This is a genomic window from Microlunatus panaciterrae, assembly GCF_016907535.1.
GTDB classification, from domain to species: Bacteria; Actinomycetota; Actinomycetes; order Propionibacteriales; family Propionibacteriaceae; genus Microlunatus; species Microlunatus panaciterrae.
The window spans coordinates 3,487,890-3,543,964 of sequence record NZ_JAFBCF010000001.1 but is presented as its reverse complement, the minus strand read 5'-3'; the positions used below and the strand labels follow the sequence as shown (position 1 = coordinate 3,543,964).

At 70.1% G+C, this 56,075-nt stretch carries 55 protein-coding genes and 2 pseudogenes (2 of these 57 cut by a window edge); 23 read left to right on the top strand and 34 right to left on the bottom strand.

Annotation, left to right across the window (positions count from 1 at the left end):
- Positions 1–624, top strand: the 3' portion of a protein-coding gene (locus JOE57_RS16155; RefSeq protein ID WP_338041346.1) for an amidohydrolase. Its footprint begins 642 nt before the window's first position; the window shows 624 of its 1,266 coding nt (coding positions 643–1,266); its start codon lies off the left edge, out of view; the stop codon is at positions 622–624.
- Positions 621–1,214: a peptide deformylase gene (def, locus tag JOE57_RS16150; protein WP_204919583.1), complete on the top strand. Its 594-nt coding sequence runs from the start codon at positions 621–623 to the stop codon at positions 1,212–1,214. The genes JOE57_RS16155 and def overlap by 4 nt, the downstream gene beginning before the upstream one ends.
- Before the next feature lie 22 nt (positions 1,215–1,236).
- Here the strand turns inward: def and JOE57_RS16145 are convergent, their stop codons facing one another.
- Together JOE57_RS16145 and JOE57_RS16140 are read right to left on the bottom strand one after the other, a co-directional pair.
- Entirely contained in the window at positions 1,237–2,055 is an 819-nt protein-coding gene (locus tag JOE57_RS16145; protein WP_204920519.1) for a TrmH family RNA methyltransferase, read from the bottom strand.
- A gap of 5 nt (positions 2,056–2,060) precedes the next feature.
- Positions 2,061–2,534: a precorrin-2 dehydrogenase/sirohydrochlorin ferrochelatase family protein gene (locus JOE57_RS16140; protein ID WP_338041345.1), complete on the bottom strand. Its 474-nt coding sequence runs from the start codon at positions 2,532–2,534 to the stop codon at positions 2,061–2,063.
- 104 nt (positions 2,535–2,638) lie between these two features.
- Here JOE57_RS16140 and JOE57_RS16135 point away from each other — a divergent pair, with 104 nt between their 5' ends.
- The 3 genes from JOE57_RS16135 to JOE57_RS16125 are packed head-to-tail and all read left to right on the top strand — an operon-like array spanning position 2,639 to position 4,392.
- Entirely contained in the window at positions 2,639–3,271 is a 633-nt protein-coding gene (locus JOE57_RS16135; protein ID WP_204919581.1) for a hypothetical protein, read from the top strand.
- Positions 3,268–3,834: a hypothetical protein gene (locus JOE57_RS19340; protein ID WP_204919580.1), complete on the top strand. Its 567-nt coding sequence runs from the start codon at positions 3,268–3,270 to the stop codon at positions 3,832–3,834. The genes JOE57_RS16135 and JOE57_RS19340 overlap by 4 nt, the downstream gene beginning before the upstream one ends.
- Positions 3,835–3,843: 9 nt before the next feature.
- The gene (locus JOE57_RS16125) at positions 3,844–4,392 is read left to right on the top strand and encodes a YbaK/EbsC family protein (protein WP_204919578.1); all 549 of its coding nucleotides are present in this window, start codon (positions 3,844–3,846) and stop codon (positions 4,390–4,392) included.
- A gap of 9 nt (positions 4,393–4,401) precedes the next feature.
- Here the strand turns inward: JOE57_RS16125 and JOE57_RS16120 are convergent, their stop codons facing one another.
- The 5 genes from JOE57_RS16120 to JOE57_RS16100 all read right to left on the bottom strand — a co-directional run bounded on the left by JOE57_RS16120 (position 4,402) and on the right by JOE57_RS16100 (position 10,802).
- The gene (locus tag JOE57_RS16120) at positions 4,402–7,404 is read right to left on the bottom strand and encodes an alpha-mannosidase (RefSeq protein WP_204919577.1); all 3,003 of its coding nucleotides are present in this window, start codon (positions 7,402–7,404) and stop codon (positions 4,402–4,404) included.
- Positions 7,405–7,519: 115 nt separating this feature from the next.
- Positions 7,520–8,290, bottom strand: coding sequence for a TSUP family transporter (locus tag JOE57_RS16115; protein ID WP_204919576.1), 771 nt, complete (start codon positions 8,288–8,290; stop codon positions 7,520–7,522).
- On the bottom strand, positions 8,287–9,471 hold the full coding sequence (locus JOE57_RS16110) for an SPFH domain-containing protein (protein WP_204919575.1): 1,185 nt from the start codon (positions 9,469–9,471) through the stop codon (positions 8,287–8,289). The genes JOE57_RS16115 and JOE57_RS16110 overlap by 4 nt, the downstream gene beginning before the upstream one ends.
- A 17-nt stretch (positions 9,472–9,488) precedes the next feature.
- Positions 9,489–9,953 (bottom strand): NfeD family protein, encoded by a 465-nt coding sequence (locus JOE57_RS16105; protein ID WP_204920518.1) that lies wholly within the window; start codon positions 9,951–9,953, stop codon positions 9,489–9,491.
- A gap of 66 nt (positions 9,954–10,019) precedes the next feature.
- The gene (locus JOE57_RS16100; RefSeq protein ID WP_204919574.1) at positions 10,020–10,802 is read right to left on the bottom strand and encodes an ABC transporter ATP-binding protein; all 783 of its coding nucleotides are present in this window, start codon (positions 10,800–10,802) and stop codon (positions 10,020–10,022) included.
- Between the two features lie 66 nt (positions 10,803–10,868).
- Between JOE57_RS16100 and JOE57_RS16095 the strand changes: the two genes are divergently transcribed.
- Complete coding sequence (locus tag JOE57_RS16095; RefSeq protein ID WP_204919573.1) at positions 10,869–11,600, top strand: hypothetical protein; 732 nt, start codon at positions 10,869–10,871, stop codon at positions 11,598–11,600.
- A gap of 1 nt (position 11,601) precedes the next feature.
- On the opposite strand, the gene JOE57_RS16090 is transcribed toward JOE57_RS16095, so the two are convergent.
- On the bottom strand, positions 11,602–14,370 hold the full coding sequence (locus JOE57_RS16090) for a WD40 repeat domain-containing protein (RefSeq protein WP_204919571.1): 2,769 nt from the start codon (positions 14,368–14,370) through the stop codon (positions 11,602–11,604).
- A 76-nt stretch (positions 14,371–14,446) separates the two neighbouring features.
- Here JOE57_RS16090 and JOE57_RS16085 point away from each other — a divergent pair, with 76 nt between their 5' ends.
- Entirely contained in the window at positions 14,447–15,424 is a 978-nt protein-coding gene (locus JOE57_RS16085; RefSeq protein ID WP_204919570.1) for a cyanophycinase, read from the top strand.
- Here JOE57_RS16085 and JOE57_RS16080 read toward each other — a convergent pair.
- Both JOE57_RS16080 and JOE57_RS16075 read right to left on the bottom strand, forming a co-directional pair.
- Complete coding sequence (locus JOE57_RS16080; RefSeq protein WP_204919569.1) at positions 15,418–16,338, bottom strand: SRPBCC family protein; 921 nt, start codon at positions 16,336–16,338, stop codon at positions 15,418–15,420. The two genes, JOE57_RS16085 and JOE57_RS16080, sit on opposite strands and share 7 nt — an antisense overlap.
- Positions 16,335–16,700 carry a helix-turn-helix domain-containing protein gene (locus JOE57_RS16075; RefSeq protein ID WP_204919568.1) on the bottom strand — a complete coding sequence of 122 codons (366 nt, stop codon included), beginning with the start codon at positions 16,698–16,700 and terminating at the stop codon, positions 16,335–16,337. The genes JOE57_RS16080 and JOE57_RS16075 overlap by 4 nt, the downstream gene beginning before the upstream one ends.
- A gap of 144 nt (positions 16,701–16,844) precedes the next feature.
- Between JOE57_RS16075 and cphA the strand changes: the two genes are divergently transcribed.
- Complete coding sequence (gene cphA, locus JOE57_RS16070) at positions 16,845–19,661, top strand: cyanophycin synthetase (RefSeq protein ID WP_204919567.1); 2,817 nt, start codon at positions 16,845–16,847, stop codon at positions 19,659–19,661.
- Here cphA and JOE57_RS16065 read toward each other — a convergent pair.
- From JOE57_RS16065 to fabG, 3 genes are read right to left on the bottom strand one after another with little or no spacing between them, the layout of a single operon-like run.
- Positions 19,627–21,357, bottom strand: a complete 1,731-nt coding sequence (locus tag JOE57_RS16065) for a Mur ligase family protein (RefSeq protein WP_338041344.1) — start codon at positions 21,355–21,357, stop codon at positions 19,627–19,629. The two genes, cphA and JOE57_RS16065, sit on opposite strands and share 35 nt — an antisense overlap.
- A gap of 15 nt (positions 21,358–21,372) precedes the next feature.
- Positions 21,373–22,143, bottom strand: coding sequence for an enoyl-ACP reductase FabI (gene fabI / locus JOE57_RS16060; protein ID WP_204919566.1), 771 nt, complete (start codon positions 22,141–22,143; stop codon positions 21,373–21,375).
- A gap of 52 nt (positions 22,144–22,195) precedes the next feature.
- On the bottom strand, positions 22,196–22,951 hold the full coding sequence (gene fabG / locus JOE57_RS16055) for a 3-oxoacyl-[acyl-carrier-protein] reductase (protein ID WP_204919565.1): 756 nt from the start codon (positions 22,949–22,951) through the stop codon (positions 22,196–22,198).
- Between the two features lie 55 nt (positions 22,952–23,006).
- On the opposite strand from fabG, the gene JOE57_RS16050 reads away from it, so the two are divergent.
- A complete protein-coding gene (locus JOE57_RS16050) occupies positions 23,007–23,411 on the top strand; it encodes a DUF3099 domain-containing protein (RefSeq protein ID WP_204919564.1) in 405 nt (134 codons plus the stop codon).
- Positions 23,408–23,632, top strand: a complete 225-nt coding sequence (locus JOE57_RS16045; RefSeq protein WP_204919563.1) for an acetone carboxylase — start codon at positions 23,408–23,410, stop codon at positions 23,630–23,632. Before JOE57_RS16050 ends, JOE57_RS16045 begins: the two co-directional genes overlap by 4 nt.
- 4 nt (positions 23,633–23,636) lie before the next feature.
- Here JOE57_RS16045 and moaA read toward each other — a convergent pair whose 3' ends face one another.
- Entirely contained in the window at positions 23,637–24,674 is a 1,038-nt protein-coding gene (gene moaA / locus JOE57_RS16040; protein ID WP_204919562.1) for a GTP 3',8-cyclase MoaA, read from the bottom strand.
- Between the two features lie 73 nt (positions 24,675–24,747).
- Between moaA and JOE57_RS16035 the strand changes: the two genes are divergently transcribed.
- Positions 24,748–26,208, top strand: a complete 1,461-nt coding sequence (locus tag JOE57_RS16035) for a DUF222 domain-containing protein (protein ID WP_204919561.1) — start codon at positions 24,748–24,750, stop codon at positions 26,206–26,208.
- Here JOE57_RS16035 and fdhD read toward each other — a convergent pair.
- Complete coding sequence (fdhD, locus tag JOE57_RS16030) at positions 26,191–27,027, bottom strand: formate dehydrogenase accessory sulfurtransferase FdhD (RefSeq protein ID WP_204919560.1); 837 nt, start codon at positions 27,025–27,027, stop codon at positions 26,191–26,193. The two genes, JOE57_RS16035 and fdhD, sit on opposite strands and share 18 nt — an antisense overlap.
- 75 nt (positions 27,028–27,102) lie before the next feature.
- Here fdhD and JOE57_RS16025 point away from each other — a divergent pair, with 75 nt between their 5' ends.
- From JOE57_RS16025 to JOE57_RS16010, 4 genes are read left to right on the top strand one after another with little or no spacing between them, the layout of a single operon-like run.
- A complete protein-coding gene (locus tag JOE57_RS16025; RefSeq protein WP_204919559.1) occupies positions 27,103–27,348 on the top strand; it encodes a DUF6457 domain-containing protein in 246 nt (81 codons plus the stop codon).
- A 9-nt stretch (positions 27,349–27,357) separates the two neighbouring features.
- Positions 27,358–28,131, top strand: a complete 774-nt coding sequence (locus tag JOE57_RS16020; RefSeq protein WP_204919557.1) for an SURF1 family cytochrome oxidase biogenesis protein — start codon at positions 27,358–27,360, stop codon at positions 28,129–28,131.
- 60 nt (positions 28,132–28,191) lie between these two features.
- Entirely contained in the window at positions 28,192–28,953 is a 762-nt protein-coding gene (locus JOE57_RS16015) for an SDR family oxidoreductase (protein WP_204919556.1), read from the top strand.
- A 10-nt stretch (positions 28,954–28,963) separates the two neighbouring features.
- Positions 28,964–29,851 carry a putative RNA methyltransferase gene (locus tag JOE57_RS16010; protein ID WP_204919555.1) on the top strand — a complete coding sequence of 296 codons (888 nt, stop codon included), beginning with the start codon at positions 28,964–28,966 and terminating at the stop codon, positions 29,849–29,851.
- Here JOE57_RS16010 and JOE57_RS16005 read toward each other — a convergent pair.
- On the bottom strand, positions 29,803–31,680 hold the full coding sequence (locus JOE57_RS16005) for an ABC transporter ATP-binding protein (RefSeq protein WP_204919554.1): 1,878 nt from the start codon (positions 31,678–31,680) through the stop codon (positions 29,803–29,805). The two genes, JOE57_RS16010 and JOE57_RS16005, sit on opposite strands and share 49 nt — an antisense overlap.
- A 25-nt stretch (positions 31,681–31,705) precedes the next feature.
- Complete coding sequence (locus JOE57_RS16000) at positions 31,706–32,515, bottom strand: enoyl-CoA hydratase/isomerase family protein (RefSeq protein ID WP_204919552.1); 810 nt, start codon at positions 32,513–32,515, stop codon at positions 31,706–31,708.
- Here JOE57_RS16000 and JOE57_RS19335 point away from each other — a divergent pair.
- Positions 32,441–32,623: pseudogene (locus JOE57_RS19335) on the top strand (hypothetical protein); the annotation flags it as partial. The gene JOE57_RS16000 and the pseudogene JOE57_RS19335 sit on opposite strands and share 75 nt — an antisense overlap.
- A 462-nt stretch (positions 32,624–33,085) precedes the next feature.
- Here JOE57_RS19335 and JOE57_RS19250 read toward each other — a convergent pair.
- The 10 genes and pseudogenes from JOE57_RS19250 to JOE57_RS15950 all read right to left on the bottom strand — a co-directional run.
- Positions 33,086–33,331: pseudogene (locus JOE57_RS19250) on the bottom strand (helix-turn-helix domain-containing protein); the annotation flags it as partial.
- Positions 33,332–33,404: 73 nt separating this feature from the next.
- Positions 33,405–35,003 (bottom strand): ABC-F family ATP-binding cassette domain-containing protein, encoded by a 1,599-nt coding sequence (locus tag JOE57_RS15990; RefSeq protein ID WP_204919551.1) that lies wholly within the window; start codon positions 35,001–35,003, stop codon positions 33,405–33,407.
- An 86-nt stretch (positions 35,004–35,089) separates the two neighbouring features.
- The gene (locus JOE57_RS15985) at positions 35,090–35,488 is read right to left on the bottom strand and encodes a metal-sulfur cluster assembly factor (RefSeq protein ID WP_204919550.1); all 399 of its coding nucleotides are present in this window, start codon (positions 35,486–35,488) and stop codon (positions 35,090–35,092) included.
- Complete coding sequence (gene sufU, locus JOE57_RS15980; protein ID WP_204919549.1) at positions 35,481–35,966, bottom strand: Fe-S cluster assembly sulfur transfer protein SufU; 486 nt, start codon at positions 35,964–35,966, stop codon at positions 35,481–35,483. Before sufU ends, JOE57_RS15985 begins: the two co-directional genes overlap by 8 nt.
- Positions 35,963–37,195, bottom strand: coding sequence for a cysteine desulfurase (locus JOE57_RS15975; RefSeq protein ID WP_338041408.1), 1,233 nt, complete (start codon positions 37,193–37,195; stop codon positions 35,963–35,965). The genes sufU and JOE57_RS15975 overlap by 4 nt, the downstream gene beginning before the upstream one ends.
- A gap of 44 nt (positions 37,196–37,239) precedes the next feature.
- Positions 37,240–38,028 (bottom strand): Fe-S cluster assembly ATPase SufC, encoded by a 789-nt coding sequence (sufC, locus tag JOE57_RS15970; RefSeq protein WP_204919547.1) that lies wholly within the window; start codon positions 38,026–38,028, stop codon positions 37,240–37,242.
- Positions 38,029–38,033: 5 nt separating this feature from the next.
- Positions 38,034–38,423, bottom strand: coding sequence for a non-heme iron oxygenase ferredoxin subunit (locus JOE57_RS15965; protein ID WP_204919546.1), 390 nt, complete (start codon positions 38,421–38,423; stop codon positions 38,034–38,036).
- A complete protein-coding gene (gene sufD / locus JOE57_RS15960; protein WP_239578976.1) occupies positions 38,420–39,658 on the bottom strand; it encodes a Fe-S cluster assembly protein SufD in 1,239 nt (412 codons plus the stop codon). The genes JOE57_RS15965 and sufD overlap by 4 nt, the downstream gene beginning before the upstream one ends.
- Before the next feature lie 51 nt (positions 39,659–39,709).
- Positions 39,710–41,170 (bottom strand): Fe-S cluster assembly protein SufB, encoded by a 1,461-nt coding sequence (gene sufB, locus JOE57_RS15955; protein WP_204919545.1) that lies wholly within the window; start codon positions 41,168–41,170, stop codon positions 39,710–39,712.
- Positions 41,167–41,904, bottom strand: a complete 738-nt coding sequence (locus tag JOE57_RS15950) for a helix-turn-helix domain-containing protein (protein WP_204919544.1) — start codon at positions 41,902–41,904, stop codon at positions 41,167–41,169. Before JOE57_RS15950 ends, sufB begins: the two co-directional genes overlap by 4 nt.
- Before the next feature lie 112 nt (positions 41,905–42,016).
- Between JOE57_RS15950 and JOE57_RS15945 the strand changes: the two genes are divergently transcribed.
- Positions 42,017–42,748 (top strand): ABC transporter ATP-binding protein, encoded by a 732-nt coding sequence (locus JOE57_RS15945; RefSeq protein ID WP_420827687.1) that lies wholly within the window; start codon positions 42,017–42,019, stop codon positions 42,746–42,748.
- Positions 42,745–43,506, top strand: coding sequence for an ABC transporter permease (locus JOE57_RS15940; protein WP_204919543.1), 762 nt, complete (start codon positions 42,745–42,747; stop codon positions 43,504–43,506). The genes JOE57_RS15945 and JOE57_RS15940 overlap by 4 nt, the downstream gene beginning before the upstream one ends.
- A gap of 11 nt (positions 43,507–43,517) precedes the next feature.
- Here JOE57_RS15940 and ligD read toward each other — a convergent pair whose 3' ends face one another.
- Together ligD and JOE57_RS15930 are read right to left on the bottom strand one after the other, a co-directional pair.
- Complete coding sequence (gene ligD, locus JOE57_RS15935) at positions 43,518–44,480, bottom strand: non-homologous end-joining DNA ligase (protein ID WP_204919542.1); 963 nt, start codon at positions 44,478–44,480, stop codon at positions 43,518–43,520.
- Positions 44,477–45,412 (bottom strand): heme o synthase, encoded by a 936-nt coding sequence (locus tag JOE57_RS15930; protein WP_338041406.1) that lies wholly within the window; start codon positions 45,410–45,412, stop codon positions 44,477–44,479. The genes ligD and JOE57_RS15930 overlap by 4 nt, the downstream gene beginning before the upstream one ends.
- 247 nt (positions 45,413–45,659) lie before the next feature.
- Here JOE57_RS15930 and tkt point away from each other — a divergent pair, with 247 nt between their 5' ends.
- Genes tkt through pgl form a run of 5 tightly spaced genes read left to right on the top strand, consistent with a single transcriptional unit; the run spans position 45,660 to position 52,436 of the window.
- Positions 45,660–47,876 carry a transketolase gene (gene tkt, locus JOE57_RS15925; RefSeq protein WP_338041343.1) on the top strand — a complete coding sequence of 739 codons (2,217 nt, stop codon included), beginning with the start codon at positions 45,660–45,662 and terminating at the stop codon, positions 47,874–47,876.
- A 40-nt stretch (positions 47,877–47,916) separates the two neighbouring features.
- Positions 47,917–49,029 carry a transaldolase gene (tal, locus tag JOE57_RS15920; protein WP_204919539.1) on the top strand — a complete coding sequence of 371 codons (1,113 nt, stop codon included), beginning with the start codon at positions 47,917–47,919 and terminating at the stop codon, positions 49,027–49,029.
- A 10-nt stretch (positions 49,030–49,039) separates the two neighbouring features.
- The gene (gene zwf / locus JOE57_RS15915; protein WP_204919538.1) at positions 49,040–50,572 is read left to right on the top strand and encodes a glucose-6-phosphate dehydrogenase; all 1,533 of its coding nucleotides are present in this window, start codon (positions 49,040–49,042) and stop codon (positions 50,570–50,572) included.
- Positions 50,572–51,723, top strand: a complete 1,152-nt coding sequence (locus JOE57_RS15910; protein WP_204919537.1) for a glucose-6-phosphate dehydrogenase assembly protein OpcA — start codon at positions 50,572–50,574, stop codon at positions 51,721–51,723. Before zwf ends, JOE57_RS15910 begins: the two co-directional genes overlap by 1 nt.
- Complete coding sequence (pgl, locus tag JOE57_RS15905) at positions 51,723–52,436, top strand: 6-phosphogluconolactonase (RefSeq protein ID WP_204919535.1); 714 nt, start codon at positions 51,723–51,725, stop codon at positions 52,434–52,436. Before JOE57_RS15910 ends, pgl begins: the two co-directional genes overlap by 1 nt.
- 90 nt (positions 52,437–52,526) lie before the next feature.
- Here pgl and JOE57_RS15900 read toward each other — a convergent pair whose 3' ends face one another.
- The 5 genes from JOE57_RS15900 to gap form a co-directional block, all read right to left on the bottom strand.
- Complete coding sequence (locus tag JOE57_RS15900) at positions 52,527–52,883, bottom strand: RNA polymerase-binding protein RbpA (RefSeq protein ID WP_204919531.1); 357 nt, start codon at positions 52,881–52,883, stop codon at positions 52,527–52,529.
- Between the two features lie 58 nt (positions 52,884–52,941).
- The gene (gene secG, locus JOE57_RS15895; RefSeq protein WP_204920514.1) at positions 52,942–53,187 is read right to left on the bottom strand and encodes a preprotein translocase subunit SecG; all 246 of its coding nucleotides are present in this window, start codon (positions 53,185–53,187) and stop codon (positions 52,942–52,944) included.
- 87 nt (positions 53,188–53,274) lie between these two features.
- Entirely contained in the window at positions 53,275–54,045 is a 771-nt protein-coding gene (tpiA, locus tag JOE57_RS15890) for a triose-phosphate isomerase (RefSeq protein WP_204920513.1), read from the bottom strand.
- A 41-nt stretch (positions 54,046–54,086) separates the two neighbouring features.
- A complete protein-coding gene (locus tag JOE57_RS15885; protein WP_204919530.1) occupies positions 54,087–55,292 on the bottom strand; it encodes a phosphoglycerate kinase in 1,206 nt (401 codons plus the stop codon).
- A 97-nt stretch (positions 55,293–55,389) separates the two neighbouring features.
- Positions 55,390–56,075, bottom strand: partial view of a type I glyceraldehyde-3-phosphate dehydrogenase gene (gene gap, locus JOE57_RS15880; protein ID WP_204919528.1) — the 3' portion only. Its footprint extends 319 nt past the window's final position; the window shows 686 of its 1,005 coding nt (coding positions 320–1,005); the start codon falls outside the window, past its right edge; it ends in the stop codon at positions 55,390–55,392.

The following is a 56,075-nucleotide window of genomic DNA, read 5'->3' as shown; positions in this document are numbered from 1 at the left end:
GAGCGGGACTCCAACAGCGAGATCCTGGTCCGGGTGCTGGACCGCGAGGTCCCCTGGTGCCAGCACACCCACCGGGCCGACGACATCGCCACCGCACTGCGGCTGGCGGACGAGTTCGGCTACCGGCTGGTCATCAACCACGGCACCGAGGGTCACCTGCTGGCCGATGTGCTGGCCGAGCGCGACATCCCGGTGATCATCGGGCCGCTCTTCACCTCCCGCAGCAAGGTCGAGGTCAACCAGCGCCACCTGCGCAATCCGGGGCTGCTGGCGTCCGCCGGAGTGAAGATCGCCATCACCACCGACCACCCGGTGGTGCCGATCAACTTCCTCGTCTACCAGGCCATCCTGTCGATCAAGGACGGCCTGGACCGCGACACCGCACTGCGCTCGATCACCATCAACCCGGCGGAGATCCTCGGTCTGGACGGCCGGGTCGGCTCGCTGGAGGCCGGCAAGGACGGTGATGTGGTGATCTGGGACGGCGACCCGCTGGAGATCATGAGCCGGGCCCGACAGGTGATCATCTCCGGGCGCGAGGTGTACACCTTCGACGAGACCACCGGCGAGGGTGTGACGCTGGACCCGTACAGTGTGCGGACCGAGGGACTCACCCGCCGATGACCACCCTGGAGGAGCTCACCGAGGGCGGCACCGTGCTGCCCATCACCCGCTGGGGAACGCCGGTGATGCACGCCCGCACCAAGCCGGTGACCGAGTACGGCGCTGCGCTGCACGCGCTGGTCCGCGACATGTTCGCGACGATGGAGGCGGCCGAGGGTGTCGGTCTGGCGGCCACCCAGGTCGGTGTCGACCTCGCCGTCTTCGTCTACGACTGCCCGGACGACGACCACGTCCGGCACGTGGGGGTGGTCTGCAATCCGGAGGTCGAGCTGCCCGAGGGCAAGGACCGCCGACTGGAGAGCGCCGAGGAGGGCTGCCTGTCGCTGCCCGGCGCCTACGTCGCGCTGTCCCGGCCGGACACCGCCGTCTGTCGCGGCACCGACGCGTTCGGCAACCCGGTGGAGGTGCGCGGTACCGGCCTGCTCGCGCGTTGCCTGCAGCACGAGACCGACCATCTCAACGGTGTGGTCTTCGGTGACCGGCTGGCCGGCCGGGTCCGCAAGAAGCTGTACTCACTGCACGAGGCGGCCGCCGACCACTACCCGGCCGACTGGCCGGTCTCGCCGCGTGTTCCCGACGAGGATGACTGAGGGGAGGGATGACCGGGGCCGGTCAGGCCAGCGACCAGCAGGCGATGGCCGCGGCCGCGGCGACGTTGAGCGAGTCGATCCCCGCCTGCATCGGGATGGCGGCGACCCGGTCGGCCTCGGCGACCCAGCGCCCGGACAGCCCGGACCCCTCGGTTCCGAGCAGTACCGCCACCTTCCGTGGGGCCGCCCGGAGCTCCTCCTGCACCAGCCGCAGATCGACCGCATCGTCGGTCAGGGCCAGCGCAACCGTGAGGAAGCCGGACCGCTTCAGCAGGTCGACGGCGCCAGCCCAGTCGCCCAGCCGGGCCCACGGCAGGCTGAACACCGCACCCATGCTGACCTTGATGGAGCGACGGTAGAGCGGGTCGGCCGACCGCGGCGCCAGCAGAGCGCCGTCCCAGCCGAGGCCGGCGGCCGAGCGCAGGATGGCGCCGACGTTCGTGTGGTCGACGATGTCCTCCAGTACGACCAGCCGACGAGCCGACGACAGCAGCCCGGCCTCGGTGTCCCGATCCTCCCGGTGCAGCGACGCCAGCGCACCGCGGTGCACGTGGAAGCCGGTGACCTGCTCGGCCAGAGCCTCGGTGACGACGTAGACCGGGACGCTCGGGTGCCGGGCGAGGACGTCGGCCAGCGACGCCAGCCAGCGCTCGGCCAGCAGGAACGAGCGCGGCCGGTAGCCCGCGTCGACGGCGCGGCGGATGACCTTCTCCCCTTCGGCGATGAACAGCCCGCGATCGCTCTCCAGATGCCGCCGCAGGGCCACGTCCCGGAGCCGGACGTAGTCGCCGAGCCGGGGGTCGTCGGCCGACTCGACGGCGACCCGCTGGTCCCTGGCCAGCACCGTCAGGCGGCCAGCCGGCGCAGCCGGTGCAGCCGGTCCACCAGCAGGTCACGCACCTGACGGGACCGGCGCGGGTCGCCGCCGGCCAGCACCCCCACCTGGACGCCGTCGACCTGCCCGGTGGCCGGTGTCCAGGCGGTCGCCTGGTCGGCACGGTCGGCACGGACACAGAAGGTCCGGTTGGCCTCGGCCTCCACCGAGGCGGCCCGGTTGCTGGTCTCATCGTCCGTCGCGACCAACACGTACCAGGCCTCGGCCAGGTCACCGATCGCGTAGCGGCGGCGATGCCAGACGATCTGCCGGGTACGGGCGAGCTCGGCGATGGCCGGGGTCACCGCCGGGGAGACCAGCCGGATGTCCGCGCCGGCCTCCAGCAGTCGAGGAAGGCGCCGCTGGGCCACCGAGCCGCCGCCGAGCACGACGACGCGTCGGCCTGCCAGCTGCAGTCCGGAGAGGTAGGGCTCGGCGGTGCTCACCCGCCCATCCTCGGCCATGCGGTCCGGCCGCCGCGGCCCGTCCAGATGGTGGATGCAAGCCTCACCCCTTGTTCTCTACCACAGAAAGTTTCTATCCTTGCCCTATGCCGTACGTTCTGACCGTCGACCAGCGCGACAGCAGGAACCTGCCCGATGCCGTCGACGAAGCCATGGCCGCGCTGTCCACTCTGGACACCCTGCTCGGATTCGAGCGCACCATCGGCGACGAGTTCCAGGGGCTGTTGGACGACCCGCTGTCGGTCGTCACCGCCATGCTGGAGCTCATGCGCAGCAACCAGTGGCACATCGGGCTGGGGATCGGCCCGGTCGACACCCCATTGCCCGCCGACACCCGTTCCGGACGTGGACCGGCCTTCGTCGCGGCCCGGACGGCCGTCGACCAGGCCAAGCGGGAGGTCACCCATGTCAGCTTCGTCGGAGCCCCACCGGCCGAGGAGGCGACCCGGGACGCCGAGGTGGTGCTCCAGCTGCTGGCCACGATCCGGGAGCGACGCTCCGAGCAGGGGTGGGACGCGGTCGACCTGATGAACGCCGGTGCCACCATGGCGGAGGTGGCCGAGACGCTGAAGATCAGCCGGCAGGCGGTGGGACAGCGACTGGCGGCCGCCAACTGGGCGGTGGAGAGCGACGCCCTCCCGGTGCTGGCCCGACTGTTGGATCGGGCCGAGGCGATCTCCACCGGCAGGAAGGCCGCCACCGGAGGGGCCGGCCGGTGACGGCATCGACCCTGCTGGCCCTGCTCTGCTGGCTGCTGCTGAGCCTGGCCAGCATCGTCGTCTGGCTGCCACCTCGGCCACGGCAGGCCAGGCCGCTGTTCGCCCGGACCACGGCACTGATCGCGGTCATCGTCGTCCTGGTTGTCGCCACTACGGCGATCGCCCTGCTCGGCCGGTGGGGCAACGGCACCGAGGGAGTCTGGTCCTGGCTGACCGTCGGGGTGAGCTGCCTGGCTGCGGTACTGACCGGCGGCGCCTTCACCACCTCGGTGCTGGGTCTGGCCGACGCCGCGTCGCGGCCCACCCCGCAGCGGGTGCAACGCAACGTGCTGCGCGGTGGGACCTGGATCGGCGCACTGGAACGGGTCGGGATCGTCGCCTCGCTGTTGGCCGGCTGGCCGGACGGCATCGCCGTCATCCTGGCCGTCAAGGGGCTCGCCCGCTACCCGGAGCTGAAGACCTTCCAGAGCACCGGCGCCGCCGAGCGGTTCATCATCGGCACCTTCGCCAGCATCGGCTGGGCGGCGGCCTGTGCCGGCGTCGCCCTGGTGGTGTGGCGCTAGCCTGGCCAGATGTCCGACTTCTCTGCCCCACCCGAGATCGGCACGCTGCGCTGGCTGCCGGCGGTCGACCACCCGGAGCTGTTGGCGGCTCCGGTCGCCGGCGCGGTCGCCTCGGTGCCGGATGCGTTCGTGGCTCCGATCGACCCCGACCTGGCCGACACCGCCGCCTTCTGCGAGGCGTACGCAGTGCCACTGCAGGTGTCGGCCAACTGTGTCGTCGTCGCCGGCCGCCGAGGCGAGGTCTCCACGCTGGCCGCCTGCCTGGTGCTCGCCACCGACCGGGCCGACGTCAACAAGACGGTCCGCCGCCACCTGGACGTACGCAAGATCTCCTTCGCAGCAATGACGGAGGCGGTGGCCCGGACCTCGATGGAGTACGGCGGGATCACCCCGATCGGGCTACCGGCCGACTGGCCGCTGCTGGTCGACACCGCCGTCACCGACAGCGAGTGGGTCGTGGTCGGCAGCGGCATCCGCGGCAGCAAGATCGCGATCCGCGGAGCCGCCACCGCAAGGCTGCCCGCTGCGCAGGTGCTGGACCTGGCGCAGCGGGGCTAGCCCCAACGGTCAGCCGCGCAGGTAGCGCAGCGTCACGATCTGGAACGGCCGGAAGCGGATCGTCACCGCGGCCGGGTCGTCCCAGCTCTGCCCGATGTCCAGCGGCCGCTCGAGCAGGTCGACCGACTGCACCGAGGCCGCCTCGAATCCGGACCGGACCGTGGCCGTGGCCCGGCCGCCGGTGGCCGCGTACAGCCGCACCACCACATCCCCGCTCTGGTCCTCGGCCAGCTTGACCGCCTCGACCACCACGTCCGGCGTGTCCACCGACACCACCGGATCGACCTCGGTCGCACCGCCGGTGACGGTGCGCTCCGGCAGGTTGATGTCGTAGCCCTCCCGGACGGCGTCTCCGATCTCGGCGCCGGGCACGATGCCGTAACGCAGCACGTGCCGGCCGAGGTCCGTCTCCGGGTCCGGCCAGCGTGGTGAGCGGAGCAGGGACAGCCGGACCGTCGTTGTGGTGCCGCCGTCGGCGCGGATGTCGCGGGTCACGTCGTGGCCGTAGGTGGAGTCGTTGACCAGCGCGACACCGAAGCCCGGCTCGGCCACATGGAGGAACCGGTGCGCGCAGATCTCGAACTTCGCCGCCTCCCAGGTGGTGTTCTGGTGGGTGGCGCGCTTGACGTGGCCGAACTGGGTCTCCGAGCTGGAGTCCTCGGCGCGGACGTCGAGACCGAAACCGGCCTTCAGGAAGGTCTCGCGCTCCTGCCAGTCGACGTCGAGCTCGATGTCGAGGCTGGCCGAGCCCGGCCGCAGCGCCACCACGGTGCTGAACGTCGACGCGCCGTGACGCCGGATGATCCGGACCCCGACCGCCCCGTCACCGAGGTCGGCCGGTTCGACTGTCTCCGCGGTCCGCAGGTCCGTCACGGTGTGCCGATAGAACGAGTCGACATCCCAGGCGTCCCAATCGTTCGGCACGTCCTGGTGCAGCTGCAGCAGGTTGCCGACCTCCCCGGGGGCGATTGCGTCCCGGCCGCTGGACCGGTCGACGACACTGGTCAGCAGACCCTCGACGTCCAGGGTGGCCGTGACCACGCCGTTGTCGAGCACGAAGCCCCCGTCCGCCGGCGTCAGCGTGCCGGCCGCGGCGACCGCAACCGGGCCGGCGCCGAGTGCCGGCACCCCGTTACGGGCGTGCGGGTTGGCGTTGAACACCAGCTCCCGGTCGCCGTCTGCGGCCAGCACGGCCAGCGCCTCGGCGATCAGCTGCTCCAGCTCGGCCGCCACCGCGGCGTAGGTGTCGCGTGCCTCGCGGTTCACCCAGGCGATCGACGACCCGGGCAGGATGTCGTGGAACTGGTGCAGCAGCACCGTCTTCCACAGCCGGTCCAGCGTCGCGTACGGGTACTCGGCGCCGTGCCGGAGGGTGGCCAGCGTCGACCACAGCTCGGCCTCGCGGAGCAGGTGCTCGCTGCGCCGGTTCCCCTGCTTGATCTTGGCGTTGGAGGTGTACGTGCCGCGGTGGATCTCGAGGTAGAGCTCGCCCCACCAGACGGGCGCATCGGCGTAGTCCTCCTCCGCCTTCTGGAAGAAGCTGGCCGGGGTCTCGATCGTCACCCGCGGGGATCCCTCCAGGTCGGCCGTGCGCTGTGCCCGGGCGATCATCTCCCGGGTCGGGCCGCCGCCACCGTCGCCGTAGCCGAACGGCACCAGCGAGTGGTTGGCCCGGGCCTTGTCGGCGAACTGCCGGCTGGCGAGGGCCAGCTCCGCCCCGGACAGGTCGGAGTTGTAGGTGTCGACCGGCGGGAAGTGGGTGAAGATCCGGGTGCCGTCGATCCCCTCCCACCAGAAGGTGTGGTGCGGGAACACGTTGGTCTTGTTCCAGGAGATCTTCTGGGTCAGGAACCAGCGCGAGCCGGACAGCGCGATCAGCTGCGGCAGCGCGGCCGAGTAGCCGAAGGTGTCGGGCAGCCAGACCTCCGGCGTGTCGATGCCGAACTCCTCCAGGAAGTAGCGCTTCCCGTGGATGAACTGGCGGGCCATCGCCTCGCCGCCGGGCATGTTGGTGTCGGACTCGACCCACATGCCGCCGACCGGGATGAACTGGCCGGCCTCGATCTTCTCCTTCACCCGGGTGAACACCTCCGGGCGGTGTTCGGAGATCCAGGCCAGCTGCTGCGCCTGCGACATGGCGAACACCAGCTCCGGGTGGTCGTCCATCAGCTGGGTCACATTGGAGCAGGTCCGGGCCACCTTGCGCACGGTCTCGCGCAGCGGCCAGAGCCAGGCCGAGTCGATGTGCGCGTGCCCGACGGCGCTCAGCCGGTGGGCGCTGGCGTGGGCGGGGCTGGCCAGCATCGGGGCCAGTATGGCGCGGGCGGCGGCTGCGGTGCCGGCGATGTCGTGCAGGTCGATGGCGTCCAGCGCGTCCGAGATCGCGGCCCGGATCTGGTGTCCCCGAGGTTGGTCGGGGTCGACCTGTGCAGCCAGCTGGCCGAGCACGTCGAGGTCGCTGACCAGCTCGCGGACCTCCAGGTCGACCACGGCGAGGTCGAACCGGCTGAGGGTGTAGATCGGCTGCCTGGGTGCCGTCTGGACGTCGCCGATATCGGTCGGCACCCGCATGGTGATCTGCGGGTTGGAGGCGGCCTCCACGAAGTAGTGCACCTCGGTGCTTCCCGCGTCCACCGGCAGCCAGGTGTTGTACGGGTGCAGGCCCTTGACCACGGTGCCATCCGGGCGGTACGCCAGACCTTCGGCGGCGAACCCGGGGCCGGTGCCGGCGAAACCGAGGTCGATGACGCACTCCAGGGTGCGGCCGGCCCAGTCGGCCGGCACCTCGGCCGTGAGCTCGAGCCAGGTGGTGCCCCAGGGGGCGCCCCACGCATCGCCGACCGCGGCCGGCTTGAACGGTGCCGCCAGGCCCTCGCTGACCGGGACCGGTTCGCCCGGGGCGTCCCAGCGGCCCACCGTCAGCGGCACCGACTCGGGATACACCGCCGGCTTCAGTCGCTCGTTGAGGATGCGGTCGAGGCGTCGCTCGATCTGGATACGGTCACTATGCATTCAGCACTCCGGGAACTGGTGAGGATGGTGTTCACGCGCGTTGGGCGCGACCTACAGCCTTGCAGATCAGGGCACCGTCCTCGCTCCGGCTAGGCCGCGGCGGGCACACATTCCATCAGCTGGACAAGAGGCTGATGATCGCAGCCACCCCGACTGTGACGATGATCACCCGGTACACCGTCGGCGGCAACCGGCGTCCGACCCGGCCGCCGACCTGGGCACCGACGACAGCGCCGACGGCGATGGCCCCGGCGGCCCACCAGTTGACGTCGGAGATGGCGATGAAGATCACCGCGGCGATGCCGTTGACGATGAAGGCGAGCACGTTCTTGACGGCGTTGATCCTCGGCAGCGTCTCGTCCAGCCCGATCCCCATCACAGCCAGCAGCAGCACACCCTGGGCCGCGCCGAAGTAGCCGCCGTAGACGCCGGTACCGGCCACCCCCAGCCACATCGGCAGCGAGCCGTGCGGAGGGTCCACCTGGATGCCCTGGCGCTCTCGGCGGGCGGTGACCATCCGGGACAGCCGGGGCTGGATGATCACCAACAGGCAGCCGAGCCCGATCAGTACCGGCACGATCGCGTCGAAGGCCGAGGACGGCAGCCTCAGCAGCAGCAGCGCCCCGACGATGCCGCCGATCAGCGAGGCCAGGCCCAGTCGCAGCACCCGGCTGCGCTGGCCCTTGAGCTCGTCTCGCATCGACCAGGCGCCCGACAGCGACCCCGGTGCCAGACCGACGGTGTTGGACACGTTGGCGATCACCGGTGGCACGCCGAGCGCCAGCAGGGTCGGAAACGTCACCAGGGTGCCCGAGCCCACCACGGTGTTGATCAGGCCCGCGGCCGTACCGGCGCCCAGCAGCGCCAGCAGCTCCCAGAGGCTCACGAACCAGGGGTGCTCTCGTGCGCCGTGCCCTCGACTGTGTCGGCCTGCGGGGCGGCGGGTGCCCCGGCTGACAGCGACGCCGGCGTCGTCCGCCGGCCACCGATCAGCGGGTTCTTCTCCAGCTCGGCCGCCGCCGCGATGGCCGCCTGCACGGTCCGTTCGGTCGCCTCGGCCTCTTCGTCCTTCTGGGTGGCGATCTCGGCCTGGACGTCGATCTTCTCCGGTGCCTGGAACGTTCCCTTCGCCGCAGCCGGGATCGCCGAGGAGATGCCGCTGACGGCACTTCCGAGACCCTCCAGCGCCTTGTTCAGCTCGCTCGGCACGATCCACACCTTGTTGGCGTCGCCGCGGGCGATGCTGGGCAGCATCTGCATGTACTGGTAGGCCAGCAGCGCCTGGTCGGGCTGGCCGGCGTGGATCGCGTTGAACACGGTGGTGATCGCCTGAGCCTCGCCCTCGGCCCGCAGCATCTGGGCCTGCCGGTCGGCCTGCGCCCGCAGCACCTGGGACTCCCGCTCACCCTGGGCCCGCAGGATGGCCGACTCACGGTCACCGCCGGCCGACAGGATCTGGGACTGCCGCTGGCCCTCGGCGATCAGGATCGCGGCCCGCTTGTCCCGCTCGGCCCGGGCACCCTTCTCCATCGCGTCCCGGATCGTCGCCGGCGGATCGATGGCGCGCAGCTCGACCCGGTTGACCTTGATGCCCCACTTCCCGGTCGCCTCGTCCAGCACCACCCGCAGCTTCTGGTTGATCTCCTCCCGGCTGACCAGTGCCTGCTCCAGGTCCAGGCCACCGATGATGTTGCGCAGCGTCGTCATGGTCAGTTGCTCGATCGCCTTGATGTAGTCCTGCGCCTCGTAGGCGGCGCGGACCGGGTCGATCACCTGGAAGTAGATTACCGAGTCGATGTTGACCATCAGGTTGTCCTCGGTGATCACGCCCTGCGGCGGGAACGGCACCACCGCCTCGCGCATGTCGATGTTGTAGCGCACCTTGTCGACGATCGGCACCAGCAGATGGGGGCCTGGCTCGAGCATCCGGTTGAACTTGCCCAGGCGCTCGACCACCCCGACACGCTGCTGTCTGATCACCCGGATGGCACTGCCGAGGAAGAAGGCCAGCGCGAGGATCGCGATCAAGAGCGCGATGAGACCTGCGGGGTTCACGTCGTTTCCCATCTGTCGTTTCCCATGTTTCAGGGCAGCTGTTCGTGCTTGGGGTAGACCACGGCGATAGCGCCGTCGATCTCGTACACCTCGACCTCGTCACCGGCGGCGATCTCCGCACTGGGGTCGAAAGCACGCGCGGACCAGAGCTGACCGTCGACCTTGATCTCGCCGCCGCTGCGGGTGATGTCGGAGGTGGCGATGCCGGTGCTGCCCACCATCTTGGCGGTGGACGAACGGTAGCCGGGCATGTTGCGGACCCTGCGCATCACCGTCGGCCGAAGCAGCATCAGCATCCCGACGGCCACCGCAGCGGCCACCAGGACCTGCAGCCACCACAGTCCAGGGGCGAGGACCGCGACCCCGGCCCCGGCCAGAGCGCCGGCGGCGAGCATGATCAACACCAGGTCGAGCGACAGGATCTCGGCGATCGCCAGCAGGAAGGCGATACTCAACCAGAGCGCCCACGCATTGTCACCGAGCCAGTCCGTCAAGTTCACCTCCATGCCTCCCCGCTTCCGTCGCTTCCAGGCGCTTCCAGGTCAATGGTGCCAGACGGGTCACAGCGCCCTGGCGGACCAACGACCGGCCTCGCTGGTCAGCGAGAGCGGCAGGTCGAAGGTGGCGCTCAGGTTCTCCGCCGTCAGCGTCGCCTCGAGCGGCCCTGCGGCGACGATCCGGCCCTGCTTCAGCAGCAGTGCGTGGGTGATGCCGAGCGGGATCTCCTCGACGTGGTGGGTCACCAGCACGGTGGCCGGGGCGTAAGGGTCCTGGGCCAGCTCGCTGAGGGTGCGGACCAGCGACTCCCGGCCGGTCAGGTCCAGCCCCGCCGCCGGCTCGTCCAGCAGCAGCAGCTCGGGGTCGGTCATCAGTGCCCGGGCGATCTGGACCCGCTTGCGCTCGCCCTCACTCAGGGTGCCGAAGGTCCGCTCGGCCAGATGGCCGACGCGGAGCTGGTCCAGCAGCTCGTCGGCCCGCTCGTGGTCGAGCTGGTCGTAGTCCTCGCGCCAACGGCCCAGTACGGCGTAGGAGGCGGACACCACCGCGTCGTGCACCGGCTCGCTCTTCGGGATCCGGTCGGCCAGGGCGGCGGAGGTGAGCCCGATCCGGGGTCGGAGGTCGAACACGTCGACCGTGCCCAACACCTCGCCGAGCAGCCCGGCGACGCCGGAGGTGGGGTGGATCTGGGCCGACACGACCTGCAGCAGCGTGGTCTTACCCGCACCGTTGGGGCCGATCACCACCCAGCGGTCGGTCTCGTCGACCCGCCAGCTGATCTCGTCGAGCAGGGTCGCCTGGCCCCGAACGATGCTCACGTCCGCAAGATCCACCACAGCCACCATGGGGGTAAACCTACAAGAGGTGGACCACCGCCCCGGCACCGACACTGGAGATCGTACGGTGGGCTGGTGCACCTTGCTGCTGTCCGGATGACGACGCACCTGAATGCGCTGATCGGCAACCTGATCAGCGTCGAGGCTGCGGCACGGACGATCGTCGCCGACGACGTGGCCCACCACGTGCTCGACCCCGACGCCGTGCTGGGGCTGGACCCGCTGCGGGCGAGCGAGCTGGAGACCGGTCTGGCTGCGCTGCTGGCAGCCGAGCGGGAGGGCTGGGCCCTCGGGCTGCCGGTGCCGGGCTCGCTGCTGCCGCTGCGCGGACCGCGCGAGCTCAACGAGGCCGCCCTGGAGATAGGCCAGGTGGTCATCGCCACCACCGCCGAGTTGGCGCTGGTGCCGTACCTGGTCGGCCGCGGCGTCCAGTGGCGGGTCTTCTCGGCCCGTCGGCCGTTCGCGGTGGCCACCCCCTACGAGGCCGAGCGGGCCCTGAACGAGGCGGTGCTGTCCGCGGCGCGGGTGCTGAGCGACCTGGACGTGGCGGCCGGCAGCCGCCCCCGCGCCTCCTTCGAGGCCCGGCTGGCCCCCGGCTACGGTCCACGGCAGCTGGCAACGGCGGACCGGGCCCTGCGGCTGCTGCTCGCCTGCGACGCCGCGCTGGCCGATGACGGCGGCAGCATCTCCTCGTTCGAGGCCGGCCTCCGTTCCCGTGAGCTGCGCCGGGTGCGCGAGGCGGCCAGCCACGCCCTGTGCGCTGCCTGCAGCTGGGTCGACGCGGCGGACCGGGGCGTCTGGAGCTGACTCAGCAGACCCGACTCGTGCGGTCGGCGGGCTTCAGGAAGGCCTCCTTCTCGGCGTCGGTGAGCTCCCGGCCGGCGATCTGGCAGGCCCGCCGGCGCCACTGCTGGTACGCGGACCAGAGCAGCACCTCCCGGTCGGCGCCACCGCTGACCAGCCACTGCCCGTCCGGGGAGAACGCCACCGTCTCCACCTGACTGTCGTGGTACACCAGCTCACCGACCTGCTGGCCGGTCAGGAGGTCCCAGAGCCGCAGGCCGCCGTCGAAACCGCCGACCGAGATGCCGCCCCCGTTGAACGCTGCCGTCGCCAGCATCGAGGAGTCCGGGGAGAACGCGAGGGCATAGATCTTGTTCTGGTGCGCGGCGAACGACCGCACCACGGCTCCGGACCGCACATCGAGCAGGTACAGCCAGCCGTTCGGCAGGCCCACCGCCAGCCGGCTGCCGTCCGGGCTGAACGCCACTGCTGCGGCACCCCGGCCGGGGTCGCCCGGCGGCGCCCAGGACAGCAGCCGTCGACCGGTCCCGGCTTCCAGCAGCACCACCCGGGAGCCCTCGCCGACGGCGGCCAGCCGAGCACCGTCCGGGCTGAACCGCACCCGGGCCGCCCCGGCCGGCAGCACCCTCTGCTGGAGCCGCTGTCGACCGTCGCCCAGCGCCCAGGTCCGGAGCACGCCGGTGCTGTCGACAGCGGCGACCTGCCGGCCGTCGGGCGACACCGAGACGCTCCACAGCGGCTCCCCCGCCGAGCCCAGTCGGCCGGTCTCCCGGCCGCCGGTGGTGTCGTGGAGATGCACCCGGCCGTCGAACCCGGCCACCACCACCGTGCGCCCGTCGGGGGTGAGGTCGAGGTCGTAGCCTGGTGAGCTGAAGCTGGCGAAGGGACCCTCGTCACGGTCCGGGTGCCAGAGCATCACCCGGTCCGTGCTCAGCGTGGCCAGCACCGTCGAGTCTGTGGTGAAGTCGGCCGCGATCACCGGAGCACGGTGACCGGTCAGCACCCAGCGCGGCCTGCCGGTGTCGACGTTCCACTGCCGCACCCCGTCCTGCGGGGCCGACGACAGCAGGGTGTGGCCGTCCGCGGCGAAAGCCACCCCGGAGACGCCCCAGTTGTGCCCGGCCAGGTCGCCCACGATCCGCTCACTGCCGACGTCGTAGATGCGCAGCCGCGCGTCCAGCCCACCACTGGCGATGGTGCGGCCGTCCAGCCCGTACGAGACCCGGCGGATGCCGGACTGGTTGCCCCGGAACTCGTGCAGCAGGGTGCCGGTGGTGGCCTGCCAGCTGCGGACCACGCCGTCGTCACCCCCGGCGGCGACCACGGTCGAGCTCGGGTCGAACGTGACGTCGTTGCCGGCGCTGCCGTCGATGCGCCAGGTCCGCAGCCGCCGCCCGGTGTCGGCGGCCAGCAGCACGATCCGGCGATCGGGGCTGGCCACCGCCAGCGTCTTGCCGTCCGGGCTGGCCGCGACGGCCATGTGGTCGCTGGAGCTGGTGGACGCCGGTCCGACTGCGGGCGTCTGCCAGAGCCGTTCGCCCGAACGGCCGTCCAGCAGCGCCACTGCGCCGTCCAGCCCCACCACCGCCAGCTCGACCGTCCCCGGCCGGAAGACGGCGTCGGCGACCCCGTCCAGCGTCACCGGCTTAGCACCGCCCGACGGTCGCTGGACCAGCGTCCGGCCGGCCAGGTCGACCGAGGCCAGCAGGCTCTCATCGGAGGCGAAGGACAGCTCGGTCACCGCGGCCCGGTGCCCACTGAGCCGCTGCGGCTTCCCCGCACCGGCCCGTTCCCACACCAGCACGTCGCCGTCCCCGCCGCCGGAGGCCAGCTGCCCGCTGCGGCCCACGGCCAGTGACAGTCCCACTGTGGACGTACCGGGCAGGACGGCTGAGCTGGCCGCCGGTCTGGTCATGGCCGTGGCGAGGGCCAGCCGTCCCTCCCTGGTATCGGCGAGCTTCAGGCTGTGCAGCGCCAGCAGCAGCGCCAGATCCGTCTGCGGCGCCGCGTACCCGCTGCTGATAGCGGCCAGCCGGCCCGCCTCGGACACCTTCGAGGCACGGTCGGCGCGCAACGCGCTGGCCTCGGCGCTGCGCTGCTGGGCCCGCGCCTCGGCCGCGTTCAGCACCGCGACCGAGCCGGCCACGGTGGCGAGCACGGCCAGCCCGGCGATGCCGGTGGTGGCCACCCGACGGGCCCGCCGGGCTCGGCGGTACTGCACCAGGTCCAGGGCGTCCAGCTCGTCCCGCGCGACTCCGTGCAGCGGCGCGGCCAGGTCGCCCACGGCGTTGCGGAACCGCGGGTTGCGGAGATCCAGCTGGCCCTCGCTGCGCGCCCACCGGAGGTCGACGAACAACGGCTCCTCGGCGAAGGCGCCGCTGAGCTGTCGCGGCAGCGCGGTCGAGGCGGCCCAGTCGAAGTCGCGCCGGCCGGGGTCCCACTGGCAGAAGCCGTCCGTCAGGGCCAGGAACATCGACCGGGTGCCGTGGGTCCGGCGGAAGTGGTCGATCTCCTGCTGCACCCAGGCGCTGGACGCCGCGGCCGGCGAGGCCAGCAGGATGAAGGACCGGGACCGGTCCAGCGCCTCCTGGATGGTCGACCAGAGCCCCGGCGTCGCCGCCAGCCCGGACGAGTCCTGGAACACCCGCAGCGCCCGGCGTCGCCGCCAGGGCCTGGCCAGCTGTTCCAGCCCGCTCCGCAGCGCCGGGGCGAGCTGACCGTCGGCGGCGTGGCTGTAGGAGATGAAGGCGTCGTATCCCCCGGGCTCGGCCATGGCTCAGGTTAGCGTCGCGGCCGACTCCCCGAAGGCGGTTGCGCACAGTTTGGGATCCGTTCCGTAGGGTGGGCGCATGCATGCGGGATCGCTGTTCGCCATCGGAGGGGCTGAGGCCAAGCTGCGGCGTCGCAACGTGCTGCGGGCGTTCGTCGCCGAGGCGGGCGGCGCCGACGCCAGGATCGTGGTGATCCCCACCGCCTCGTCGCTGGGGGTCGAGGTGGTCGAGGTGTACCGGGCGGTGTTCACCGCCCTCGGCGTCTCGACGGTGGTCGCGGTCCGGCCGGAGAGCCGGGCCGAGTCGTACGACCCCGACCTGGTCGCCCGGCTGGACGACGCCACCGGCATCTTCATGACCGGCGGCAACCAGCTGAAGCTGAGCTCCTTCGTCACCGGCACCCCGCTCGGCGCGGCCATCCATCAGGCCTACCACCGTGGCGCCGTCGTCGGCGGCACCTCGGCCGGAGCGAGCATCCTCTCCGACCATATGATCGCGTTCGGTTCCGGTGGTTCCACCCCGAAGCAGCGGATGAGCCAACTGGCGGTCGGTCTGGGCCTGATACCCGGAATGGTCATCGACCAGCACTTCGAGCAGCGCAACCGCTACGGCCGGCTGATGTCGATCGTCGCCCAGTCCCCCTCACTGCTGGGGGTCGGCGTCGACGAGGACACGGCCGCAGTCGTCCGTCAAGGGCATCTGCTCGAGGTCGTCGGACGTGGCGCCGTCACCGTGGTGGACGGCAGCAACCTCACCTCGAACGCCTATACCGCCAAGCGGACCGCGCCGCTGCTGTTCTCCGGCGCCACCCTGCACGTGCTGCCGGCCGGCAGTCACTTCGACCTGGCCACCCGCACGTTCGTGAGGCACGTCACCCCCGTACCGCCGGACGAGGTCCGGGAGGTGCAGGCCGCCGAGGCGGACCTGCGCAGGCTGGCCCGCGACATAGCCTCCGACGACGTGTCCCCGGCCAACTACGCCCGGCGGCTGCGCCGCGGCCGGCAGCACCGGCCCAGCGAGGAGGCTCAGCCTACGGCGATGGTCGACCCTCAGTAGTCCGCGAAGTCCTGCTGCAGGATGGCGCGGTCCTCCGGATTCGCGATCGGCACCGAGGTCGCCTCGGCCCAGGCCCGGGCCGCCTCCTCCGGTCGCCCGAGCGCACGCAACGCCCGGGCCCGCGCCTCATGCGCGTACGCCAGGTCGAAGTCCGCCAGACCGGCCCGGACGCACTGGTCCAGGCAGCGGTCCGCCGAGCTGAGCGAGGCACCCGGATGGCCGGTCAGCAGCAGCGCCTTGGCGATCATGTAGTCGGCCCGGGCCGCCGTCTGCGGTCCGCGACCGGCTGCCCGGTCCCAGTGGTAGCCGGCGGCATAGGCCCGGCGCAGCAGCTCCTCGTCGTCCTCGGCGCTGCGCGGGTCGCGCTGCACCAGCTCCCAGACCGAGTTGTTGGCCTCGACCGCCTGGGCCCGGTGCCAGTCCGCATCCGTCGACCTGTCCTGCTCACTCGATCTGTCCGGCTGGTCGGCCGACAGCCGTGGTAGCCCCGCACCGGTCTCCAGCAGCGACTTCAGGCTGTCCAGGACCCAGACCCAGCCGTTCCTCACGCTGGCCCAGGTCAACGGGCTGAACGCCAGGTCCCCATGCACCAGCCGCACCCGGGTCAGGTTCTCCCCGACCAGGTCGATCTGCCACTCCACCCGGCTGGGCGGCTCCTCGGCCATTGCCGCGTCGTAGAGGACGCGCCAGGTCTGCACGAAGCGGTGCGGCGGATCCATCTCCTCGATCACGCCCTCGACGGCCGGGTCCCCGTTCGGCAGCACGGTCCGGTAGGGCTGGCCCTGCACCGGCGGTGCGACGAACGCCGTCTGGTGGAAGTACCGCCGGGTCCAGTCCGAGTCGGTGATGGCCTGCCAGACCTGTTCCGGCGTGGCCCTGATGAAGATCTGGTAGACGTGCGTGGTGATGGTCATGCTCGCTCCTGGGCGGATGGTGCTGGGTGGGCGCGCTCGACGCTGTCCCGCAGCTCGAGCAGCCCGGTGCTGAACGGCTGGGCGTACTTGCTGATCCAGCGGTCGGCGATCTCGGCAATGGGCACCGGGTTGAGGAAGTGCAGCTTCGTCCGCCCGCGGCGGCTGCTGACGACCAGGTCGGCCTCGGTCAGCACCGCCAGGTGCTTCATCACGCCGAACCGCGACATGTCGGGGAACCGGGCCGCCAGCTGGCTGACACTCTGCCCGTCGGACCCGTACAGCGCATCCAGCAGGGCCCGCCGGGTCGGGTCCGCCAGGGCACGGAAGACAGCCTGCTCGGACTGTCCGGAGCTGGTCGGCACGCCATCAGAATAGGTGACTATTCGGTCACACGTCAACGAGACCTCGGTCGCCTGCGGGTGTTCAGCCGGCTGCCGGAGGTGGCAGGATCTGCCTTAGCCCGCCGGCCTTGGCGGACCCGACCAGAGCGCATCCGAGGAGTCTCAGTGACCGACGGTCCCCCCGCCCCAGTCCAGTCACCATCGCCTGACCTGAAGATCCTCTCCAGTCGCGTCTACCGGGGCCCGAACGTCTGGCACTACGAGCCGGCCATCCAGCTCGTCGTCGACCTGGGCGTGCTGGAGGACTTCCCCACCAACCTGCTGCCGGGTTTCGCCGATGGGCTGGTCGAGATGCTGCCGGGGCTGAAGTCGCACAGCTGCAGCCGGGGCAGGCGCGGTGGCTTCGTCGAGCGGCTGCACGAGGGCACCTGGGTCGGGCACGTCGCCGAGCACGTCGCCCTGCAGCTGCAGCAGTCGGTGGGCCATGACATGCGTCGTGGCAAGACCCGTCAGGTCCGTGGCGTCCGCGGGCAGTACAACGTGATCTACGCCTACTCCGACGAGTCGGTCGGGCTGGCGGCGGGTGAGCTGGCGGTGCGGATGGTCAACCATCTGGTGGCGCCCGAGGACGGCTTCGACTTCCGGAGCGAGCTCGAGCAGTTCATCGTCCGCGGAGAGCGGACCGCGTTCGGGCCCTCCACCCAGGCCATCGTCGACGAGGCGGTCAGCCGCGACATCCCGCACATGCGGCTCAACACGGCCTCGCTGGTGCAGCTGGGCCAGGGGGTCCACCAGCAGCGGATCCGGGCCACCATGACCTCGCACACGTCCTCGGTCGCGGTGGACATCGCCAGCAACAAGGAGCTGACCCTGGCGCTGCTCTCCGCCGCCGGCCTGCCGGTGCCGAGGTCACAGTCGGTCCGTACGGTCGAGGAGGCGGTCCGGCTGGCAACCAAGATCGGCTACCCGGTGGTGGTGAAGCCACTGGACGGCAACCACGGCCGCGGTGTGATCTTGAACCTGCACAGCGCCGACGACGTCCGCGCCGCGTTCCCGCTGGCCGAGCAGGAGTCGCGGCGCGGTCAGGTCATCGTCGAGACCTTCGTCACCGGGCGGGACTACCGCTGCCTGGTGATCGATGGCCGGATCGCCGCGATCGCGGAGCGGGTCCCTGCGCACGTGGTCGGCGACGGCACCTTGACCCTGCGGCAGCTGGTCGAGAAGACCAACGCCGACCCCCGGCGGGGGGTCGGGCACGAGAAGGTGCTGACCCGGATCAAGGTCGACGAGGCCGCCATCGACCTCGCCGCCAAGCAGGGGTACAGCCTGGACGACGTGGTCCCCGCCGACGTGATGGTGAAGCTCACCCTGACCGGGAACATGTCCACCGGCGGCATCTCCATCGACCGCACCTTCGAGGCCCACCCGGAGAACATCGAGATCGCCGAGGAGGCGGCCCGGGTGGTCGGGCTGGACATTGCGGGCATCGACTTCATCGCCCCCGACATCACGCTGCCGGTGCGCGAGACCGGTGGGGGCATCTGTGAGGTGAACGCGGCACCCGGTTTCCGGATGCACACCCATCCCACCATCGGCGACCCGCAGTACATCGCCAAGCCGGTCATCGACATGCTCTTCCCGCCGGGAGCACCGAGCCGGATCCCGATCGTGGCCGTCACCGGCACGAACGGCAAGACCACCACCTCGCGGATGATCGCCCACATCTTCAAGGGCATCGGCAAGAAGGTGGGGATGACCTCCACCGATGGCGTGGTCATCGACGAGCGGCTGGTGATCAGGTCCGACGCGTCCGGTCCGCGGTCGGCCAAGATGGTGCTGCAGAACCCGCGGGTCGACTTCGCCGTCTTCGAGGTGGCGCGCGGCGGCATCCTTCGCGAGGGGCTAGGCTACGAGCGCAACGACGTCGGCGTGGTGCTCAACGTGCAGGCGGACCATCTGGGGCTGCGCGGGGTCGACACCCTGCAGCAGCTCGCCGATGTGAAGGCCGTCGTCGTGGAAGCCGTGCCACGTAACGGATATGCCGTGCTGAACGCGGACGACCCGCTGGTCCGAGCGATGCGCCGCCGCTGCTCCGGCCGGATCATCTGGTTCACCATGGCCGAGCCGGGGAGTGAGATCCGGGACTCCGTCGATGATCACTGCCGGCGGGGCGGGCGGGCGGTGGTGCTGGAGCACAGCGACCTGGGCGACATGATCATCGTCAAGGAGGGCCGCCGGTCGATGCAGATCGCCTGGACCCATCTGCTGCCGTCGACGTTCGGCGGCCGGGCCACCATGAACGTGCAGAATGCGATGGCGGCAGCGGCCGCGTCGTTCGCAGCCGGGGCGTCCCTGCACGACATCCGGCAGGGCCTGCGGACCTTCTCCACCAACTACTACCTGTCCCCTGGCCGGCTGAACGAGGTCGCCGTCGAAGGCCGTACGGTGATCATCGACTACTGCCACAATGTCCCCGGGATGCGGATGCTCGGCGACTTCGTCGACAAGACGGGCGCGTCGATGGACACCACCACAGAGCTGGGCAAGGTGTCGCGGATCGGCGTGATCGCGACCGCAGGTGACCGCCGCGACGACGACATGCGCGAGCTCGGCGAGGTGGCCGCCAGCCACTTCGACGTGGTGATCGTCCGCGAGGACACGGCCCTGCGCGGTCGCAAGCGCGGCGAGGTGGCCGAGCTGGTCGCCGAGGGTGCACGCAAGGCGATGGCCCAGGGGGTGCGCTGCAAGCAGGTCGAGATCGTCCTGGACGAGCTGGAGAGCACCCGGCACGCGATCGCCCGGTCCAACCCCGGCGACCTGATCGTGATCTGCGTCGACAAGCATGCGGCAGTGATGGCCGAGCTGGAGTCCTACGGCCGGCAGGCCCAGCCCGGAGCTCGGCCCGACGACGAGAGCGAGTTCAACAACGCGGTCGCCGATCCCGACTTCAACCCGGAGGCTGCGCGGTCTCAGCCCGACTGACCTTGGCCCTCAGGGTTTCGGCGGAGTCGCGGGTGCCACCGTGCCCGGTCAGCCAGCGGTCGATCTCGGCCCGGTCCTGGTGGGCCATCAGAGCGACCACATCGCCCGGCCGGGCCTGGCCGACGAGCGAGACCAGCGCCGGCAGCTCGGCCTCGTGCTCGGCGCTGATCGCGACGCCGGCATGGGTGGCACCCTGACGCAGCAGCTCGCCCAGCTCGGTCATCTGTCGGCCGCGCAGATACTCGCTCTTGTGGGCGATCTCGACCACGTCGGCACCGAGCGCGGCCATCTCGCCCAGCCGGACGAACACGTCGTCGGTCCGGTCACCGGCGGTGCCGATGCCCAGCAGCACCCGGCCGCCGGGTGGCTGGATCCCGTGCACGATCTCCAGCAGCGCCTCCAGCCCGGCCTCGTTGTGGGCCAGGTCGATGACGACGCTGAGCTCGCCGGTTCCGTCGACGGTCGGCAGCGACCAGATGTTCATCCGCCCGGGGTTGTTCTCGCCGGGCAGGAAGCTCCGCAGACCCTCGGCGACCTGCTCGACGGTGAAGCCGAGCGCCAGCGCCGCCGACGTCACCGCCAGGACGTTCTCGACATTGACCCGGCTCAGGCCGGCCAGCGTCATCGGTACGTCGATGATCGGCACCACGGGCAGCGGGTCGGAGCCGGCGGACAACACGGCGACCCAGCCGTCCAGCAGGGTGGTGACCCGGCCGCCGTCGTCCAGCACAGCGCGCCCCGAGGGTGAGTCGGGATCGCGGCTGAAGACCCAGACCTGGGCCTTGGTCCCGAGCCGCATCGCGAACGTCCGCGGGTCGTCGGCGTTCAGTACGCACCACCCCTTGGGCCGGGTGATCTTGGTGATGACGGCCTTGACCTCGGCCAGCTGGTCCAGCGTGTCGATGCCACCGAGACCGAGATGGTCGGCCGTGATGTTGGTGACCACGGACACGTCGTTGTAGGCGACGCCGACGCCGCGGCGCAGGATGCCGCCGCGAGCGGTCTCGGTGACCGCCAGCTGGACGCCGGGGTGTCGCAGCACCTGGCCCGCGCCGCTGGGGCCGGAGTAGTCGCCGGCCTCCACGAGCTCTCCGTTGATGTAGACGCCGTCGGTGCTCGACCAGCCGACCGAGCGGCCCGCCAGCTGGGCGATGTGGCCGAGCATTCGCGAGGTGGTGGTCTTGCCGTTCGTCCCGGTGACGGCGACCACCGGGATCCTGGGGCGCAGCAGCTGCGGCGACTTGCCCAGCGGGGCGTTGGCCAGCCCGAAGGCCGAGGCCTCCATCGCCTGGTCGATCGCGCGCTCCCCCTGACCGGCCGCGTCCAGCACCGCCGCCACCCCGTCGGCCAGCGCCTCAGCCCGGCCGGCGTGCCGCCAGGGGAAGGCGATCACGAGCTGCGAGACCGTTCCCCCCGGCCGGGAGCGCACCGCGAGCCGGTTCACCCCGCCGGCTCGGGCCAGCCGTCGCACCAGGTGGGCCACCAGCCGGGCGGCGAAGCGCTGTCGGAAGTGTGACCGCTCCGGGCCGGGCCGCACCTTGGCCAGCCCGAGGTTCTTCGCGAACTCCCGTGCCTGCGCGGTCGTCAGCTCCATCACCGACCCCAGGTCGAGGGTCAGCTTGACGGCGGGTCGGGGGAAGTAGAGGTTGGGCCCCTCCAGCAACCGGAACTCGACGAGTGATCGTCGCTCCTGCACGGCCGACGCCGAAGCTCAGGCGCCCATGGCGTGCATGCCGCCATCGACGTGGATCATCTCGCCCGTCGTCTTCGGGAACCAGTCGCTCAGCAGCGCCACCACGGCCCGTGCCGTGGGCTCGATGTTCTTCGGCTCCCAGCCCAGCGGCGCCCGCTGCGCCCACAGGTCGTTGAACTCCTCGGCACCCGGGATGGACCGCTTCGACAGCGTCTCCAGCGGCCCGGCCGCAACCAGGTTCACCCGTACGCCCTCCGGCCCGAGGTAGCGGGCCAGATAGCGGCTCGTCGCTTCCAGCGCGGCCTTGGACACCCCCATCCAGTCATAAACCGGCCAGGCCACGGTGGCGTCGAAGTCGAGCCCGACCACCGATGCCGTCTCGGCGAACAGCGGCTTGCAGGCCATCGTCAGCGACTGCAGCGAGTAGGCCGACACCTGCACCGCGGTCGCCACGTCGGCCCAGGGCGTGGTCAGGAACCCGCCACCGAGCGCGGTCTCGGGGTTGGCGAACGCCAGTGAGTGCACCACACCGTCCAGCCCGTCGACATGCTCACGCAGCCGGTCGGCCAGGCTCGCCAGGTGTTCCTCGTCGGTGACGTCCAGCTCGAGCAGCGGTGGTTCCGGGTCGAGCTTCTTGATCACCCGCCGGGTCAGGCTCATCGCCCGGCCGAAGTTGGACACCACGACCGTCGCCCCTTCCGCCTGGGCGATCCTGGCGATCTGGAACCCGATCGAGGTGTCCAGCGTGACGCCGGTGACCAGGATCCGCTTGCCTTCGAGAATTCCCACTTCTGCTCCGATCGATGTGTCCGTCTGCCCGAGGTGCCGTACGGTGCCGCTGTCAGTGGCCCATGCCGAGGCCGCCGTCGACAGGGATCACCGCGCCGGTGATGTAGCCGGCCGACTCCCCGGCGAGGAACTCTACGGTGCCGCTGACGTCGTCCACCGAGCCCATCCGGCCGAGCGGGATCTGTTCGGCGTACTTCTTCACCAGGTCCTCGCCCAGTTCGGCGGTCATGTCGGTCTCGATGAACCCCGGCGCCAGCACGTTGGCGGTGATCCCGCGCGAGCCGAGCTCACGGGCCAGGGAGCGCGCCATCCCGACCAGACCCGACTTGGACGCGGCGTAGTTCACCTGCCCGGCCGATCCGAGCTGTCCGACGACGGAGGAGATGAAGATGATCCGGCCGAACCGGTTGCGGATCATCGGACGGGCGGCGCGCCTGGCCACCCGGAAGGCGCCGGTGAGGTTGGTGGCGATCACCGCATCCCAGTCCTCGTCGCTCATCCGCATCAGCAGGGTGTCCCGGGTGATGCCGGCATTGGCGACCAGCACCTCCACCGGTCCGTTGGCCGCCTCGACCTGGGCGAACGCCGCCTCGACCTGGGTGGGGTCGGTGACGTCACACTGCACGCCGAGGACCCCGTGCGGCACCGAACCGCTGCGGTAGGTGGCGGCCACCTTGTGTCCGGCGCGCGCCATCCGCTCGGCGATGGCCCGGCCGATCCCTCTGCTGCCGCCGGTCACCAGCACGCTGCGGCTGACCGCTGTCCTCGAGGTGGTCTCGCCCGTCTCAGTCGCGCCCGTTTCAGTCACGGGGCCACGCTACCGACTGTGCCGGGTGCCTGGCGAGCAGGCGTAGGCTGTCCGCGTGGCAGATGGCAACCCGTCCCAGGGCAGGTCCGGGGCAACCGTGATCACGGACGCCAAGTCCGGCGCCAGCAGTGATCTCAGCTCCCGGGAGAAGCGCTATGCCATCACGATGGCGTTCCGCACCGCCTGTTTCATCTGCATGGTGTTCGTCCCCGGCGCCTTCCGATGGGTGCTGTTCGCCGGAGCCGTCTTCCTACCGTACGTCGCTGTGGTGCTGGCCAACCAGACGAACTCGCGCAGCGACCGGGCCGGGCGCATCCAGCGCGGCGAACCGGAGCCGGCCCCACAGCTGACCTCCGGACCGGAGGAGCCGGACGTCATCATCGGCGACGTGGAGGTCGACCACCGAACAGGGATCGAGCGGGTGACGGCGATCGAGCACGACCGAAGCGTCCGCTGGTGACGGCCTCGGACGACGACCGGGGCGCCGGTCCGGCGACCACGATCTGTTCGGCCAAGGGCTGCGCCAGCGAGGCCGTGTTCGACGTCCAGTGGAACAACCCCAAGATCCACACCCCCGAGCGACGCAAGCACTGGCTCGCCTGCGACGCCCATCGCGACAGCCTGAGCGCGTTCCTGTCAGCGCGAGGCTTTCTGCGCGAGGTGCACCCGCTCCAGCGCTGACCGGTCAGCCGCCGATGGCCGACATCGGCCGGTCCGGCTGCAGGAACGACGGGTCGTTGATCCCGTGCCCGGGCTGCTTGCTCGCGACCGCAGCCACCCACAGATCGGCCAGCTCGTCGTCGCTGGCGCCGGAGCGCATCGGAGTCCGCAGATCGGACTCGGACCGGGCGAACAGGCAGTTGCGGATCTGGCCGTCGGCGGTCAGCCGGACCCGGTCGCAGGCGCCGCAGAACGGCTTCGAGACAGCGGCGATGATGCCGACGCGGTGCCCGGTCCCGGCCACTCGGAACAGCTCGGCTGGCGCGCTCCCCCGGCTGGCCGCATCCTCGGGATCCTCGGTCAGGACGACGTGCTGCTCGAGCGCGGCGCGGATCTCGGCGGCGGTCACCATCTCGGTGCGCTGCCAGGCATGCTGGGCATCCAGTGGCATCTGCTCGATGAACCGCAACTGGACGTTCTCGGCCATCGCCCAGCGGAGCAGGTCGGCGGCTTCATGATCGTTCAGACCGCGCATCAGGACAGTGTTGATCTTGACCGGCTGCAGCCCCGCAGCCCGGGCGGCGGTGACACCGGCCAGTACGTCACTGAGCCTGCGCCGCCGGGTCAGCTGGGCGAAGGTGTCCGCGTTCAGGGTGTCCAGCGAGATGTTGATCCGACTGAGCCCGGCGTCCGCCAACCGCTGGGCCCTGGCCGCGAGGCCGATCCCGTTCGTGGTCAGGGCGACCGTCGGCCGCGGCACCAGGGAGTTGATGTCGGCCACCAGCTGTTCGAGGTTCTTGCGCAGCAGCGGTTCGCCGCCGGTGAGCCGGACCGTGGTGATGCCCAGCCGCTCGACGCCGACGCGGATCAGCCGGGTGATCTCCTGGTCGGTGAGAACCTCGTCACCCGGAAGCCACTCCAGACCCTCGGCCGGCATGCAGTAGGTGCAGCGCAGGTTGCAGCGGTCGGTCAGGGACACCCGCAGATCGGTCGCCACCCGGCCGTACGCGTCCGAGAGCACCTGGGTGGTGCGGAGCCGGGGCGTGGGCAGCGGAGTGCTCATACCGGTGAGTCTAGGCCCGCGGCTGGTGGTGCGTGCAGGCGGATTTGTCGGTGGGCGCGTTTAGAGTGAACATATGTTCGAATCGGCTGCGGGCGAGACTCCGGGTGTGGGCGCGACGGAGGACCGGGCTGCGGTGGCCGGCGCCGTCGCGGACTGCTTCCGGGCGCTGGTGGCCGCCGAGTGCACCCAGCTGAGGCTGGCCGCGCAGTGGGCGGACCTGCACCTTCCCGAGCAGCCGACCTCGGAGGCGGCGCAGCCCGGCACCGAACGGGCCAGGGAGTTCGGCGGGCCCGGCACCCCGCAGATGCTGGAGTTCGCCGCTGCCGAGTTCGGCGCGCTGCAGGAGATGAGCCGGCTCAGTGCCAGCCGGCTGATCGCCGACGCTCTGGACCTGCGTCACCGGCTGCCGCGGTTGTGGCGTCGCGTGCTGGACGGTCAGGTCCGGGCGTATCAGGCGCGTTGGGTCGCCCAGAACACCCGGCACCTGTCCAGCCAGGCGGCGGACTGCGTCGACGCCAGCGTGGCCGAGTATGCGAACACGCTGCCCTGGTCGCGGTTCCAGCGCCTCGTGGAGGCCCGGGTGATCGCCGCCGACCCCGCTCAGGCTGAGGCTCGGGCCGAGCTGGAGGCGGCCGACCGGTTCGTCCGTGCCGGCCAGTCGAACGAGCACGGCCTGAAGCTGCTGGTGGCCAAGGCTCAGGCCGGCGATGTGATCTGGTTCGTCGCCATGGCCGATCGCATCGCGCAGATCCTGCTGCAGAACGGAGACGTCGACCCGGTCGACGTTCGGCGGTCCAAGGCCATCGGGATCCTCGCCCAGCCCGCGACCGCCCTCAAGCTGCTGCTGGCGCATGAGGGGCGCGTCGCGGAGACCGACCCGGACCAGCAGCTGGCCGACCTGGTCACCTCGTCCGACGACCTGGCTGCCCGGTTGCGCCCCGTCACGCTGTATGTCCACGTCGACCGGGAGTCCCTGCTCTCGGGGAGCGGGGTGGCCCGGCTCGAGGATGTCGGCCCGGTCACGTTGAAGCAGGTCCGCAGCTTCCTCGGCACCAACTGCCGGGTCACCGTGACCCCGGTGGTCGACCTCGAGAACTTCAAGGCGGTCGACAGCTACGAGTTCCCGGCGCGGCTGCGCGACGGGCTGTATCTGCGCAACCCGGTCGACGTCTTCCCGTTCGGCACCAACGTGACGCGACGCAAGGACGTGGACCACACCGTGCCGTACCGACCACCGGACCGTGGCGGCCCACCGGGGCAGACCCGGATCGGTAACGGCGGTCTGGTCGCCCGGTTCTCCCACCGGATCAAGACCCACGGTCGGTGGCGGCTGCGACAACCCCGGGCGGGCAGCTATCTGTGGCGCTCCCCCACCGGCTGGTATTTCCTGGTGGACCATAACGGCACCCACAGTCTCGGCGACGACGGCTTCGCCGCGGAGATCTGGGCCGCTGCCGGTCGGCTGCAGGCCGCCGAGCTCGAGGCCTATCCGGGCAATCCGGGCGTCGAGATCGACCTAACCCGGGTCGCCTGAGCCGGCCACCCGGCCGGGATGGGTGTAGACGTTCATCGACGACCCGCGGACGAACCCGACCAGCGTCAGCCCGGCCTGGTCGGCAAGCTCCACCGCCAGCGAGCTCGGCGCCGAGACGGCGACGAGCATGGGGATGCCGGCGAGGACCGCTTTCTGGGTCAGCTCGAACGACGCCCGCCCCGACACCGCCAACAACACCTGGGACAACGGCAGCCGGCCCTCCCGCACGGCCCAGCCGATGACCTTGTCGACGGCGTTGTGCCGACCCACGTCCTCGCGGACGCAAAGCATCTCGCCGGCCGCCGTCAGCAACCCGGCAGCGTGCAGGCCACCGGTCTTGGCGAAGGTCTTCTGCCGCTCCCGCAACAGGTCCGGCGCGGCCGCGACCAGCGGCTGGTCGAACGTCACCCGCGCATCCAGGTCGTGCCGGGAGTCCCTGACCACCTGGTCGATGGAGGTGGTGCCGCAGACCCCGCAGGCGCTGGAGGTGAGCACGTTCCGCTGCAGGCCGGGTTCGGGCGGCGCCACCCCGGGGGCGAGTGCAACGTCCAGCACGTTGTAGGTGTTCATCCCGTCCGGCCCGGCGCCGTCGCAGTACCGCGCGCCGGCGATGTCCGCCACCTCGGCGATCACCCCTTCGGCATGCAGCAGCCCGTGGATCAGGTCGATGTCATCGCCCGGGGTGCGCATGGTCACCGAGAAGGAGGTGCCGTTCAGCCGCACCTCCAGTGGCTCCTCGACGGCGAGGAGATCGACGATCCGGCGGGAGCCGTCGGAGCCGGTTCGCAGCACCGAGTGCTTGCGCGTCACTCGTCCCATGCCATCATCCTGTCAGGTGGAAGAAATGACATGACGCGACCGTGGTGTCCCGATACGCGACAGGAGTTCGAACCAATGTCCCTCGACGACTGGATGGCCGCCCTCTCCGAGGAGATCGGCACCGACGACCTGCAGTTCGACGACGACGCCGTCCATACCCTGCTCGACCTCGCCCGCGACGCCGCCCATGAGGTCGAGAGAGTGGCGGCTCCGCTGACGACGTTCCTGGTCGGGGTCGCGGTCGGGCGCGGCGTGCCGCTGGGCGAGGCCGCTGCCAAGGCGACCGCCCTGGCGATGAAGCACCCGGAGCAGACGGGCTAGTCTCGAAGCGTGCGTCGTCTGTGGGTCCGTTGGCTCTGTCTGCTGCTCTTCGTGGCAGTGCTGGCCTTCGTGTTCGTCAACATGGGCGAGTGGCAGCTGCGGCGCCTCGATGAGCGCAAGCACCGCAACGCGGTCACGGTGGCCAATGAGGGCAAACCGGTCCGTCCGTTCGACCAGGTGTTCAATCACCCCATCACCACCGAGGACGAGTGGCAGCGGGTGGAGGCGCGCGGCACGTTCGACCCGGCCCAGCAGTTCGTCATCCGTTACCGCAACAACGGCGACGCCAAGGGCTACGAGGTGGTCACCCCGCTGCGGACCGATGCCGGCCCCGTGGTGCTGGTCGACCGGGGCTTCATCGAGGTCCCCCGGGGTACCCAGATCCCCAGCACGGCGCCACCTCCGCCGACCGGACCGGTGAGCGTCGTCGGGCACGTCCGGCGCGACGAGCACGGGCGCGGGGGCGCCATCCGCCCCAGCGACGGCCAGGCCCGGCTGATCAACGCGGTCGCCCTCGGTCAGGCGCTCGGCTACCCGGTCGCCGACGGCTACCTCAGCGCCATCACCGTCACCCCGGCCCAACAGGGCGGCTTCGCACCGATCGTCCTGCCGGAGCTGTCCGACGGGCCGCACTTCTGGTACGCGGTGCAGTGGTTCATGTTCACCGGCATCGGGGTTCTCGGTCTGGTGGTCTTCATCCGGGGTGACATCAGGACCCGCCGCGAGGAGGCGGCTGCGCAGGCCGACCGACCGCCGGAGATGGCCGGGTCGGCCGGCCCCTGATCAGGGCCGCCCTCCCCAGCGGGCGCAGCGGGTGCTCGCCGACATGGCAAGATCACCGTCATGGACCTTGGACTGACCGACCGCGTCTTCGTCGTCACCGCCGCGAGTGGCGGACTGGGCCGGGCGAGTGCCGCCGCGCTGGTGGCCGAGGGCGCCCGTGTGGCGCTGGTGGCCCGCCGCGGCGACGTGCTGGCCGAGGTGGTGGCCGAGCTCGGGTCCGACCGCGCCGTCGGCCTTGCCGCCGACCTGGCCGACCCGGCCACGGCCGAGGCCGTCTGCCAACTGGCCCTGGACAGCTTCGGTCGCCTCGACGGAGCCCTGATCAGCGTCGGCGGACCGCCGGCCGGCAGCGCGGTCGGCACCACCGAGGAGCAGTGGCGCTCGGCCTTCGACTCGGTCTTCCTCGCCGGGCTGCGGGTCAACCATGCCGTGCTCCGGCACGGCACCGGATCGGACCTGGCGATCGCGTGGGTGCTGTCGACCTCCGTCAAGCAGCCGATCCCCGGCCTGGCGGCCTCGAACGGGCTGCGTCCCGGCCTGGGGGTGCTGATCAAGCAGCTGGCCGACGAGCTCGGCCCGCAGGGAACCCGGGTGCTCGGGTTGATGCCGGGGAGCGTGGAGACCGAGCGGGTGCGGCATCTGAACTCGCTGTCCGACGACCCCGAGGCGGCCAGGGCCGCCAGCGAGCAGAGCATCCCGCTGCGCCGCTACGGTCAGCCGGCCGAGTTCGGCCGGGTGGCCGCCTTCATGCTCTCACCGGCCGCGTCCTACCTCACCGGGTGCGTGATCCCGGTCGAGGGCGGGGCGCTCCGCTCGCTGTGACTGCACTCCGATGGCCCTGAGCGACGTCCTCGACCTGCTGCGCTGTCCGCACTGCGGTGACGCTCTGAGTCCGACGGCCGACCGCCGCGGCGTCCACTGTCAACAGGGCCACTCCTTCGACCTGGCCCGGCAGGGCTACCTCAACCTGCTCCGGAGCGGGCCGGTGAAGAACGCCGACACGACGGCCATGATCCAGGCCAGGGACAGGTTTCTGGCCGGCGGCCACTACCAGCCGATCGCTGACGCGCTGCGGGACGAGCTCGAGTCCGGCTCCGCCCCGGTGACGACCGTCCTCGACGCCGGCGCGGGCACCGGGTACTACCTCGCCAGCGTGCTGGACGGCCTGCCCGGTGCCCGTGGGCTGGCTCTGGACGTGTCGGTCGCCGCCTGTCGCCGGGCCGCCCGTGTCCACCGTCGACTGGGCGCGGTCGTCGCCGACACCTGGCAGCCGCTGCCGGTACGCACGGGCGGTATCGACGCCGTCCTGACGGTGTTCGCCCCGCGCAACCTGGCGGAGTTCCGACGGGTGCTCGGCCCGGCCGGGCGGCTGCTTATCGTGACCCCGTTGCCAGAGCATCTGAGCGAAGTGCGCGGTCCGCTGCAGCTGCTGGAGATCGAGCCGGGCAAGCGGGAACGACTCGAAACCGGTTCCGCCGGTCTGTTCAGCGAGGGCGTGCATCGCGAGCTCCGCTACCCGATCCGGCCGACCCGGTCGGAGCTGACCGACCTGGTGGCCATGGGGCCGAACGCGTTCCACCTCTCCACCGAGCAGATCGCCGCCCGGGTCGCCGCGCTCGATCCGGCGCCGACGGTGACGGTGGCCGTGTCGGTGACCGTGCTGCGGCCGCGTCAGCCGGCCTCGCCCACCGCCACCCGCTCAGCGAACTGGGTCCGGTAGAGCTCCGCATAGGGCCCGCCGGCCGCCAGCAGGTCCGGGTGCCTGCCCTGCTGGACCACCCGGCCGCCGTCGACCACCAGGATCAGGTCGGCGTTGCGGATCGTCGACAGCCGGTGAGCGATCACCAGGCTGGTCCGACCCCGCATGGCCAGGTCCAGCGCACGCTGCACCGCCGCCTCCGACTCGGAGTCGAGATGGGCGGTCGCCTCGTCCAGCACCACGATCGGCGGCGCCTTCAACAGCAGCCGGGCGATGGCCAGCCGCTGCCGTTCACCGCCGGACAGCCGGTAGCCCCGCTCACCGACCACGGTGTCCAGACCATCGGGCAGGTTCTCCACCAGCCGCCGGACCTGGGCCGCCTCAAGTGCTGCGAACATCTCGTCCTCACCGGCGTCCGGTCGGGCATAGGTGAGGTTGGCGCGGATGGTGTCGTGGAACATGTGGGCGTCCTGGGTGACGTAGCCGACCGCGTCCTGCAGCGACTGGAGCTGCAGCTCGCGGACATCGACCCCACCGACCCGGACCGTGCCGCCGGTGGCGTCGTACAGCCTCGCCAGCAGGTGCGTGATCGTGGTCTTGCCGGCCCCGGACGGCCCGACCAGGGCGACCGTCTGGCCCGGCTCGATCCGGAAGCTGACGTCGTGCAGGACGGTGGTGTTGCGGCGCTGGTCAAGGGAGGCCACCGACTCGAGGCTGGCCAGTGAGACCTCGTCCGGGCCGGGGTAGGTGAAGTTGACCGAGTCGAACTCGACCGATGCCGCCCCGTCGAAGCGACGGGCCTTCTCGGCGTCCGCGATCATCGGCTTCAGGTCGAGGACCTCGAAGACGCGCTCGAAGCTGACCAGCGCCGACATGACGTCGATCCGCAGGTTGGTCAGCTGGGTCAGCGGGCCGTAGAGCCGGCCGAGCAGACCGGCGAGAGCGGTCAGCGTACCGACAGTCAGCGTCCCGTCGATGGTGAACAGCCCACCGACGCCGTAGACGAGTGCGGTCGCCAGGGCCGCCACCAACGTCAGCGAGGTCATGAAGATCCGGCCGTTCATCGCGATCTTGACCGAGACGTCGCGGACCGCGCCGGCCCGCTCGGCGAAGCGGCCGTGCTCGTCCTGCGGTCGGCCGAACAGCTTGACCAGCAGGGCGCCGCTGACGCTGAACCGCTCCGTCATCACTGCGGACATGTCACCGTTCAGCTGCATCTGCGCCCGGGTCAGCTCGGCCAGCTTGCGCCCGAACATGCGGGCCGGAATCAGGAAGATCGGCAGCAGGATCAGCGCTGCGATCGTCAGCTTCCAGCTCAGCACCAGCATGGCGACCAGCACCAGGACCAGGCTGATCAGGTTGGAGACCACCGTCGACAAGGTCGAGGTGAAGGCCTGCTGCGCACCGATCACGTCGGAGTTCAGCCGGGACACCAGCTTGCCGGTCTGGGTCCGGGTGAAGAACGCCACCGGCATCTGCAGCACATGATCGAACACCCTCGTCCGCAGGTCATAGATCAGCCCCTCGCCGATCCGCGCGGAGCACCATCGCTGCACCAGACCGAGGCCGGCCTCCAGCAACGCGAGCAGCGCGACGGTCACCGCCAGCGTGATCACCAGCGACCGGTTCCCCTTCAGCACGCCCTCGTCGATGATCTGCTTGAACAGCAGCGGCGGAGCGACTGCCAGCCCGGCGGCGATGATCACCATCACCAGGAAGACCAGGATCAACGGCCGGTACGGCTTCGCGAACCTCAGTATCCGCGACACCAGTCCCTTGGTCAGCCGATGGTTCTTGATCTCGGCGTCATGCGCCATCCGCCGCATCACCCCGCCACCCATCATCGACATCTGCGGCTTCCTCCTCTGGATCGTGTCACCCGGATCGTGCCGCCAGGCTCCTCAACAGCGGCACCTGGGCACCGCGTTCCGCAGCAAGCTGCTCGGGGTAGCCTCGGGTCGACGCCTTCGATAGTAGGTCCTTCACCGCCGCCGCCGACTCAGCCGGTAGCGAACACAGTTCGTCCACCCTGGCCTGGACCACCCAGTCAAGCTGGTCGTCCGGCACGACCCGGTTCACCAGGCCCCACTGCGCGGCCTGGGTCGCCGTCACCGGCCGGGTGCTGGTGCAGATCTCCAGCGCCCGCGCGAAGCCGACCAGCTCGACCAGCCGGTGGGTGCCGCCGAGGTCGGGCACCAGGCCCAGCCGCGGCTCGGCCATGTCGAAGACCGCGCCCGTCTCGGCGATCCGCAGGTCGGCGGCCAGCGCCAGTTGGAAGCCGGCACCGATGGCCCTGCCGCGCACCACCGCGATCACCACGGCCGGCAGGTCGCGCCAGCGACTGAAGGCCAGCTGGAAGGTGGCCAGCGTTCGTTCGATCTCCTCGTCGGAGCCGCTCACCAGGTCGGACAGCGAACCCTCAGCGGGCAGGCCGCCGGCCCGCAGCAGCCGAAGATCAAGACCCGAGCTGAAGTCGCCTCCGCTGCCGCGGAGGAGCACCACCCGGGTATCAGCGGGAAGGGTCTCGGCCACAGTCGCCAACGAGGACCAGGTGGCGAACGACTGGGCGTTCCTGACCGCCGGACGGTCCAGCAGGACGGCGGTGACACGATCGGTGCTGCTGACCTTCACCCCACCGGGAAAGGCCCGGACGCCGTCGACGTCCGGGCCCTCACGGTCGGGCATCTAGCCCTTCCTGGCGGTCTTCTTCGCGGCGGACTTCTTCGCGGTCGCCTTCGTGGTGCTGCTCTTCGTGGCGCTGCTCTTCGTGGCGCCAGCCTTCGTGGTGCTCGCCTTCGTGGCGCCGGCCTTGGCGGCGCTGGTCTTGGCGGCGCCGGCCTTCGTGGTGGTCGTCTTCGCGGTGGCGGTCTTCTTCGCCGCGGTCTTCTTCGCGGCCGCCTTGGTCGCCGGTGCCTTGGTCACAGTCTTCTTCGCCGCGGTCTTGACGACCGTCGTGGTGGCAGCCTTCTTGCCTGCAGTCTTCTTGGCAGCGGTCTTCTTCGTGGCGGCTGGAGCCTTGCTGGCGGCAGCCTTGGCGGCTGTCTTCTTCGTCGGCGCCCTGGTCGGGGCGGCCTTCTTCGCTGGGGCCTTGGCAGTGGTCTTCTTTGCCGGCGCCCTTGTGGTGACAGCCTTCTTCGCTGCCGCCTTCGTGGTGGCCGCCTTCTTCGCCGGGGCCTTCGTCGCCGTCGTCCTGGTGGCGGGGCGAGTGGGCGCCACCTTCCTGGCGGCGGCCTTCTTGGCTCCCCGGGTGGCACCGCCACGGCTGCGGAGCTCGACGCCGGAATCCCTCAGAACGCCGTGCACGAAGCCGTACGAACGGCCGACGCTCTCCGCGATCTTTCGTACGCTCTCGCCGGCGGCGTAGCGCTTGGCGAACTGCGACGCCAGCGTGTCCCGTGTTGCACCAGTGATGCGTGAGCCCTTTGCCAGTGTCTTGGCCACTGTGCCTCCCTGATATCGGACGCCATCTCGCCGTGCGCTCGATGGGTTGACAACGACCATGATCGACATTCCATGATCATTGATCACTCATTTGTAGCACTTCCGGCCGGGTTTTTCGCCCAAACCGCGGTGATTAGGCCAACGAGATCAGGTCGGCGTACTCGGGGTTCCAGAGATCCTCGACTCCATCGGGCAGCAGCAGCACCCGGTCCGGGTCCAGTGCGTCTACCGCACCCTCATCGTGGGTGACCAGCACGACCGCTCCGGCGTAGGTCCGGATGGCCTCCAGCACCTCCGCCCGGGAGGCGGGGTCGAGGTTGTTGGTGGGTTCGTCCAGCAGCAGGACGTTGGCGCTGGAGACGACCAGCTTGGCCAACGCCAGCCGGGTCTTCTCACCACCGGACAGCACCCGGGCAGGCTTGTCCACTTCGTCGCCGGAGAAGAGGAACGAGCCGAGTACCTTGCGCACCTCGGTCTCATTCAGCGCCGGGGCGGCCGTCTTCATGTTCTCCAGCACGCTCCGGGTGACGTCGAGCGTCTCGTGCTCCTGGGCGTAGTAGCCGAGCCTGAGGCCGTGTCCGGCGGTGACATCGCCGGTGTCCGAGGGCTCGACTCCGGCAAGGATCCGGAGCAGGGTGGTCTTTCCGGCACCGTTGAGGCCCAAGATCACCACCTGGCTCCCCCGGTCGATCGCAAGATCAACACCAGTGAAGACCTCGAGCGAACCATAGCTCTTGCTCAGATCCGCAGCGGTCAACGGAGTCTTGCCGCACGGAGCCGGGTCGGGGAACCTGATCTTCGCGACCCGGTCATGAGCACGTTCGGCTTCGAGGCCGGCCAGCAGCCGCTCGGCCCGCTTGGCCATGTTCTGCGCAGCCGTCGCCTTGGTGGCCTTGGCCCGCATCCGGTCCGCCTGGGTCATCAGTTGATCAGCCTTGCGCTCAGCGTTCTGGCGCTCCCGCCGGCGACGCTTCTCGTCGGTCTCGCGTTGCTGAAGGTAGCGCTTCCAGTCCATCGCATAGATATCAAGCTCGGACCGGTTGGCGTCCAGGTGGAACACCTTGTTGACGGTGCTCTGCAACAACCCGGTGTCGTGACTGATCAACATCAGCCCGCCGGGATAGCCCTGGAGGAAGCTTCTGAGCCAGACAATGGAGTCCGCGTCCAGGTGGTTGGTGGGCTCGTCCAGCAGCAGCGTGTCAGCACCCGAGAACAGGATCCGCGCCAGCTCCACCCGGCGCCGCTGGCCACCCGACAGGGTGCGCAGCTGCTGGTGGAGGATCCGGTCGGCCAGCCCGAGGTTGCTGGCGATCCGGGCGGCCTCAGCCTCGGCCGCGTAACCGCCGGCGGCGGCCAGCTGCGCCTCGGCCCGGCCATAGGCCGCCATCGCCTCGTCCCGGACGGACTCGTCCGCATCCCCCATCGCCAGCTCGGCGCGCCGCAGCCGTGCCACCACGGCGTCGAGGCCACGGGCCGACAGGATCCGGTCCTTGGCCAGCACGTCGAGGTCACCGGTGCGGGGATCCTGCGGCAGATAGCCGACCTCCCCGCTCCGGGTGACCAGTCCGGCCGCCGGCTGACCCTCACCGGAGAGGATCTTCGTCAGCGTCGTCTTGCCGGCCCCGTTGCGGCCGACCAGACCGATCTTGTCCCCGGCCGCCACCTGGAAGGAGGCGTGCTCCAGCAACAGGCGCGCGCCCGCGCGCACCTCGACATCACGTGCCACCAGCATCAGACGGAAAGTTCCCTACGTAAGGAGTCGGCCGGTCGCGACGGCGACCGGCGATAGGAGAGAAGACGGGGCGTTCGGCGGTGCGCTCAGACGTTGAAGCCGAGCGCGCGGAGCTGATCACGGCCGTCGTCGGTGATCTTCTCCAGCCCCCACGGCGGCATCCAGACCCAGTTGATGGTGACGGCGTTGACCAGGCCCTCCAGCGCGGTCTCGGTCTGGTCCTGGATCACGTCGGTCAACGGACAGGCCGCCGAGGTCAGCGTCATGTCGATGGTGACCGTGTTGTCGTCGTTGAGGTTGATGCCATAGACCAGGCCGAGATCGACGACGTTGATGCCGAGCTCGGGGTCGACGACGTCCTTCATCGCCTCGGTCAGGTCCTCCAGGCTGGGCGCCGTGGCCGCCGTCGTTCCGGTGACGTCGGGCAGGTCGTCTCGGACCAGGTCGGACGGACGCTCGCTCTGGTGGGTGTGGGTGTCAGTCATGCTGCGGCCTCTCGGTCGGTGGTGTGTCTGTCGAGTCGGTGGCGACGTGCTGCGCCTGCAGCACGGCGTCCTTGAAGGCGGACCAGCCCAGCAGGGCGCACTTGACCCTGGCCGGGAACTTGGCGACGCCGGCGAAGGCGATGCCGTCCTCGAGTCGCTCCTCGTCCGGCTGCACGGTCCCTCGCCCCTGCATCAGGGCCAGGAACTCCTCATGCAGCTGCAGACCGTGGGAGACCGGCTGACCGATCACCAGGTCGGTCATCACGGACGTGGAGGCCTGCGAGATCGAGCAGCCCACGCCCTCGTACGAGACGTCGGAGACGTTGCCGTCGTCGAGGTGCACCCGGAGCGTCACCTCGTCGCCGCAGCTCGGGTTGACATGGTGCACCTGGGCCTCGAAGGGGTCGCGGAGCCCGCTGTGGTGCTTGGCCCGGTAGTGGTCCAGGATGATCTCCTGGTAGAGGTCTTCTACGTTCATCGGCTGAAGAATTTCTGGGTGTAGTGCAGCCCGTCGACCAACGCGTCGATCTCGGCTCGGGTCGTGTAGAGGTAGAACGAGGCACGGGTCGAAGACTGCACCCCGAACCGTTCATGCAGCGGCCGGGCGCAGTGATGCCCGCCGCGGACGGCGATGCCCAGCGAGTCCAGCAGCTGGCTGACGTCGTGCGGGTGGACGTCGGGCAGCGTGAACGAGATCGCGCCACCCCGGTCGACAGCCTCCGTGGGACCGAGGATCCTCAACCCGGGCACCGTCTTCAGGCCCTGCAGCGCATAGCCGGTGATCTCCTGCTCGTGGGCGGCCACTGCAGCCATGCCGATCTCGGTGAGGTAGCCGACGGCGGCGCCCAGCCCGACCGCCTGCGCGATCGGCGGAGTGCCCGCCTCGAACCGGTACGGCGGGGGGGCGAAGGTCGACCCGGTCATCTTGACCACCTCGATCATCTCCCCGCCGCCGAGGAACGGCGGCAGCGACTCGAGCAGCTCGAGTCGGCCCCAGAGCACCCCGATACCGGTCGGGCCGACCATCTTGTGACCGGTGAAGGCGACCAGGTCCGCGCCGAGCGCGGTGACGTCGACCGGCATCTGCGGCACCGCCTGCGAGGCGTCCACCACCAGGGTGGCGCCGACGGCGTGCGCCAGCGAGGCGATCTCCGGCACCGGGTTCACCGTGCCGAGCACGTTGGACACCCAGGTCACCGAGACGATCCTGGTCCGGGAGTTGATCAGTCCGGACGCGGCCGCGGCCTCGAGGTCCAGACGTCCCTCCTCGGTCACGTCGAACCACCGCAGGGTCGCGCCGGTCCGCTGCGCGGCCAGCTGCCAGGGAACGATGTTGGAGTGGTGCTCCATCACCGAGATGACGATCTCGTCGCCGGGCCGCAGTCCGGCGGTGAGCGTATACGCAGCCAGGTTGAGGGCCTCGGAGGCGTTCTTGGTGAAGATCACCTCGTTGCGCGACGGCGCGCCGATGAACTCGGCGACGGCGGTCCGCCCGGCTTCGAACGCCTGCGTCGCCTCGGCTCCCAGCAGGTGCATCGCCCGGGCCACGTTGGCGTTGTGGGACAGGTAGTGGTCCTCGATCGCCTCCACCACCGCGCGCGGCTTCTGCGATGTGTTCGCACTGTCGAGGTAGACCAGCGGCCGGTCCCCGACGGTGCGTTCCAGGATCGGGAAGTCGCCCCGGATGTGGTCCACGTCGAACGGGATGTGGTCCACCGGGGGGCGCTCTGCGACCCGAGCGGTCGTCGTCATCAGACCTGCCCCGCTCCCGCCGCCGCCTCGGCCTTGGCGGCCTGCACGTAACGGTCGTAGCCCTCGGCCTCGAGTCGTTCGGCGAGCTCGGCGCCGCCCTGCTCGGCGATCCGGCCGGCGACGAAGACGTGCACGTAGTCGGGCTTGATGTAGCGCAGGATCCGGGTGTAGTGGGTGATCAGCAGCACGCCGCGGTCGCCCTGGCTGCTGAACCGGTTGACGCCTTCGGAGACGACCCGCAGGGCGTCGATGTCGAGACCCGAGTCGGTCTCGTCCAAGATCGCGAACTTCGGGTTCAGCAGCTCCAGCTGCAGGATCTCGTGACGCTTCTTCTCGCCGCCGGAGAAGCCCTCGTTGACGCTCCGGTTGGCGAACTCCGGGTCCATCTGGACAGCGGCCATGGCCGCGTTGACGTCCTTCACCCAGGTACGCAGCTTCGGCGCCTCGCCGTCGACGGCCGTCTTGGCGGTACGCAGGAAGTTGGCCACCGAGACACCCGGAACCTCGACCGGGTACTGCATCGCCAGGAAGAGACCCGCCCGGGCACGCTGGTCGACGCTCAGGGCGAGCACGTCCTGACCGTCGAGGGTGACCGAGCCTGAGGTGATGGTGTACTTCGGGTGACCGGCGATGGAGTAGGCGAGGGTCGACTTGCCGGAGCCGTTCGGGCCCATGATCGCGTGCGTCTCGCCGCTGCGTACGGTCAGGTCGACGCCCTTGAGGATCTCCTTCGGGCCGTCCTCGGCGATGACGGAGACGTGCAGGTCGCGGATTTCGAGTGTGGCCATGGCTTTCAGGACTCCTGGGTTTCAGTTGATGCGGGTACGAGTTGCGGGTTGTCTGCGTCGACCGCGGCATCCGGGTCGATCGGCGAGCTCACGTCCACCAGGACGTCGTCGCCGGAGACGATGCAGGGGTAGACCTTGACCGGCTCGGTGGCCGGCAGCCCGGTCGGTCTGCCGGTCCGCAGGTCGAAGCGCGAGCCGTGCAGGTAGCACTCGACCTCGCCGTTGCCGACGTCACCCTCGGACAGCGGGATGCTGGCATGCGAGCACTCGTCGGCGATGGCGTAGAACCTGCCCTCGCTCTGCACGATGGCGATGTCGGCGTTGTCGACCTCGACAGCGAGAGCGGACTCGGCTGCCACCTCGGCCAGCGCGCAGGCACGGACGAAGCGGCTCATGCCGACACCTCCACAGCGGGCACACCGACCGTCTGACGCAGCTCAGCCTCCACCGCGTCCAGCAGGTGCTGCTCGATCTCCGGCACCGCGATCCGCTTGATGATGTCGGCGAAGAAGCCGTGCACCACCAGCCGGCGGGCCTCCTCCTCGTCGATGCCACGACTGCGCAGATAGAACAGCTGCTCATCGTCGAAGCGTCCGGTGGTGGAGGCATGCCCGGCTCCGGCGATCTCACCGGTCTCGATCTCCAGGTTGGGCACCGAGTCCGCCCGGCAGCCGTCGGTCAGGACAAGGTTGCGGTTGGACTCGTAGGTCTCGATCCCCTCGGCCACCTTGCGGATCAGCACGTCGCCGATCCAGACCGAGTGCGCGCCGGCGCCCTGCAGCGCGCCCTTGTAGTCGACGTTGCTGCGCGTCTTCGGCGCGTTGTGGTCGACGAACAGCCGGTGCTCCAGGTGCTGCCCGGCGTCGGCGAAGTACAGCCCGAGCAGCTCGGCCTGCCCGCCCGGTCCGTCGTAGGCCACCGAGGTGTTCATCCGCACCAGGTCACCGCCGAACGAGACGGCGAGGTGACGCACTCCTGCGTCCCGACCGACCCGCGCATGCTGGGTGCTGTGGTGCACCGCGTCGTCGGCCCAGTCCTCGATCGACACCACGGTCAGCTGTGCGCTGTCGCCGACCACGATCTCGATGTTGTCAGCCAGCACCGCCGAGCCCTCGAACCGGAGGACGACGGTCGCCTTGCTGAACGGTTCGGCGACGATCACCGTATGACCGGCGGTCGCGGTGGGTGAGCCCAGACCCCGGTAGGTGAGGAAGCTCGCCCCCTCGACCACGGTGTCAGTGGGGATGGTCAGCACCGTGGCCGTCGACGCGGCCGCCCAGGCCCGGGCGCTGACCCGGTCGGAGGGCCGGTAGCCGCTGGAGCCCACCACCGCATCATCGGCCGCGACCTCGCGCAGCGTGACCCCGTCGGCCAGCTCGGCCCTGAGGTCGCACCCGCCTGCGACGAGCTCGGCGTCCTTGTGCAGGTTCCGCAGCCGCTTCAGCGGGGTGAAACGCCAGATCTCTTCCAGCCCGGTCGGCATCGGATGATCATCGACGAGGAACGACCCCTCCGGGTGCAGGTGGCTGGCGACCTTGTCGCTGCTCTCGACCGCGCCGGCGATGCTGGGCCGGGCCGCCGCTGACCTGCCGGTGGTGCTGGGCGCAGACGTATCTGTGGTGACTGACAACGATATTTCGCTTTCTTCTCGGGGATCCTGATCGACGGACGGTCCGCGGCGTCAGCCGACGGCGCCCTCCATCTGCAGCTCGATCAGGCGGTTCAGCTCGAGGGCGTACTCCATCGGCAGCTCGCGGGCGATCGGCTCGACGAAGCCACGCACGATCATGGCCATCGCCTCGTCCTCTTCCATGCCGCGGCTCATCAGGTAGAAGAGCTGGTCGTCGCTCACCTTGGACACGGTGGCCTCGTGCGCCATCGACACGTCGTCCTCGCGGACGTCGACATAGGGGTAGGTGTCCGATCGCGAGATCTGGTCCACCAGCAGCGCGTCGCACTTGACCGTGCTGGCCGAGTGGTGGGCGCCCTCCTGGACCTGGACCAGGCCGCGGTAGGAGGTCCGGCCGCCACCGCGGGCGACCGACTTGGAGATGATCGAGCTGGACGTGTGCGGCGCGCAGTGCACCATCTTCGAGCCCGCATCCTGGTGCTGACCCTCGCCGGCAAAGGCCACCGAGAGCGTCTCGCCCTTGGCGTACTCCCCCATCAGGTAGACGGCCGGGTACTTCATCGTCACCTTGGAGCCGATGTTGCCGTCGATCCACTCCATGGTGGCGCCCGCCTCACAGGTGGCGCGCTTGGTCACCAGGTTGTAGACGTTGTTCGACCAGTTCTGGATCGTGGTGTAGCGGCAGCGAGCGCCCTTCTTGACGATGATCTCCACCACTGCGGAGTGCAGCGAGTCGGAGGAGTAGATCGGCGCCGTGCAGCCCTCGACGTAGTGCACGTAGGCGTCCTCGTCGACGATGATCAAGGTCCGCTCGAACTGGCCCATGTTCTCGGTGTTGATCCGGAAGTACGCCTGCAGCGGGATGTCCACGTGGACGCCCTTGGGGACGTAGATGAACGAGCCGCCGGACCAGACCGAGGTGTTCAGGGCGGCGAACTTGTTGTCGCCGACCGGGATCACGGTGCCGAAGTACTCCTGGAACAGCTCCGGGTACTCCTTCAGCGCGGTGTCGGTGTCGAGGAAGATGACACCCTGCTTCTCCAGCTCCTCGTTGATCTTGTGATAGACCACCTCGGACTCGTACTGGGCGGCGACGCCGGACACCAGTCTGGCCTTCTCGGCCTCCGGGATGCCCAGCTTGTCGTAGGTGTTCTTGATGTCCTCGGGCAGGTCATCCCAGCTGGCGGCCTGCTTCTCGGTCGACCGGACGAAGTACTTGATGTTGTCGAAGTCGATCCCGTCGAGCTCGGCGCCCCAGGTCGGCATCGGCTTGCGCTCGAAGAGCTTCAGGCCCTTCATCCGCAGGTTGAGCATCCACTCCGGCTCGTTCTTCAACCTGGAGATGTTGGCGACGATCTCCGGCGTCAGGCCGCGCTGGGCGATAGCACCGGCCGCGTCCGAGTCCGCCCAGCCGAACCGGTACCGGCCCAGCGCCTCGAGATGCTGGTCCTGGGTCTGGCCGGTGCCGACAGGCCGGCCCTGCTGAATGGTCGGATCCTGAGTCTGCGTCATGAATAGGGCCTTTCCTTGGGGGTCAGCTGGACAACTTCGGGGTCCGCGTGGTGCTGCGGGTGGTGCGGGATGTGGGTGGTGCAGACGCCGTCACCGTGGGCGATGGTCGCCAGCCGCTGGACGTGCACGCCCAGCAGCCGGGAGAAGGTCTCGGTCTCCACCTCGCACAGCTGCGGGAACCGCTCGGCGACGTGCGCTACCGGGCAGTGGTGCTGGCAGAGCTGCTCGCCGAGAGCCGACGGCCGGGTGGAGGCCACGTAACCGTCGTCGGAGAGCGCCTGCGCCAGCGCCTGCGCCGGCGTCACCTCGGGGCCGGCCGCAGCCAGGATCTCGCCGTAGCGGTCCTCGACGGCGGCGATCCGCGACTGCGCGAACTGTGACACGGCGTCCGGTCCCCCGGTCTCGGCCAGGTAGGTCAGAGCCTGGATCGCCAGGTCGTCGTAGGCGGAGTAGAAGTCGGCCCGGCCCTTGTCGGTCAGGGCGAACACCTTGGCAGGTCGTCCGCGTCCACGGGCACCGTAGATGCGCTGCTCGCGCGCGTCGAGCAGACCGTGCTCCAGCAGCACGTCGAGGTGACGACGCACCGCTGCGGCCGTCAGTCCAAGACGCTCCGCGAGCTCGGCGGCAGTCGACGGTCCGTGCTCCAGGATCGAGCGGGCCACCAGCTGCCTGGTGGAGGCGTCCGTCTCGGGTGCCGCCGAAACGCCGGGAGCGACGTTCCGGATGTTTTTCACAACACTAGTGTGCTCTTATTCCAGCGGACTATTCAAATAAGGTCTGCCTTACCCGGCCGTCGCTGGCACCTGCCAGCGTGGGCCCACAGATCGACGTGCTTACACTGCTGACGTGTCCTCGTCCGTGCCCGAGATCCACGACCCGTTGACGGTCCGCGACCTGGTCGTCAGGTTCGGCTCGACGCCGGTGCTGAACGGCCTCAGCCTGAACGCCGCGGCCAACCGGATCACCGCCGTCCTCGGACCGAACGGCGCCGGCAAGACCACCCTGATCCGCTCCTGCACCGGCCTGGTCTCCCCCGCGAGCGGCAGCATCAGCCTACTGGGGTCAGCCCCCGGCTCGCCGCATGCCACCGCACGGGTCGGCATGATGCCGCAGAGCACCGGGGCCTGGTCCGGGATCCGGCCAGGCGAGCTGCTGGTCTACCTCGCGTCGCTGTACGCCCACCCGCAACCGGTGCCGGCGCTGATGTCGCGGCTAGGCATCACCAGCTACCGCGACACCCCCTACCGACGGTTGTCCGGCGGACAGCAGCAGGCGGTCAACCTGGCCGGTGCCCTGGTCGGTCGACCCGAGCTGGTGTTCCTGGACGAGCCGACGGCCGGGCTGGACCCGCACGCCCGGCGGAGCACCTGGGAGCTGCTGGGCGAGCTGCGGGACGCCGGCGTCACCGTAGTGCTGACCACCCATGCGATGGACGAGGCGGAGGCGCTGGCGGACCGGATCTTCATCGTCGACCGGGGCCGGGTGACCGTCACCGGAACGGTCGCCGAGCTGACCGGTCACGGCCAGAGTCTCGAGGACGTCTTCCTGGCCAACACCCACGCGGCGGTGGGCTCGTGACCGCCCTCGACCTCCGACCGGCGGCCGGTGCGGCACCCGCCGTGCGGCGGGTGCTGGGCCACGGGCTGACCGAGGCCAAGCTGCTGGTGCGCAACGGTGAGCAGCTGCTGGTGGCACTCGTCATCCCGATCGGCGTCCTGGTGGCGGGCCGGCTGCTCGCCGGCCGGCTGGGCGAGATGCAGGTGCTGGCCCCGTCGGTGCTGGCGTTGGCGATCTGGTCGTCGGCCTTCACCTCGACGGCGATCGCCACCGGTTTCGAGCGCCGGTACGGGGTGCTGGAGCGCCTGGCCGCGACGCCGCTGCGCAGGTCGGGCCTGCTGGCCGGCAAGGGTCTCTCGGTCGGGCTGGTCCTGCTCGGCCAGCTGGTGGTGCTGTCGACGGCGGCCGTGCTGCTGGGCTGGCGTCCACTGCTGCGCCCGGTCCCCACTCTGCTGGCGCTGGTGCTGGTGCTGCTGGCGGTCTCCGTCTTCTGCTGCCTGGCGCTGGCGCTGGCCGGCAGCCTGCGGGCCGAGGCGACGCTGGCCCTGGCCAACCTCATCTACCTGCTGCTGGCCGGCTGCGGCGGACTGGTGCTGCCGGTCGAGCGGTACCCGGGCTGGGCCCAGCCGGTGCTGGAGTGGCTGCCGACGGCCGCACTGGGCGAAGGGCTGCGCTCCTGGTCCAGTGGGCACGCACCGGTCGCACCGCTCGGCGTCCTCGCGCTCTGGCTGGTCGTCGCCGGGCTGACGGCCTGGCGTAAGTTCCGCTGGACGTCCTGACCCGCCAGTGCCTACTCGTCGTCCAGGGGTGGCAGCACGGCACCGGCCCGTTCGTCCCGCTCGGCCCAGTCCAGCAGCGGCTGCAGCGAGAAGACGGTGTCGTTGATGCCGGCGTGCACGTCACCGAGCCGCGCGAACCGGTCCGGCATGGTCTCCACGGTGAAGTCCTGCGGGACCGCCTCGGCCACCTCGTGCCAGCTCAGCGGCGCCGACACCCGGGCGTCGGGGACGCCGCGGACCGAGTAGGCGCTGGCGATCGTGTGGTCACGGGCGTTCTGGTTGTAGTCGACGAACAGGGCGGCCGGGTCCCGGTCCTTGCGCCACCAGGCGGTGGTGACGTCCTCGGGGGCACGCCGCTCCACCTCCCGGGCGAAGGCGAGCGCCGCCCGCCGTACGTCGGCGAACCCCCAGTCCGGCTCGATCCTGACGTAGACGTGCAGCCCACGCCCGCCCGACGTCTTCGGCCAGCCGGTCGCGCCGAGCTCCTCCAGCACCTCGCGCGCCACGGCCGCGACCCGGCGGACCCGGTCAAAGTCGCAGTCCGGCATCGGGTCCAGGTCGATCCGCCACTCGTCCGGCCGCTCGGTGTCGGCCCGGCGCGAGTTCCACGGATGGAACTCCACCGTCGACATCTGTACGGCCCAGATGATGCTGGCCAGCTCGGTCACGCACAGCTCGTAGGCGTGCCGGCCGTACCGCGGAAACTCGACCCGGACCGTCTGCACCCAGGGCGGCGCACCCGCGGGCAGCCGCTTCTGGTGCACCTTCTCCCCCGTCACCCCGGTGGGATAGCGGTGCAGCATGCAGGGCCGTTCCTCCAGCGCGGTGAAGATCCCGTCGCCGACAGCGAGGTAGTAGTTGACCAGGTCGAGCTTCGTCAACCCGCGCTCGGGGAAGTAGACCCGGTCCGGGTTGGTGACCCGCACCAGGTGCGGACCGACCTCGATCTCGACGGCCGGCGACTGGGCACTCATCGCAACAGCGGGTCGACTGCGGCAGCGACGAAGATCAGCGCCAGGTAGGAGTTGGACCAGTGGAAGAGGCGCATCGGCCGGAGCTCGGACCCGAGCAGCCCGGCGGTCGCGCGACGCAGCAGCTGCCACGACTCCCAGAGCAGCGCGGCACCGGCGAGCACGGCGACCGTCGGGTAGAGCCACCCGGTGCCGGCCACCGGCCAGAGGGCGAGCGAGGTGGCGACGGTCAGCACCGAGTAGACCAGGATGCGGACGGCGACCGCGGGGGCGGCCATCACCACCGGCAGCATCGGCACTTCGGCAGCGGCGTAGTCCTCGCGGTAGCGGAAGGCGAGCGCCCAGGTGTGCGGCGGCGTCCAGAAGAAGACGATCGCGAACAGGATGAACGGCGCCAGGCCGACCGACCCGGTGACCGCGGTCCAGCCGATCAACGGCGGGAAGCAGCCGGCGATGCCGCCCCAGACGATGTTCTGTGACGTCCGTCGCTTCAGCCAGATGGTGTAGACGAAGACGTAGAAGGCGTTCGCACCCAGCGCCAGTGCGGCCGAGAGCCAGTTGACGAAGAGTCCGAGCCACAGGGTGGCCGCGATGCCGAGCACGACGCCGAAGACGGTGGCGGCCCGCGGACCGACGGTGTGCCTGGGCAGCGGGCGCCGTCGGGTGCGGCGCATCCGCTCGTCGATGTCGCGGTCCAGCACGCAGTTGAAGACGTTCGCACTGGCCGCGGCGAAGCAGCCGCCCACCATGGTGGCCAGCACCAGCAGCAGTGGCGGCACTCCGCCGGCGGCGAGGAACATCGCCGGCACCGTGGTGACCAGCAGCAGCTCGATGATCCGCGGTTTCGTCAGCCCGACGTAACCGCTGACCACGTCCCGCCACCGGACGGATTCGGCGACCGCAGGGGCCGCCGTCGTCGGTGCGGACGCGTCGATGCTCGTCAAGATCCTCAAATCCTTCTCGCCGTCGTGCCACCCGGGACCGAGAGCACCTCGAGCAGTCTATGACCCCCGAACGCGGTTGGCACATCGACTCACGGCCCGGCAGACGCCCCGGCCAGGGCCGTGCCCGTCCGGGGTTTGCCCACCCCGTATCCGGGTACCGAACAGGCCGGTAGGCTCACGAAGGCCGACCAGTTTGGCCGCGCAGCCCCTGACACCCTCGCCCGGAAGGACCCCCGCCGTGACAGCGACCTCAGATCAGGCCTCCTCAGATCAGGCATCCGTACCCGAAGGCTGGACCGACCTCGACCGTCGCGCTGTCGACACCGTCAGGGTGCTCGCGGCAGACGCCGTCCAGAAGGTCGGCAACGGTCACCCCGGCACCGCGATGAGCCTGGCGCCGGTGGCGTACCTGCTGTTCCAGAAGGTGATGCGGCACAATCCGGCCAACCCGCACTGGCTGGGCCGCGACCGCTTCGTGCTGAGCTGCGGGCACTCCAGCCTGACGCTCTACATCCAGCTCTACCTGGGTGGCTTCGGCCTGGAGCTCGACGACCTGAAGGCGCTGCGCACCTGGGGCTCGCTGACTCCGGGTCACCCCGAGCACGGGCACACCCGCGGCGTGGAGACCACCACCGGGCCGCTCGGCCAGGGCGTCGGCAATGCGGTCGGGATGGCGATGGCGGCCCGCCGCGAGCGCGGCCTGTACGACCCCGAGGCGGCGCCGGGGACGTCCCCGTTCGACCACCAGATCTATGCCCTGGCCTCTGACGGCGACATCGAGGAGGGCATCTCCTCCGAGGCCTCCTCGCTGGCCGCGACCCAGCGGCTGGGCAACCTGACGCTGATCTACGACAACAACCGGATCTCGATCGAGGACGACACCAACATCGCCCTGACCGAGGACGTCAGTGCCCGCTACGCCGCGTACGGCTGGGACGTGCACACCGTTGACTGGACCGGCGGCGACACCACCTACGCCGAGGACGTCGCTGCCCTCGAGGCGGCGATCCGGGCCGGCCACGAGGTGACGGACCGGCCGACCTTCATCAACCTGAAGACGATCATCGGCTGGCCGGCACCCAACGCGCAGGGCACCGGCAAGGCGCACGGCTCCGCACTCGGGGCCGACGAGGTGGCGGCCACCAAGAAGCTGCTCGGTTTCGACCCGGAGCAGACGTTCCAGGTGGCCGACGAGGTGATCGCCCACACCCGGCTGCTGGCCGAGCGGGGTACCCAGGCCGAGGCCGAGTGGCAGCCGTCCTTCGACGCCTGGAAGGCGGCCAACCCCGCTGCGGCGGCGCTGCTGGACCGGATGTCCAGCCGAACCCTTCCCGAGGACTGGGTCAAGGCCCTGCCGAGCTTCGACGCCGATCCGAAGGGTGTCGCCACCCGGAAGGCCTCCGGCGAGGTGCTGAGCGCGATCGCCGCCGAGCTCCCCGAGCTCTGGGGCGGGTCGGCCGACCTGGCCGAGTCCAACAACACCACGCCGAAGGGCGAGCCCAGCTTCCTGCCCGAGGACCGGCAGTCGAAGATGTTCAGCGGTGGACCGTACGGCCGGGTGCTGCACTTCGGCATCCGGGAGCACGCCATGGGTTCGATCATGAACGGCATCGCGCTGCACGGCGGCACCCGCCCCTACGGCGGCACCTTCCTGGTGTTCAGCGACTACATGCGCCCGGCCGTCCGGCTGGCGGCACTGATGAAGCTGCCGGTCACCTACGTCTGGACGCACGACTCGGTCGGTCTGGGCGAGGACGGCCCGACCCACCAGCCGGTCGAGCACCTGGCCGCGCTGCGGGCGATCCCCGGTCTCGACGTGGTCCGCCCGGCCGACGCGAACGAGACCGTGGTGGCCTGGCGGACCGTTCTCGGCCACACCGACCGTCCGGCCGGGCTGGCGCTGTCCCGGCAGAACCTCCCCACCTTCCCGCGGGACACCGACGGGTTCGCCGCCGCTGACGGGGTCGCCCGGGGCGGCTACATCCTGAAGGACTGCGACGGCACCCCTGAGGTGATCTTGATCGGCACCGGCTCCGAGCTGCAGTACGCGGTCGCCGCCCAGGAGACACTGGCCGCCGAGGGTGTCGCCGCCAGGGTGGTCTCGATGCCCTGCCGGGAGTGGTTCGACGAGCAGGACCAGGCCTACCGCGACTCGGTGATCCTGCCGGACGTCCGGGCCCGGGTCAGCATCGAGGCGGGGGTGGCGCAGGGCTGGCGCGAGCTGGTCGGTGACGCCGGCCGGATCATCAGCCTCGACCACTTCGGCGCCAGCGCCGACGCCGCCACCCTGTTCAAGGAGTTCGGCTTCACCCCGGAGGCGGTGGTAGCCGCGGCCAGGGACTCGATCGAGGCGGCCGGCAGCGTCTCGGCGCCGGCTCACCGCGCCGCCAGCGGCCCGCTCGGCCCTGGCGACGACCAGGAGAACCAGGGCACCGCAACCAACCCCCTCAACTGACCAGCGAACCGCTGGTCGAACGACGTGATCAGGAGACTTCATGAGTGATCGACTCAAGGCACTCGCCGACGCGGGTGTCTCCATCTGGCTCGACGACCTGTCCCGGGAGCTGATCAACTCCGGTGAGCTGGCCCGGCTGGTCGCCGGGTCCTCGGTCGTCGGGGTGACCACCAACCCGACGATCTTCGCCAGCGCGCTCTCCAAGGGAGAGTCCTATGACGACCAGGTCAACGAGCTGGCCGGCCAGCACGCCTCGGTCGACGAGGCGATCACCACCCTGACCACCACCGACGTGCGGAACGCCTGCGACCTGCTGGCGGCGACATCGGCCGCCACCGGCGGTGTCGACGGCCGGGTGTCGATCGAGGTCGAGCCGGGCCTGGCCAAGGACACCGAGGGCACCATCAGCCAGGCCGAGGAGCTGTGGAAGATCGTCGACCGGCCGAACGCCCTCATCAAGATCCCGGCCACCGTCGAAGGGCTGCCGGCGATCACCGAGGTGATCGGGTCGGGCGTCAGTGTCAATGTGACCTTGATCTTCGCCCTGGAGCGCTACCGGAGGGTGATCGACGCCTACCTCTCCGGCCTCGAGCGGGCCGCCGAGGCCGGACACGACCTCAGCCAGATCCACTCGGTGGCATCCTTCTTCGTGTCCCGGGTGGACACCGAGGTGGACAAGCGACTGGACGCGATCGGCACCGAGGAAGCGCAGGCACTCAAGGGCAAGGCGGCGATCGCCAACGCCCGGCTGGCCTACGCGATCTTCGCCGAGGCCTTCGACTCTGACCGGTTCCGTACGCTCGCCGCCCGCGGCGCCCGCCCGCAACGTCCGCTGTGGGCCTCCACCGGAGTGAAGGATCCGTCGCTGCCCGACACCCTCTATGTGACCGAACTGGTGGTGGCCGGCACCGTGAACACCATGCCTGGCAAGACGATGCAGGCCTTTGCTGATCATGGTGAGGTGCTCGGCGACAAGGTGACCGGTGCGGCCGCCGAGGCCCAGCAGCTGATGGACTCGCTGGCCGCTGTCGGGGTCGACTACGACGACGTGGTCGCGGTCCTTGAACGCGAAGGCGTCGACAAGTTCCAGAAGTCCTGGGACGAGCTCGCCGCGACGGTGACCGACGCCCTCCGCGGCGCCGAGGGCGAGTAAAGTCCTCCAGGTGACCCTCGACCGCGAGAACCCGCTCAGAGACCCACAAGATCGCCGACTGCCGAGGATCGCCGGCCCTTGTGTGCTGGTGATCTTCGGCGTCACCGGCGACCTGTCCACCAAGAAGCTGATGCCGGCCGTCTATGACCTGGCCAACCGGGGGCTGCTTCCTCCCGGCTTCGCCCTGGTGGGTTTCGCCCGCCGGGAGTGGGAGCAGCAGGACTTCGCTCAGATCGTCCACTCGGCGGTGCGGCAGCATGCGCGCACACCGTTCCGCGAGGAGGTATGGAAGCAGCTCTCCGAGGGGATCCGCTTCGTTCCCGGCGAGCTGGGGGACGACGAGTCGTTCGCCCGGCTGAAGGCCACCATCGCCGACCTCGACGAGGCCCGCGGCACCGGCGGCAACCACGCCTTCTACCTGTCGATCCCGCCGGGCCTGTTCCCGACCGTTGTTGATCAGCTGCGGGAGAACGGACTGGCGGAGCAGCACGAGGGCCGGTGGAGCCGGGTGGTGATCGAGAAGCCCTTCGGTCACGACCTGCGCAGTGCCCGCGAGCTCAACCGGGTCGTCTCGCAGGTCTTCCCTTCCTCGTCGGTGTTCAGGATCGACCATTACCTCGGCAAGGAGACTGTGCAGAACCTGCTGGCGCTCCGCTTCGCCAACCAGCTGTTCGAGCCGGTCTGGAACAACAACTATGTCGATCATGTCCAGATCACGATGGCCGAGGACATCGGCATCGGCGGCCGGGCCGGCTACTACGACGGCATCGGCGCGGCCCGGGACGTGATCCAGAACCACCTGCTGCAGCTGCTCGCGCTGACCGCGATGGAGGAGCCGACCTCGTTCGACGCCCGGCAGCTGCGGGCGGAGAAGCAGAAGGTACTGGCGGCCACCCAGCCACCGCAGCGGATGGACCTGCACACCGCCCGCGGTCGCTACACCGGCGGCTGGGCCGGGGGCGAGAAGGTCAAGGGATACCTGGACGAGAAGGGCATCCCCGACGACACCAAGACCGAGACCTATGCGGCCATCCGGGTCGACATCGACAACCGGCGTTGGGCCGGCGTGCCGTTCTACCTGCGTACCGGCAAGCGGCTGGCTCGGCGGGTGACCGAGATCGCCCTGGGCTTCAAGCGTGCGCCGCACCTGCCGTTCACCAAGACCGACACCGAGGAGCTCGGCTACAACGCCCTGGTGCTGCGGATCCAGCCGGACGAGGGTGTGACGTTGCGGTTCGGGGCGAAGGTGCCCGGCACCCAGATGGAGATCCGCGAGGTCAACATGGACTTCGCCTACGGCGGCTCGTTCACCGAGTCCAGCCCCGAGGCGTATGAACGGCTGATCCTGGACGTGCTGCTCGGCGACCCGCCGTTGTTCCCCCAGCATGAGGAGGTCGAGCTGGCCTGGCAGATCCTCGACCCGATCCTCGACTACTGGGCGAGCCAGGACGAACGTCCGGAGGACTACCTGTCGGGGACCTGGGGTCCGGAGAGCGCGAACGAGATGCTGGCCCGCGACGGCTTTGTCTGGAGGCGTCCCTGATGATCATCAACCTGCACGACACGAATGCGGCCAAGATCTCCTCGGCACTGTTGTCGGCACGGCGCAGTGCCGGCAGCCCGGCGATGGGCATGGTGCTGACCTTGATCATCGTCTGTGGCGAGGACGGCTTTCAGGAGGCGCTCAAGGCCAGTACGGAAGCCGGTCGGGAGCACCCGTCCAGGATCCTGCTGGTGGTGACCGCACCCAGCCGGACCACAAGCCTCGACGCCGAGGTCCGGATCGGCGAGGGCACCCCGGGCGAGGTCGTGGTGATCAGGATGCGGGGCGCCGTCGCCCGACACCCGGCCTCGGTCATCCGGGCCCTGCTGCTGCCCGACTCACCGGTGGTGATCTGGTGGCCCGGCAAGGGACCGGTCGACCCGGCCAGCGACGACCTGGCCCAGCTGGCCCGACGTCGGATCACCGACGCGATGGGGACGGCCCGGCCACGGGCCGCGCTCGAGTCGACGGCCCGCAACTACGCACCCGGCGACAACGACCTGACCTGGACCCGGCTGACGCCGTGGCGGGCGCTGCTGGCGGCCGCGCTGGACCAGTACCCGGCCAAGGTGTCGGGCGCAGTGGTGGAGGCGGAGCGGAACAACGCGTCGGCCGACCTGCTCGCGGCCTGGCTGCAGTCGCGGCTGAAGATCGAGGTCAACCAGGTGGTCAGCGAGGGGCCGGGGATCACCGCGGTCCGGATGACGACCGCCGCCGGTGACATCGCGATCACCCGTCCGGATGGTCTGCTCGCGTCCTACTCGGTCCCCGGCCAGCCGAACCGGCTGGTGGCGCTGAAGCGGCGCGGTGTCTCGGAGCTGATCACCGAGGAGCTGCGCCGGATGGACCCCGACGACATCTTCGAGCAGACGCTGCAGGCCCTGCTGAGGCGCCGGACCAGGAACAGTTCCACCAGGAAGAGCGCCACCAGGTCCGCCGCCACGAAGTCGCCCGCCGCCAAGGCCGCCGTCCGCAGAGCGGTGGAGGCCCAGGAGCCCACCCGGAAGGCACCGGCGACGCGGAAGGCCGACAGTACTAAGGCCACTGCTACCAGGGCCACTGCTACCAAGGCCGGCGCCACCAAGGCCGGCGGCACGAGGGCCGGCGCCAAGAAGAAGTCGGCCGCCGCCCGGACCGCGAAGCAGGGCTGATGGTGGCCCAGGACCTGGTTCGCTTCGCCGACGGTGACCGGCTCGCCGACGCCGTCGCCGACCGGTTGGCCACCCGACTGGCCGAGCTGCAGAGCCAGAGCCCGACGAGGGTGGTCCAGCTGGCACTCACGGGTGGTCGGATAGCGGCCAGCATCTACCAGCGCCTGGGCGCGCGTCCGGTCGACTGGTCGAGGGTCGAGCTCTGGTGGGGCGACGAGCGTTGGGTGCCGCACGCCGATCCCGACCGCAACGCGAAGCAGGCTCTGGACGCGTTGGGCGAGGTCGAGGGCCTGGCGCCGGCACGGGTGCATCAGATGCCGGCCAGCGACAGCGGGCTGGACCTGGACCGGGCCGCGGCGGCCTATGCAGCCGAGCTGGCCGACACCGTCTTCGACCTCTGCCTGCTCGGGTTGGGACCCGACGGCCATGTGGCGTCGATCTTCCCGGACCATCCGTCCCTGGAGGCGGCCCGCACCGGCACGGTGATGCCGGTGCGCTCCTCCCCCAAGCCGCCACCGGAGCGGATCAGCCTCACCCTCGACCCGATCAACCGCTCCCGCGAGGTGTGGTTCTGCGTGAGCGGCGACGACAAGGCGGAGGCGCTGCGGAGGGTCCGCGACGGTGACCTGGCCCTGCCGGGGTCCGCGGTGTCGGCCGCCGGCGACACGCTCTGGTGGGTCGACCGCGCTGCTGCCAGCCAGCTCCCCGAATAGCAGCAAAAGCACGACTTCGCGCACCTTGGTGGTCGTCACACAGGGTCAACCCTGTGCGAGGTCACACCAAGGTGCGCGAAGTGGGGGCGATCAGTAGATGACCTCGCCGCGGGCGCGGCGGTCCCGCAGCGCCTGCAGAGCCTCGCTGAGGATGTCGTCGGCTTCCTTGTCGGTCCGCCGCTCCTTCACGTACGCCAGGTGGGTCTTGTACGGCTCGATCCGCGGCGGCGGCGGCGGGTTCTTGGAGTCGAGGTTGGCCGGCAGCCCGCAGCGGGGACAGTCCCAGGTGTCGGGCACCTGCGCGTCGGCGGCAAAGGCCGGCTTGGTCTCGTGCCCTTGCGAACAGAAGTACGACACGTACAGTCGAGGCGCCGCATCGCCGCGTTCAGCCTCCCCCATCGGCCCAGCGCCGACCCGGCTGCCACGAATGGCACTTCCACCAGCCACGATTAGTTCTCCCTTGTCCTTCGTAGAGTGCGAACGCGAGCGTTCGAGTGTGTGCAGACTACGCCTGCAGCTTGTACAACAGGCCCAACGCCACGATGCAGGCGAGCCACACCACCGAGACGATGATCGTCAGCCGGTCAAGGTTGCGCTCAGCCACCGACGACCCGCCCATGGACGACGAGATGCCGCCGCCGAAGAGGTCGGACAGACCACCGCCACGACCCTTGTGCAGCAGCACCGCCAGGGCCAGGGCGACGCTGGTGACGAGCAGCAGGATCGAGAACACCGTGATCGGCGCCGACATCATCGGCACCAACAGAGGGGTGAGGTAAACGAGCGCAAAATCCACTGACGTAGCCTAACTCACACCGTCGCGCCGCGAGAACTCACCTCAGAGGGCGGGCAGATCGTAGAACCGTGCGATCGCGGCGAACTCCTCCACCTGCAGGCTGGCACCCCCGACCAGGCAGCCGTCGACATCCGGCTGAGCCATGATCGAGGCCACGTTGTTCGACTTCACCGAACCGCCGTAGAGGATCCGCACCTTGTCGGCGACGTCGGCACCGTGCACCTCGGACAGCCGGGAGCGGATGGCCGAGCAGACCTCCTGGGCGTCCTCGGGGGTGGCCACCTCACCGGTGCCGATGGCCCAGACGGGCTCATAGGCGATCACCAGGGCAGCCACCTGCTCGGCCGTGAGACCGGCCAGCGCGCCGTCGACCTGAGACAGCGTGTACGGCACCTGCTGACCTGCCTGCCGGACGTCCAGACCCTCGCCGACACAGACGATGGGGGTGATGCCCCCACTCAGCGCCTTGGCGGTCTTGGCGTTGACCAGCGCATCGTCCTCGGCGTGATACTGCCGCCGCTCGGAGTGCCCGACCGCGACATAGCTGCAGTTGAGCTTGGCCAGCATCTCGACCGAGATCTCGCCGGTGTAGGCGCCGTTGTCGTGGGCCGAGACGTCCTGGGCGCCGTAGCCGAGGGTGAGCCGGTCGCCCTCGACCAGGGTCTGCACGGTCCGGAGGTCGGTGAACGGAGGCAGCACGACCACCTCGGACTTCTCCGGGTCGTGCCGCTTGTCGTCCAGGGTCCAGGTCAGCTTCTGCACCAGGCCGACGGCCTCGACGTGGTTGAGGTTCATCTTCCAGTTGCCGGCCATCAGCGGCTTGCGGCTCTGGCCGGGGGTCTTGCTGGCCACGATCAGGACTCCTGTGGGTTGGTTTCGAGTACTTCAAGGCCTGGCAGGGTCTTGCCCTCCAGGTACTCCAGGCTGGCGCCGCCACCGGTGGAGATGTGGCCGAAGTCGTCATCGGCGAAGCCGAGGTCGCGGACCGCCGCGGCCGAGTCGCCGCCGCCGACGACGGACAGCCCGTCGACCTCGGTCAGCGCCTGGGCGACCGCCCGGGTCCCGGCGGCGAACTGCTCCATCTCGGCCACCCCCATCGGACCGTTCCAGAACACGGTGTGAGCCGAGCTGATCACCGCAGCGAAGACCTTGGCCGACTCCGGGCCGATGTCCAGGCCGAGCTGGTCGGCGGGCATCGCGTCCGCAGCGACGACGGTGGCCGGCGCGTCGGCCTTGAACTCCGGGGCCACCACGATGTCGGACGGCAGCACGATCTGCTTGCCGCCCGAGGCAGCCTCGTTGAGGTAGCCCTTGACGGCCTCGATCTGGTCCGCCTCCAGCAGGCTCTTGCCCACCTCGTACCCCTGTGCGGCAAGGAAGGTGAACACCATGCCACCGCCGATCACCAGGGTGTCGGCGGTCTTGATCAGGTTGGCGATGACGGCCAGCTTGTCGGACACCTTGGCGCCACCGAGAACGACGACGTACGGGCGCTTCGGCGACTCGGTGAGCTGCCGGAGCACCTCCACCTCGGCCTTGACCAGGCTGCCGGCCGCGCTCGGCAGCCGGGAGGCGAGATCATAGACCGACGCCTGCTTGCGGTGCACCACACCGAACCCGTCGGAGACGAAGAAGTCGCCGAGGGCGGCGTACCGGTCGGCCAGGGCGCCGCGCTCCGCTTCGTCCTTCGACTCCTCACCTGGCTCGAACCGGACGTTCTCCAGCATGGCCACGTCACCGTCGCCGAGACCCGCGACGACAGCCTGCGCCGACGGGCCGACAACATCCTCGGCCAGCGTGACCGGGACCCCCAGCAGCTCGGACAGCCGGCTGGCGGCGGGGGCCAGCGAGAACTCCGGCTTGACCTTGCCCTTCGGGCGACCGAGGTGCGCCAGCACCACGATTCGGGCGCCCGCCTCGCGCAGCTGGTTGAGGGTTGGCAACGAGGCGCGGATGCGGCCGTCGTCGGTGATCGTCTGGCCGTCCAGCGGCACGTTCAGGTCACAGCGGATCAGGACCCTCTTGCCGCGCAGGTCACCAAGGTCGGAAACGGACTTCATCGGTCTGCCTTTCTCACGTGAGTGATTCCATGCACCGACCCGTCACCCTTCTCGTCGGCCGAGGCGTTCGAGAGGCGTGACGGGTCAGCGGAGGAGATCAGAGAGACTGTCCGACCAGATTCACCAGGTCGACCAGCCGGTTGGAGTAGCCCCACTCGTTGTCGTACCAGCCGACGACCTTGACCTGGTTGCCGATGACCTTGGTCAGGCCCGCGTCGAAGATGCAGGAGTGCGGGTCGGTGACGATGTCGGTCGAGACGATCGGGTCCTCGGTGTAGAGCAGGTAGCCCTTGAGCGGGCCCTCGGCAGCCGCCTTGACGGCGGCGTTGACCTCTTCGGCGGTGGTCTCCCGACCGGCCTCGAAGGTCAGGTCGGTGGCCGAGCCGGTCGGCACCGGGACCCGCAGGGCGAAGCCGTCCAGCTTGCCCTTCAGCTGCGGCAGCACCAGGCCGATGGCCTTGGCCGCACCGGTTGAGGTCGGCACGATGTTGATGGCTGCGGCGCGGGCGCGACGCAGGTCCTTGTGCGGGCCGTCCTGCAGGTTCTGGTCCTGGGTGTAGGCGTGGATGGTCGTCATCAGGCCCTTGACGATGGTGAACTCGTCGTCGAGTGCCTTGGCCATCGGCGCCAGGCAGTTGGTGGTGCAGGAGGCGTTCGAGATGATGTGGTGCGTGGCGGCGTCGTAGTCGCCGTCGTTCACGCCCATCACCACGGTGAAGTCCTCGTTCTTGGCGGGAGCCGAGATGATGACCTTCTTGGCGCCGGCGTCGATGTGGGCCTTGG

What these genes read in the sequence shown, in the direction of transcription:
- def (WP_204919583.1), top strand. Translation starts at nt 621, where the DNA reads ATGACCACCCTGGAGGAGCTCACCGAGGGCGGCACCGTGCTGCCCATC.
- JOE57_RS16135 (WP_204919581.1), top strand. Translation starts at nt 2,639, where the DNA reads ATGCCGTACGTTCTGACCGTCGACCAGCGCGACAGCAGGAACCTGCCC.
- JOE57_RS16125 (WP_204919578.1), top strand. Translation starts at nt 3,844, where the DNA reads ATGTCCGACTTCTCTGCCCCACCCGAGATCGGCACGCTGCGCTGGCTG.
- JOE57_RS16120 (WP_204919577.1), bottom strand. Translation starts at nt 7,404, where the DNA reads ATGCATAGTGACCGTATCCAGATCGAGCGACGCCTCGACCGCATCCTC.
- JOE57_RS16110 (WP_204919575.1), bottom strand. Translation starts at nt 9,471, where the DNA reads ATGGGAAACGACGTGAACCCCGCAGGTCTCATCGCGCTCTTGATCGCG.
- JOE57_RS16100 (WP_204919574.1), bottom strand. Translation starts at nt 10,802, where the DNA reads ATGGTGGCTGTGGTGGATCTTGCGGACGTGAGCATCGTTCGGGGCCAG.
- JOE57_RS16090 (WP_204919571.1), bottom strand. Translation starts at nt 14,370, where the DNA reads ATGGCCGAGCCCGGGGGATACGACGCCTTCATCTCCTACAGCCACGCC.
- JOE57_RS16085 (WP_204919570.1), top strand. Translation starts at nt 14,447, where the DNA reads ATGCATGCGGGATCGCTGTTCGCCATCGGAGGGGCTGAGGCCAAGCTG.
- JOE57_RS16080 (WP_204919569.1), bottom strand. Translation starts at nt 16,338, where the DNA reads ATGACCATCACCACGCACGTCTACCAGATCTTCATCAGGGCCACGCCG.
- moaA (WP_204919562.1), bottom strand. Translation starts at nt 24,674, where the DNA reads ATGAGCACTCCGCTGCCCACGCCCCGGCTCCGCACCACCCAGGTGCTC.
- JOE57_RS16035 (WP_204919561.1), top strand. Translation starts at nt 24,748, where the DNA reads ATGTTCGAATCGGCTGCGGGCGAGACTCCGGGTGTGGGCGCGACGGAG.
- fdhD (WP_204919560.1), bottom strand. Translation starts at nt 27,027, where the DNA reads ATGGGACGAGTGACGCGCAAGCACTCGGTGCTGCGAACCGGCTCCGAC.
- JOE57_RS16025 (WP_204919559.1), top strand. Translation starts at nt 27,103, where the DNA reads ATGTCCCTCGACGACTGGATGGCCGCCCTCTCCGAGGAGATCGGCACC.
- JOE57_RS16015 (WP_204919556.1), top strand. Translation starts at nt 28,192, where the DNA reads ATGGACCTTGGACTGACCGACCGCGTCTTCGTCGTCACCGCCGCGAGT.
- JOE57_RS16010 (WP_204919555.1), top strand. Translation starts at nt 28,964, where the DNA reads ATGGCCCTGAGCGACGTCCTCGACCTGCTGCGCTGTCCGCACTGCGGT.
- JOE57_RS16005 (WP_204919554.1), bottom strand. Translation starts at nt 31,680, where the DNA reads ATGTCGATGATGGGTGGCGGGGTGATGCGGCGGATGGCGCATGACGCC.
- JOE57_RS16000 (WP_204919552.1), bottom strand. Translation starts at nt 32,515, where the DNA reads ATGCCCGACCGTGAGGGCCCGGACGTCGACGGCGTCCGGGCCTTTCCC.
- JOE57_RS15990 (WP_204919551.1), bottom strand. Translation starts at nt 35,003, where the DNA reads ATGCTGGTGGCACGTGATGTCGAGGTGCGCGCGGGCGCGCGCCTGTTG.
- JOE57_RS15985 (WP_204919550.1), bottom strand. Translation starts at nt 35,488, where the DNA reads ATGACTGACACCCACACCCACCAGAGCGAGCGTCCGTCCGACCTGGTC.
- sufU (WP_204919549.1), bottom strand. Translation starts at nt 35,966, where the DNA reads ATGAACGTAGAAGACCTCTACCAGGAGATCATCCTGGACCACTACCGG.
- sufC (WP_204919547.1), bottom strand. Translation starts at nt 38,028, where the DNA reads ATGGCCACACTCGAAATCCGCGACCTGCACGTCTCCGTCATCGCCGAG.
- JOE57_RS15965 (WP_204919546.1), bottom strand. Translation starts at nt 38,423, where the DNA reads ATGAGCCGCTTCGTCCGTGCCTGCGCGCTGGCCGAGGTGGCAGCCGAG.
- sufB (WP_204919545.1), bottom strand. Translation starts at nt 41,170, where the DNA reads ATGACGCAGACTCAGGATCCGACCATTCAGCAGGGCCGGCCTGTCGGC.
- ligD (WP_204919542.1), bottom strand. Translation starts at nt 44,480, where the DNA reads ATGAGTGCCCAGTCGCCGGCCGTCGAGATCGAGGTCGGTCCGCACCTG.
- tal (WP_204919539.1), top strand. Translation starts at nt 47,917, where the DNA reads ATGAGTGATCGACTCAAGGCACTCGCCGACGCGGGTGTCTCCATCTGG.
- JOE57_RS15910 (WP_204919537.1), top strand. Translation starts at nt 50,572, where the DNA reads ATGATCATCAACCTGCACGACACGAATGCGGCCAAGATCTCCTCGGCA.
- pgl (WP_204919535.1), top strand. Translation starts at nt 51,723, where the DNA reads ATGGTGGCCCAGGACCTGGTTCGCTTCGCCGACGGTGACCGGCTCGCC.
- secG (WP_204920514.1), bottom strand. Translation starts at nt 53,187, where the DNA reads ATGTCGGCGCCGATCACGGTGTTCTCGATCCTGCTGCTCGTCACCAGC.
- tpiA (WP_204920513.1), bottom strand. Translation starts at nt 54,045, where the DNA reads ATGGCCGGCAACTGGAAGATGAACCTCAACCACGTCGAGGCCGTCGGC.
- JOE57_RS15885 (WP_204919530.1), bottom strand. Translation starts at nt 55,292, where the DNA reads ATGAAGTCCGTTTCCGACCTTGGTGACCTGCGCGGCAAGAGGGTCCTG.